At 68.7% G+C, this 56893-nt stretch carries 50 protein-coding genes and 1 tRNA gene (2 of these 51 running past the window's edge); 31 read left to right on the forward strand and 20 right to left on the reverse strand.

The window, feature by feature from the left end:
• The 14 genes from BVG12_RS12225 to BVG12_RS12290 all read left to right on the forward strand — a co-directional run.
• Nucleotides 1-1117, forward strand: partial view of a TonB-dependent receptor plug domain-containing protein gene (locus BVG12_RS12225; protein ID WP_083684952.1) — the end only. Its footprint begins 1328 nt before the window's first position; only the last 1117 of its 2445 coding nucleotides appear in the window; the start codon falls outside the window, past its left edge; its stop codon occupies nt 1115-1117.
• A gap of 63 nt (nt 1118-1180) precedes the next feature.
• Nucleotides 1181-1558 (forward strand): hypothetical protein, encoded by a 378-nt coding sequence (locus BVG12_RS12230; RefSeq protein ID WP_075792621.1) that lies wholly within the window; start codon nt 1181-1183, stop codon nt 1556-1558.
• Nucleotides 1559-1625: 67 nt separating this feature from the next.
• A complete protein-coding gene (locus tag BVG12_RS12235; RefSeq protein ID WP_075792622.1) occupies nt 1626-2981 on the forward strand; it encodes a TolC family protein in 1356 nt (451 codons plus the stop codon).
• Nucleotides 2978-4369 (forward strand): multicopper oxidase family protein, encoded by a 1392-nt coding sequence (locus BVG12_RS12240; protein ID WP_075792623.1) that lies wholly within the window; start codon nt 2978-2980, stop codon nt 4367-4369. Before BVG12_RS12235 ends, BVG12_RS12240 begins: the two co-directional genes overlap by 4 nt.
• A 22-nt stretch (nt 4370-4391) precedes the next feature.
• Entirely contained in the window at nt 4392-4751 is a 360-nt protein-coding gene (locus tag BVG12_RS12245) for a copper-binding protein (RefSeq protein WP_075792624.1), read from the forward strand.
• 26 nt (nt 4752-4777) lie between these two features.
• Nucleotides 4778-5143, forward strand: coding sequence for a copper homeostasis periplasmic binding protein CopC (gene copC / locus BVG12_RS12250; protein ID WP_075792625.1), 366 nt, complete (start codon nt 4778-4780; stop codon nt 5141-5143).
• Nucleotides 5143-6084 (forward strand): CopD family protein, encoded by a 942-nt coding sequence (locus BVG12_RS12255; RefSeq protein WP_075792626.1) that lies wholly within the window; start codon nt 5143-5145, stop codon nt 6082-6084. Before copC ends, BVG12_RS12255 begins: the two co-directional genes overlap by 1 nt.
• A 219-nt stretch (nt 6085-6303) precedes the next feature.
• Nucleotides 6304-7122 (forward strand): GNAT family N-acetyltransferase, encoded by an 819-nt coding sequence (locus BVG12_RS12260; RefSeq protein WP_075796327.1) that lies wholly within the window; start codon nt 6304-6306, stop codon nt 7120-7122.
• Nucleotides 7122-8054 (forward strand): 2-hydroxyacid dehydrogenase, encoded by a 933-nt coding sequence (locus BVG12_RS12265; protein WP_075792627.1) that lies wholly within the window; start codon nt 7122-7124, stop codon nt 8052-8054. The genes BVG12_RS12260 and BVG12_RS12265 overlap by 1 nt, the downstream gene beginning before the upstream one ends.
• A gap of 141 nt (nt 8055-8195) precedes the next feature.
• Nucleotides 8196-9575 (forward strand): aspartate aminotransferase family protein, encoded by a 1380-nt coding sequence (locus BVG12_RS12270; RefSeq protein WP_075792628.1) that lies wholly within the window; start codon nt 8196-8198, stop codon nt 9573-9575.
• A gap of 104 nt (nt 9576-9679) precedes the next feature.
• Nucleotides 9680-10180 carry an Lrp/AsnC family transcriptional regulator gene (locus tag BVG12_RS12275; RefSeq protein ID WP_075792629.1) on the forward strand — a complete coding sequence of 167 codons (501 nt, stop codon included), beginning with the start codon at nt 9680-9682 and terminating at the stop codon, nt 10178-10180.
• A gap of 164 nt (nt 10181-10344) precedes the next feature.
• Complete coding sequence (locus BVG12_RS12280) at nt 10345-11826, forward strand: NAD-dependent succinate-semialdehyde dehydrogenase (protein WP_075792630.1); 1482 nt, start codon at nt 10345-10347, stop codon at nt 11824-11826.
• Complete coding sequence (locus BVG12_RS12285) at nt 11823-12785, forward strand: M14 family metallopeptidase (protein ID WP_075792631.1); 963 nt, start codon at nt 11823-11825, stop codon at nt 12783-12785. Before BVG12_RS12280 ends, BVG12_RS12285 begins: the two co-directional genes overlap by 4 nt.
• Nucleotides 12786-12812: 27 nt before the next feature.
• Nucleotides 12813-13184, forward strand: a complete 372-nt coding sequence (locus BVG12_RS12290; protein WP_075792632.1) for a cupin domain-containing protein — start codon at nt 12813-12815, stop codon at nt 13182-13184.
• Between the two features lie 81 nt (nt 13185-13265).
• Here BVG12_RS12290 and BVG12_RS12295 read toward each other — a convergent pair whose 3' ends face one another.
• Together BVG12_RS12295 and BVG12_RS12300 are read right to left on the reverse strand one after the other, a co-directional pair.
• On the reverse strand, nt 13266-14012 hold the full coding sequence (locus BVG12_RS12295) for a hypothetical protein (protein WP_156895620.1): 747 nt from the start codon (nt 14010-14012) through the stop codon (nt 13266-13268).
• Nucleotides 13994-15208: an acetyltransferase domain-containing protein gene (locus BVG12_RS12300; protein WP_083684955.1), complete on the reverse strand. Its 1215-nt coding sequence runs from the start codon at nt 15206-15208 to the stop codon at nt 13994-13996. Before BVG12_RS12300 ends, BVG12_RS12295 begins: the two co-directional genes overlap by 19 nt.
• A gap of 326 nt (nt 15209-15534) precedes the next feature.
• Between BVG12_RS12300 and BVG12_RS12305 the strand changes: the two genes are divergently transcribed.
• The 4 genes from BVG12_RS12305 to BVG12_RS35655 are packed head-to-tail and all read left to right on the forward strand — an operon-like array spanning nt 15535 to nt 20404.
• The gene (locus tag BVG12_RS12305) at nt 15535-17100 is read left to right on the forward strand and encodes an ABC transporter substrate-binding protein (protein WP_075792634.1); all 1566 of its coding nucleotides are present in this window, start codon (nt 15535-15537) and stop codon (nt 17098-17100) included.
• 22 nt (nt 17101-17122) lie between these two features.
• Nucleotides 17123-17824 (forward strand): HupE/UreJ family protein, encoded by a 702-nt coding sequence (locus BVG12_RS12310; protein ID WP_075792635.1) that lies wholly within the window; start codon nt 17123-17125, stop codon nt 17822-17824.
• A 13-nt stretch (nt 17825-17837) separates the two neighbouring features.
• Nucleotides 17838-18422, forward strand: a complete 585-nt coding sequence (locus BVG12_RS12315; protein ID WP_075792636.1) for a hypothetical protein — start codon at nt 17838-17840, stop codon at nt 18420-18422.
• A 5-nt stretch (nt 18423-18427) separates the two neighbouring features.
• Nucleotides 18428-20404, forward strand: coding sequence for a PepSY domain-containing protein (locus BVG12_RS35655; protein WP_083684961.1), 1977 nt, complete (start codon nt 18428-18430; stop codon nt 20402-20404).
• Nucleotides 20405-20561: 157 nt separating this feature from the next.
• On the opposite strand, the gene BVG12_RS12325 is transcribed toward BVG12_RS35655, so the two are convergent.
• From BVG12_RS12325 to BVG12_RS12340, 4 genes are all read right to left on the reverse strand, one after another.
• Nucleotides 20562-20933, reverse strand: a complete 372-nt coding sequence (locus BVG12_RS12325; protein WP_075792638.1) for a hypothetical protein — start codon at nt 20931-20933, stop codon at nt 20562-20564.
• 28 nt (nt 20934-20961) lie between these two features.
• Nucleotides 20962-21705, reverse strand: coding sequence for a DUF4198 domain-containing protein (locus BVG12_RS12330; RefSeq protein WP_075792639.1), 744 nt, complete (start codon nt 21703-21705; stop codon nt 20962-20964).
• A 34-nt stretch (nt 21706-21739) separates the two neighbouring features.
• Nucleotides 21740-23866, reverse strand: coding sequence for a TonB-dependent siderophore receptor (locus tag BVG12_RS12335; RefSeq protein ID WP_075792640.1), 2127 nt, complete (start codon nt 23864-23866; stop codon nt 21740-21742).
• A gap of 303 nt (nt 23867-24169) precedes the next feature.
• A complete protein-coding gene (locus BVG12_RS12340) occupies nt 24170-25651 on the reverse strand; it encodes an aldehyde dehydrogenase family protein (protein ID WP_075796329.1) in 1482 nt (493 codons plus the stop codon).
• A 411-nt stretch (nt 25652-26062) separates the two neighbouring features.
• On the opposite strand from BVG12_RS12340, the gene BVG12_RS12345 reads away from it, so the two are divergent.
• The 8 genes from BVG12_RS12345 to BVG12_RS12380 are packed head-to-tail and all read left to right on the forward strand — an operon-like array spanning nt 26063 to nt 34530.
• Complete coding sequence (locus BVG12_RS12345) at nt 26063-26731, forward strand: haloacid dehalogenase type II (RefSeq protein WP_075792641.1); 669 nt, start codon at nt 26063-26065, stop codon at nt 26729-26731.
• A 34-nt stretch (nt 26732-26765) separates the two neighbouring features.
• On the forward strand, nt 26766-28040 hold the full coding sequence (locus BVG12_RS12350) for an NAD(P)/FAD-dependent oxidoreductase (protein WP_075792642.1): 1275 nt from the start codon (nt 26766-26768) through the stop codon (nt 28038-28040).
• A 13-nt stretch (nt 28041-28053) separates the two neighbouring features.
• Nucleotides 28054-29010, forward strand: a complete 957-nt coding sequence (locus BVG12_RS12355; protein ID WP_075792643.1) for an ABC transporter permease — start codon at nt 28054-28056, stop codon at nt 29008-29010.
• Nucleotides 29007-29825, forward strand: coding sequence for an ABC transporter permease (locus BVG12_RS12360; protein WP_075792644.1), 819 nt, complete (start codon nt 29007-29009; stop codon nt 29823-29825). The genes BVG12_RS12355 and BVG12_RS12360 overlap by 4 nt, the downstream gene beginning before the upstream one ends.
• Before the next feature lies 1 nt (nt 29826).
• The gene (locus BVG12_RS12365; RefSeq protein WP_075792645.1) at nt 29827-31662 is read left to right on the forward strand and encodes an ABC transporter ATP-binding protein; all 1836 of its coding nucleotides are present in this window, start codon (nt 29827-29829) and stop codon (nt 31660-31662) included.
• Nucleotides 31659-31955, forward strand: coding sequence for a (2Fe-2S)-binding protein (locus tag BVG12_RS12370; protein ID WP_075792646.1), 297 nt, complete (start codon nt 31659-31661; stop codon nt 31953-31955). The genes BVG12_RS12365 and BVG12_RS12370 overlap by 4 nt, the downstream gene beginning before the upstream one ends.
• Nucleotides 31949-33325, forward strand: coding sequence for an FAD/NAD(P)-dependent oxidoreductase (locus BVG12_RS12375; protein WP_075792647.1), 1377 nt, complete (start codon nt 31949-31951; stop codon nt 33323-33325). Before BVG12_RS12370 ends, BVG12_RS12375 begins: the two co-directional genes overlap by 7 nt.
• A complete protein-coding gene (locus tag BVG12_RS12380; protein ID WP_075792648.1) occupies nt 33322-34530 on the forward strand; it encodes an NAD(P)/FAD-dependent oxidoreductase in 1209 nt (402 codons plus the stop codon). Before BVG12_RS12375 ends, BVG12_RS12380 begins: the two co-directional genes overlap by 4 nt.
• Nucleotides 34531-34587: 57 nt before the next feature.
• On the opposite strand, the gene BVG12_RS12385 is transcribed toward BVG12_RS12380, so the two are convergent.
• From BVG12_RS12385 to BVG12_RS12420, 8 genes are all read right to left on the reverse strand, one after another.
• Nucleotides 34588-34664: transfer RNA gene (locus BVG12_RS12385), tRNA-Pro, on the reverse strand.
• Between the two features lie 67 nt (nt 34665-34731).
• A complete protein-coding gene (locus tag BVG12_RS12390) occupies nt 34732-36627 on the reverse strand; it encodes an MFS transporter (protein WP_075792649.1) in 1896 nt (631 codons plus the stop codon).
• A 151-nt stretch (nt 36628-36778) separates the two neighbouring features.
• Nucleotides 36779-37804: an AbrB family transcriptional regulator gene (locus BVG12_RS12395; RefSeq protein WP_075792650.1), complete on the reverse strand. Its 1026-nt coding sequence runs from the start codon at nt 37802-37804 to the stop codon at nt 36779-36781.
• 11 nt (nt 37805-37815) lie between these two features.
• Complete coding sequence (locus BVG12_RS12400; RefSeq protein ID WP_075792651.1) at nt 37816-38889, reverse strand: ABC transporter ATP-binding protein; 1074 nt, start codon at nt 38887-38889, stop codon at nt 37816-37818.
• Between the two features lie 19 nt (nt 38890-38908).
• Nucleotides 38909-40708, reverse strand: coding sequence for an ABC transporter permease (locus tag BVG12_RS12405; protein WP_156895846.1), 1800 nt, complete (start codon nt 40706-40708; stop codon nt 38909-38911).
• A gap of 94 nt (nt 40709-40802) precedes the next feature.
• The gene (locus BVG12_RS12410) at nt 40803-41909 is read right to left on the reverse strand and encodes an ABC transporter substrate-binding protein (RefSeq protein ID WP_075792652.1); all 1107 of its coding nucleotides are present in this window, start codon (nt 41907-41909) and stop codon (nt 40803-40805) included.
• 20 nt (nt 41910-41929) lie between these two features.
• Nucleotides 41930-42892 (reverse strand): tripartite tricarboxylate transporter substrate binding protein, encoded by a 963-nt coding sequence (locus tag BVG12_RS12415; protein ID WP_075792653.1) that lies wholly within the window; start codon nt 42890-42892, stop codon nt 41930-41932.
• 24 nt (nt 42893-42916) lie between these two features.
• Nucleotides 42917-43972, reverse strand: a complete 1056-nt coding sequence (locus tag BVG12_RS12420; protein ID WP_075792654.1) for a porin — start codon at nt 43970-43972, stop codon at nt 42917-42919.
• A 175-nt stretch (nt 43973-44147) separates the two neighbouring features.
• Between BVG12_RS12420 and BVG12_RS12425 the strand changes: the two genes are divergently transcribed.
• On the forward strand, nt 44148-44846 hold the full coding sequence (locus BVG12_RS12425; RefSeq protein ID WP_075792655.1) for a response regulator: 699 nt from the start codon (nt 44148-44150) through the stop codon (nt 44844-44846).
• Between the two features lie 8 nt (nt 44847-44854).
• Nucleotides 44855-46336 (forward strand): sensor histidine kinase, encoded by a 1482-nt coding sequence (locus tag BVG12_RS12430; protein ID WP_075792656.1) that lies wholly within the window; start codon nt 44855-44857, stop codon nt 46334-46336.
• A 55-nt stretch (nt 46337-46391) separates the two neighbouring features.
• Here the strand turns inward: BVG12_RS12430 and BVG12_RS12435 are convergent, their stop codons facing one another.
• Genes BVG12_RS12435 through BVG12_RS12450 form a run of 4 tightly spaced genes read right to left on the reverse strand, consistent with a single transcriptional unit; the run spans nt 46392 to nt 51949 of the window.
• Entirely contained in the window at nt 46392-47741 is a 1350-nt protein-coding gene (locus tag BVG12_RS12435; protein WP_075792657.1) for a sigma-54-dependent transcriptional regulator, read from the reverse strand.
• An 8-nt stretch (nt 47742-47749) separates the two neighbouring features.
• A complete protein-coding gene (locus BVG12_RS12440) occupies nt 47750-49615 on the reverse strand; it encodes a sensor histidine kinase (RefSeq protein ID WP_075792658.1) in 1866 nt (621 codons plus the stop codon).
• A 29-nt stretch (nt 49616-49644) separates the two neighbouring features.
• Nucleotides 49645-50640 carry a porin gene (locus tag BVG12_RS12445; RefSeq protein ID WP_075792659.1) on the reverse strand — a complete coding sequence of 332 codons (996 nt, stop codon included), beginning with the start codon at nt 50638-50640 and terminating at the stop codon, nt 49645-49647.
• A gap of 37 nt (nt 50641-50677) precedes the next feature.
• Entirely contained in the window at nt 50678-51949 is a 1272-nt protein-coding gene (locus tag BVG12_RS12450) for a dicarboxylate/amino acid:cation symporter (protein WP_075796331.1), read from the reverse strand.
• A 313-nt stretch (nt 51950-52262) separates the two neighbouring features.
• Between BVG12_RS12450 and BVG12_RS12455 the strand changes: the two genes are divergently transcribed.
• The 3 genes from BVG12_RS12455 (at nt 52263) to BVG12_RS12465 (ending at nt 55001) form a co-directional block, all read left to right on the forward strand.
• The gene (locus BVG12_RS12455; RefSeq protein ID WP_075792660.1) at nt 52263-53189 is read left to right on the forward strand and encodes a LysR substrate-binding domain-containing protein; all 927 of its coding nucleotides are present in this window, start codon (nt 52263-52265) and stop codon (nt 53187-53189) included.
• Between the two features lie 100 nt (nt 53190-53289).
• Nucleotides 53290-54573: a Glu/Leu/Phe/Val family dehydrogenase gene (locus BVG12_RS12460; protein WP_075792661.1), complete on the forward strand. Its 1284-nt coding sequence runs from the start codon at nt 53290-53292 to the stop codon at nt 54571-54573.
• Nucleotides 54574-54788: 215 nt separating this feature from the next.
• On the forward strand, nt 54789-55001 hold the full coding sequence (locus BVG12_RS12465) for a hypothetical protein (RefSeq protein WP_075792662.1): 213 nt from the start codon (nt 54789-54791) through the stop codon (nt 54999-55001).
• 52 nt (nt 55002-55053) lie between these two features.
• On the opposite strand, the gene BVG12_RS12470 is transcribed toward BVG12_RS12465, so the two are convergent.
• On the reverse strand, nt 55054-56373 hold the full coding sequence (locus BVG12_RS12470; protein WP_075792663.1) for a homoserine dehydrogenase: 1320 nt from the start codon (nt 56371-56373) through the stop codon (nt 55054-55056).
• A 20-nt stretch (nt 56374-56393) separates the two neighbouring features.
• On the reverse strand, nt 56394-56893 hold the final stretch of the coding sequence (locus BVG12_RS12475; protein ID WP_075792664.1) for a pyridoxal phosphate-dependent aminotransferase. It continues 727 nt past the right edge of the window; the window shows 500 of its 1227 coding nt (coding positions 728-1227); its start codon lies off the right edge, out of view — the gene reads right to left on this strand; it ends in the stop codon at nt 56394-56396.

The following is a 56893-nucleotide window of genomic DNA, read 5'->3' on the forward strand; positions in this document are numbered from 1 at the left end:
CGGCGCCGGCGACGCGGCCTCGCGCTACGACTTCGGTCCCGACGGCTTTCCGGGATACGCGCTCGCCGATGCGGGCCGGCACACGCGCCGCAACGTGGCCGGGTATATCGACGTCGGCGTACGACCCGTGCCGCAATGGCAGATCAGCGTGGCCGGCCGGGAAGAGCACTACAGCGATTTCGGCAACACGTTCAACGCCAAGCTGACGAGCCGCTACGACTTCACCCCCGACGTTGCGCTGCGCGGCACGGTGAGCAACGGGTTCCGCGCCCCGACGCTGCAGGAGGAATTCTATTCCGCGACGAATGTCGGACCGACCTATGCCGACGTCGTCCTGCCGGCGAATTCGCCCTCCGCCGCGTTCGCAGGCGCCAAGCCGCTGGCACCGGAAAAATCGACGAACCTCAGCGTCGGTCTGGTCGCGACGGTCGCGCCACGCCTGGCGGTCACGGTGGACCTGTACCGGATCGACGTCCGTCATCGCATCATCGGCTCCGGAACCCTCAGCGGCGCCGGTGCCGATGCGGCGATCGTCGCCCACGGCAGCGTACTCGACCCCGGCATCACCGACGCCACCGTCAGCTTCCTGACGAACGGCGTGGATACGCGTACCCACGGTCTCGACGCGACAGCCGACTATCCCACCGACTTCGGCGCCTACGGCAAGGTCAAGTGGACGGCCGGACTCAACTTGAACCACAACCGGGTGACCGGCGTCGGCTTGCCGGGGGGCCTCAATCCGGCGGCGATTTCACCCGTCATCGACGCGACACCGAAGAGCAAGCTGATCCTGGGAGCCAAGTACTACAACGGCGACTGGAACGTGAACGTGCGCGTCACCCGCTACGGGGAAACGCAACTGACGGTCGCCGACCCCGACACCGATGGCGCGCCATTCCACACGAACCGCATCAGGCCGACCACGATCGCCGACCTGGAGTCCGGGTACGACTTCAGTACGAGGCTGAGCCTGACGGCGGGCGTGAAGAACCTGTTCAACCATTTCCCCGAACACGCGATATCCCAGGGATATACGCATGCGTATGTGCTGCCGAGCTTCTCGCCCTTTGGCATCAACGGCGCGTACTACTACGTCAAGCTTGCCTATTCGTTATAGGCGGAACGTCGCCGGCAACCCTGCCTTGATGCCGGCTCTTGAATTGGGTACTATGCTCGCACCATGCGCTCGTTCATCCGCTTTTTCCTGTGGCTGTCGATCACGGTGCTGTCCCTCCAGGGCGGCGCCGCGATGGCCTGCGGGCAAGCGGAAACGGCCGCGCACGCGACCGTGCTCGCATCCGCGCACCGGCACCACCAGGATACCGCGCACGCCGGCGCAGGCCACTGCGGCAAGGCCGCCGCGAAGACGGCGGCATCGTCCCACGGCAAGTGCTCCGCCTGCGCCAGTTGCTGCGTCGGCGCCGCCGCGCTCCCCGTGCGGCTCCCGACCTTCCACGCCCCCTCATCGGACTCGTCGCTGCCTGCGATTGCGCAAGCGGCGATGACGTCCGTCGTCCCGGCGGCCCTCGAACGGCCGCCCCGGGCTTCGTTCGCTTGATGTGACGTGCGCGCCGCCGGCGCGCATCCGGGCCGCCCGTCCGGCCCCAATCAATACGATACGAACCATGAAAATTCCATCCCTGCTGCTGTACGCGGCCGGCGTGCCGCTGCTTGTCGGCTGCACGACCTTTTCACCGGACGGCGGTCTCGGCGACGTCGCCCGGCTCGCGCAGGAACGCATCGGACAGCCCGCGCCCTTGCAGCGCGGCCAGGACGCGCATGCCGACGTGGCGGCCCTGCTTGCCAAACCGCTCGACGCCGACGCCGCGGTACGCGTCGCCCTGCTCAACAACGCGGGCCTGCGGGCGACGCTGGCCGAACTGGCGATCGCCGAGGCCGACTTCGTCCAGGCCGGCCGCTTGCCCAACCCCGGCTTCAGCTTCGGCCGGGTGCGCGGCGGCGGCGGCACGGAGATCGACCGCGGCCTGTCCTTCGACCTCGCCGCCCTGCTGACCCTGCCGGCCCGCACCCGGATCGAACGCCGGCGCTTCGAGCAAGCCAGGCTGCAGGCGGCGATGGACGCGGTGAAGCTGGCCGCGGACACGCGAAAAGCGTATTACACGGCCGTCGCCGCCGCGCAGATGTCGGCATTCACCGACCAGGTACGGGCATCGGCGGAGGCGGCCGCGGAACTCGGCGCGCGCATGCGGGCCGCCGGCAACTGGAGCGAACTGGATGCGGCGCGCGAGCGTGCCTACTACCAGGATGCCGTCACGCAGCAGGCGCAGGCGCACCTGCAGGCCACCACCGCCCGTGAGGAACTCGTCCGCCTGCTGGGCCTGCAGGATCCATCCACCGGCTTCACCCTGCCCGACCGGCTTCCCGACCTGCCCGCGCAGGCGCGCGCGCCGGCGAATGCCGAGGCCGAAGCGCTGGAGCGGCGACTCGACGTCCTCATCGCCCGCCAGGATGCGCAGGCCAAGGCGCAGGCACTGGGCCTGACCCGGGCCACGGGCTTCATCAACGTGTTCGACGCGGGCTACGCCAACAAGAGCACGACCGGCGCCGCGCGCCAGGACGGCTACCAGGTTGCGCTGGAACTGCCGCTGTTCGACTGGGGCGGGGCGCGCGTGGCGCGGGCCGAGGCCACCTACTTGCAGGCGGTGCAGCGCACCGCCGACATCGCCGTGCGGGCCCGCTCCGAGGTGCGCCAGGCCTATGCGGCCTATCGCACCACCTACGACATCGCCCGGCATTACCGGGACGAGGTCGTCCCGCTGCGCAAGCGGATCGCCGACGAAGTCCTGCTGCGCTACAACGGCATGCTCGCCAGTACCTTCGAACTGCTCGCGGAATCGCGCGAGCAGCTTGCCAGCGTCAACGGCGCCATCGCCGCGCAGCGCGATTTCTGGATCGCCGATACCCATCTCCAGTTCGCCATGAATACCGGCGGCACGACCGATGCGAGGACAGCACAATGATTTCCCGTCGAGATTTCTTCAAGAACGCTGGTGCGGTCGCGGTGACCACCGCCGCCGTGAGCCGCGTGGGCGCGGCATCGCTGCCCGAGGCCATGGTCGCGGACGGCGCCCGGACCCGGGTGCCGCCGCCACCGCCGAACGGCCGTCCGTTCAACCCGGTCGTCACGCTGAACGGCTGGTCGCTGCCCTGGCGGATGAACCACGGCGTCAAAGAGTTCCACCTGGTGGCGGAACCCGTCGTGCGCGAGTTCGCGCCGGGCATGAAGGTCAACCTGTGGGGCTACAACGGCCAGTCGCCCGGGCCGACCATCGAAGTCGTCGAGGGCGACCGCGTGCGGATCTTCGTGACCAACAAGCTGCCCGAGCACACGAGCGTGCACTGGCACGGCCAGCGCCTGCCGAACGGCATGGACGGCGTGACCGGCATCACCCAGCCGGGCATCGCGCCGGGCAAGACCTTCGTCTACGAATTCGTCGCGCGCCGCGCCGGCACCTTCATGTACCACCCGCATGCCGACGAGATGGCGCAGATGGCGATGGGCATGATGGGCCTGTGGATCACCCATCCGAAAGACCCGTCGCTGCACGCGGTCGACCGCGACTTCGCCTTCCTGCTGAGCGCGTACGACATCGATCCCGGCAGCTACACGCCGAAGATCAACACGATGCTGGACTTTAATCTCTGGACCTTCAACAGCCGGGTGTTCCCGGGCATCGACGCGATGCCGGCACGCCAGGGCGACCGCGTGCGCATCCGCGTCGGCAACCTGACGATGACGAACCATCCGATCCACCTCCACGGCCACGAGTTCGAGGTGACCGGCACCGACGGCGGCTGGACCCCGCCCGGATCGCGCTGGCCGGAGGTCACCACCGACATCGCGGTCGGCCAGATGCGGGCGATCGAGTTCGTCGCCAACGAACCGGGCGACTGGTCCGTCCACTGCCACAAGTCGCACCATACGATGAACGCGATGGGCCACAATGTCCCGACGCTGATCGGCGTCGACCACCGCGGCCTGGCCGAAAAGATCGGCAAGATCGTGCCGGACTACATGGTCATGGGCGACAAGGGCGGATCGATGGGCGGCATGGAGATGCCGCTGCCGGAAAACACGCTGCCGATGATGACGGGCGAAGGTCCGTTCGGCGGCGTCGAGATGGGCGGCATGTTCACCGTGCTGAAGGTGCGCCCGGACCAGAAGCGCGGCGACTACACCGATCCGGGCTGGTACGAGCACCCGGCCGGCACCGTCGCCTACGAGTGGACGGGCGACCTGGCCGAACCGGTACGCAGCCACGGCGCGGGCCACGGCGCCATGCCCGCGGCGCATCCGCCGGACGTCGAACTCACCGTGAAGAAACCGTCCGGCCACGCCAGCCACTGATGCATCTTTTTTGGAGATTCCAATGACCCGCTCATCCATTCTGTTCAGCACCCTCATCGCCACCGCCGCCGGCCTGGCGCCGGCGGCCCCCGGCGCATTCGCACAGGCAGCCATGCCGGCCGCGACGCAGGACGATGCCGCGCCACTGTCCGTCGGCGAAGTGAAGAAGGTCGACAAGGACACCGGCAAGCTGACGATCAGGCACGGCCCGCTGAAGAACCTCGACATGCCCGGCATGACGATGGCGTTCAAGGTAAGCGATCCGGCCATGCTCGACAAGGCGAAGGCCGGCGACCCGATCCGGTTCCACGTCGAGCGCGTCAACGGCACGCTCACGGTGACCCGGCTGGAAACCGCCGACCAGGCCGCGGCGACGCACTGACCCCAATCACGCTATCAGGAGCAAGCATGTCCATCAAACACGTTATGGCCGCAACCGTCTTTGCCTTCGCCAGCGTCGCGGCATCGTCCGCCTTCGCGCACGCCAAGCTGCAATCGTCCGACCCACGGGCCGGCAGCACGCTCGACGCCGCCCCGCAGCAGGTGCGCCTGAAGTTCAACGAGGCGCTGGAACCGGCGTTCAGCAAGATCCAGGTGACGGGGCCGCACAATACGCCGGTGGCGGTCGGCGCGACGGCCATCGACAAGGCCGATCCCACCGCCATGCGCGTGCCGCTGCCGCAGCTGGGCGCCGGGGAATATCACATCCAATGGACGGCCATGACCCATGACGGCCACAAGATGAAGGGCGAAGTCACGTTCACGGTCAAGTGATGGCGCCGGACCTGTTGACCGCCGGGCGCCTCGTCACTGCCCTGCTGAACCTGGCGGTGGCCCTGCTCACGGGGACGGCGCTGGCGCGCCTGTGGCTCGGCCGCGATGCGTCCGCCTGGGCCGCGGCGCGGCGCCCGCCGGTCCGCCATGCGGCCGTCGCCGCTATCGTCGCCGCCTTGCTCGCCGACGCCGCGCTGCTGTGGATCGAATCGGCGGCGATGGCCGAAGTCCCGCTCGCCGAAGCGGGCGCCGCCACCTGGACCATGCTGCACGCCACGCACCTGGGCCTGGCCTGGGCGATCGGGATGGCGGGGCTGGTCGCCGCGGCGGCGGCGGCGTGCCTGCCCGGCAAACGGAATGCGGCGCCCGCCATGCTGACGCTGGCCGCGCTGGGCGTGTTCTGGTACACGCGCAGCATGGTCAGCCACGCGGACAGCGAGGGCGACTTCAGCCTGCCCCTGCTGGCGGACTGGATTCACCTGGGCCTGATCAGCGTGTGGGTCGGGGAAGTGCTGGTCGCCGGCGGCATCATGCTGAAGCCGTCCGGACCCATGGCCGCGGACGACCGCCGCGCGCGGTCGGCGTATGTCGCGTCGCTGTCCGCCTCGGCCACGATCGCGCTGGCCGGCATCTTCGTCACGGGCCTGTATGCGAGCTGGCGCAACCTCGGCGGCTTCGCCAATCTGCTCGGCAACCCGTACGGCGCCACGCTCGTGGCCAAGCTGCTCCTCGTGGGCATCGCGGCGTTGCTGGGCGGGTTCAACCGCTTTGTCGTGATGCCGCCCTGGCTCGCGCGCGAGGCGGCCGGCCAGGCCGCGCCGGCGCCGCTGCCGGCGCGCTTCCGGCGCGTGCTGCTGGTGGAGGCCGCGATACTGCTGGCGGTCGTCGTGGCGGCGGCATGGCTGGCATCGACGTCGCCGCCCGCCGATCTCATGTCCTGACCGCGCCGGGAAGACCGCCGCAGCGTGCGCGGCCGCGGCGGCTCCTTTCAGCAGTTTGTACCGCACGACCGTGCCGGCACGCGACAACGTTGCGTTCTGCATGCGGCCTCTGGCGCCCCGGCGCGCACGGCGTTAGCATCCGTCGGGCCGCCCAAAAACCGCACACCAGGAGGAACCGTGGACCAGCACATCGCCCGCACCGGGATAACGTATCGCCGCATGCACAAGCACGATCTCGAAGGGGCGCACCGCCTGTCGCAATCGCTGCGCTGGCCGCACCGGCAGCAGGACTGGGACTTCATCCACCGGCTCGGCATGGGCTTCGTCGCCGAGGCGGACGACACGGTGGTCGGCACCATCATGTGCTGGAGCCACGGCAGCGAATTCGCCTCGATCGGCATGGTCATCGTCAGCCAGGAGTGGCAGGGCCACGGCATCGGCCGCAAGCTCATGTCGATGGCGATGGGCGAACTGGGCAAGCGCAACATCGTCCTGCACTCGACGGACGTCGGCGCAAAACTCTACCAGGGCCTCGGCTTCGGGCAGACCGGCGCGATCTGCCAGCACCAGGGCAGCGTGTTCGGCACGAAGCTGATGGCCCTGCCCCCCGGCGAGCGGATCCGCCCCCTGGGCTCGCGCGAGGACGCGGCGCTGGCCGCGCTGGGCGCGCGCGCCGCCGGCATGCCGCGCGCCACCGTGCTGGCCGCGCTGCGCGAGGTGGCCGAGTGCGTGGTGATCGACCGCTACGACGAATTGATCGGCTACGCGATGTTGCGCCGCTTCGGCCTCGGCTACGTCATCGGCCCGGTGGTCGCCCCCGACATCGAACGCGCCAAGGCCTTGATCAGCCACTGGACCGGCACCTATGCCGGCGCCTTCGTGCGGATCGACGTGCCGGCCAGCTGCGGCCTGGGCGCATGGCTCGACGAACTGGGCCTGCTGCAGGTCGACACCGTGACGACGATGGTGCGCGGCGAGCCTCCCCTCCCGGACGGGACGGTGCGCCAGTTCGCCATCGTCAACCAGGCCCTCGGCTGATGCCGCGGCCGATCTTCCTGTACAAGGCCGACCCGGTACGCGGGGCGGAGTGGGCGGAGTGCTTCGAGCGCAAGGCGCCCGAACTGGAATTCCGTCAATGGCCGCTCGACGCGGAGGCCGAGCGGGTACGCTACCTGGCGGCCTGGGAGCCGCCGCAAGATCTCGCGCGCTTTCCCCGGCTGGAGCTCGTGTTCTCGGTGGGCGCCGGGATCGACCAGTTCGACTTCGCGCGCGTCCCGCCGCACCTGCCCGTGCTGCGCATGGTGGAGCCGGGCATCGTCGACGGCATGGTCGAATACGCGACCCTGGCGGTGCTGGCCCTGCACCGCGACTGGCCCGCATACCGCGAACAGCAGCGCGACCGCCGGTGGGAGGCGCACCGCGTCCGTACCGCGGCCTCGCGCCGCGTCGGCGTCCTCGGCCTCGGCATGCTGGGGCGCGCCGTGCTGGACAAGCTGCGCGGCTTCGGTTTTCCCTGCGCCGGCTGGAGCCGTTCGGCACACACGATCGACGGCGTCGATTGTTACGCGGGGCCGGACGCGCTGCCGGCCTTCCTCGCGCGCACCGACATCCTCGTCTGCCTGCTGCCGCTGACGGCGGCCACGCGCGGCATTCTCGACGCGCGCCTGTTCGCGGCGCTGCCATCGGGCGCGGCGCTCGTCAACTGCGGCCGCGGCGGTCACCTCGTGCAGGACGACCTGCTGGCCGCGCTCGACGACGGCCGCCTGTCGGCCGCCGTGCTCGACGTCTGCGACCCGGAGCCGCCGGCGCCCGGGCACCCGTTCTGGCACCACCCGCGCATCGTGCTGACGCCCCACATCGCCAGCATGACCCAGCCCGGGACGGCGGTGGACGCCGTCCTCGACAACATCCGCCGGCATCGGGCCGGCCTCGCGCTGACGGGCGTGGTCGAACGCCAGCGCGGTTATTGAGGGCACGCCGGGGACGCAGCACAAAATGCCGCCCGGCGTTCAAATTCACAATTTCTGCAAGTTCCACGGCGGCTTTATGCAAGCTACCGCTCGCAAGCCGGTCCTATCATGGATGCAGTCCATCGAAAGGATCCACGCCAAATGACCACCTCCTCGCTCGTCGAACTCGACCGCCAACACCTGATCCATCCCGTCACCAATTTTCACGCGCACCAGCAGCGCGGCGTGACCATCCTGGCCGCCGGCAAGGGGGCTTATCTCACGGACGCCGACGGCCATGAACTGCTCGACGCATTCTCCGGCCTGTGGTGCGTGAACACGGGTTACGGCCACGACAGCATCGTGGAGGCCGCGGCCGAACAGATGCGCCGCCTGCCCTATGCCACCGGCTATTTCAGCTTCGGCAGCGAACCCGCGATCCGCCTCGCCGCGCGCCTGGTGGAACTGGCGCCGCCGTCGCTGCGCCACGTCTACTTCACGCAGGGCGGCTCGGACGCCGTCGATGCGGCGATCCGCTACATCACCTATTATTTCAACGCGCTGGGCAAGCCGGCCAAGAAGCAGTTCATCGCGCTCGAACGCGGCTACCACGGCTCGTCGACCACCGGCGCGGGGCTGACGGCGCTGACGGTCTTCCACCGCCACTTCGACCTGCCGCGCGCGAACCACCACCACATTCCATCGCCCTACCCCTACCGCAATCCGGCCGGCGGCGACGACCAGGCCGTCATCGCCGCATCGGTCGCGTCCCTGCGCGCCAAGGTCGCGGAACTCGGCGCGGACAACGTGGCGGCCTTCTTCTGCGAACCGATCCAGGGATCGGGCGGCGTCATCGTGCCGCCGTACGGCTGGCTCAAGGCGATGGCCGACGCCTGCCGCGAACTGGACATCCTGTTCGCGGTGGACGAAGTGATCACCGGCTTCGGCCGCACCGGACCGCTGTTCGCCTGCGCGGCCGAAGGCGTCGAGCCCGACCTGATGACCGTCGCCAAGGGACTCACGGCCGGCTACGCGCCCATGGGCGCCCTGCTGTTTTCCAGCGCCATCTTCGAGGCCATCGCCGATGCCGCCGGTCCCGAAATCGCGGTCGGGCATGGGCAAACGTATTCGGCGCACCCCGTCAGCGCGGCCATCGGCCTGGAGGTGTTGCGCCTGTACCACGAGGGCGGACTGCTCGCCAACGGCGTCGCGCAGGCGCCGCATTTCGCGGCCGGGCTGCGCGCGCTGCTCGAGCATCCGCTCGTCGGCGACGCGCGCAGCCGGGGCCTGCTCGGCGCGCTCGAACTCGTCGCCGACAAGGATGCGAAAACGACGTTCCCGGCGGCGCTCAAGCTGAGCGAGCGCATCGCCGCCGCGGCCTATCGCAACCGCCTCGTGTTCCGCGCGTTCGGCGACAACATCCTCGGCTTCGCGCCGGCGCTGTGCTACACCGCGGACGAATTCGAACTGCTGTTCGCGCGCCTCAAGAACACGCTGGACGAGGTACTCGCCCAGAGCGAGGTCCGGGCCGCGCTGGGCTGAGTTTCCGAACATGAAAATGCGATTTGCATCCCAGAAAACATGGGCTACAATTTGACCGGAAGAACAACGTTGCATCCATGCCGCGCGGCCGGCAGAGAGGTCACATGCTTGATGGTTCCCTGAAGCTCGACCGGATCGACATCCGGATCCTGGCGCACCTCCAACAGAACGGCAGAATCGCCAACGTCGACCTGGCCGACGCCGTCGGCCTGTCGCCGAGCCCTTGCCTGATCCGGGTGAAGCGGCTGGAAAAGGGCGGCTACGTGACGGGTTACGGCGCCCACGTCGAGCTGGAAAAGATCGGCAACGTCCAGCTCGTCTTCACGCAGGTGACCCTGTCGGACCACCGTCGTGAAGACTTCATCAAGTTCGAATCGGCGACCCGCAAGGTCGACGAGATCGTCGAATGCCACCTGGTCAGCGGCGGTTTCGACTACCTGATGAAATTCGTCACGACCGGCGTCGTGCACTACCAGACCATCATCGAAGGCCTGCTCGACGCCCACATCGGCATCGAAAAATACTTCAGCTACATCGTCATCAAGTCGCCCTTCACGAAGGGCCACTACCCGGTCGAAAAGCTGTTCAACCACCAGCCGGCCTGACCTGCTGCGCGCGGCATAAAATGCCGCCAGCGCGCGCAATTCGCAATTTCCGCCGCGGCGGCGCCACCGCAACGCGCCCCATCGGCTGACCTGCCTGGATACCATGATCCGCAGGCCGTGAGCATGCCACGGCCGCTCCGATCAACTCATCCACAGGCGACCCGATGCCCCTCCAACTGATCCGATCCGAACTCCTGTGTTCGGAAAACTTCATCGCCGGCCGCTGGCAGAGCGCCGCGGCAGCCGCGCACTACGACGTCGTCGATCCGGCCAGCGGGACGGTGTTCGCGCACGTTCCGGACAGCGGTCCGGCCGACGCGCGCGACGCCGCCGATGCCGCCGCGGCCGCGTTCGGCGCATGGCGCGCACGCAGCGCGCGCGAACGCGCCCAACTGCTCAAGCGCTGGCACGCGCTGATCCAGGCCAACGCCGACGACCTGGCGCGCCTGATCTCCAGCGAACAGGGCAAGCCCCTGGCCGAGGCGCGCGGCGAGGTCGCCTACGGCGCGTCGTACGTCGAATGGTTCGCCGAGGAAGCCGTGCGCGCGTACGGCGACATGATCCCCGAGCCGGTGCGCGGCAAGAAGCTGATGGTGGTGAAGGAACCGGTCGGCATCGTCGCCGCCGTCACGCCATGGAATTTTCCGCTGGCGATGATCGCCCGTAAGATCGCCCCCGCCCTGGCCGCCGGCTGCACCGTGGTGGCCAAGCCTGCCGAGGACACGCCGCTGACCGCGCTGGCGCTCGTGCGGCTGGCCGCGGAAGCCGGCATTCCGGACGGCGTGATCAACCTCGTCACCGCCTCGCGCGCGCAGACCCCGGCCGTCGTCCAGGCATGGATGGACGATGGCCGGGTGCGCAAGGTCACGTTCACCGGGTCGACCGCCGTCGGCAAGATGCTGGCGCGCGGCGCCGCCGACACGCTCAAGAAGCTGTCGCTGGAACTGGGCGGCAATGCGCCGTTCATCGTGTTCGAGGACGCCGACATCGATGCCGCCGTCGACGGACTGATGGCGGCCAAGTTCCGCAACGGCGGCCAGACCTGCGTCAGCCCCAACCGGGTGTACGTGCAACGCAGCGTCTACGATCTCTTCGCCGCCAGGCTGACGGCGCGCGTGGCGGCGCTGAAGGTCGGACCGGCCACCGATCCGGAAGCCCAGGTGGGGCCGATGATCAATGCCCGCGCCATCGAGAAGATCGTCCAGCACGTGGGCGATGCGCTCGCCCATGGCGGGACCGTGCTGACCGGCGGCGAACGGCTGCGCCTTGCGGGCGTCGCCGGCACCACGTTCTTCGCGCCGACCGTGATCGGCGACGCCTGCCCGGACATGCGCCTCGCGCACGAGGAAACCTTCGGCCCCGTGATCGCGCTGTTCCCGTTCGACGGCGAGGACGAGGTCGTGGCGCTCGCCAACGACACCCCGTACGGGCTGGCCTCGTACTTCTACGCCAGCGACCTGGCGCGCGTCTGGCGCGTGGCCGAGCGGCTCGACAGCGGCATCGTCGGCATCAACGAAGGCGCGCTGGCGGCGGAGGCCGCGCCGTTCGGCGGCGTCAAGGAATCCGGCTACGGGCGCGAAGGTTCGCGCTACGGCCTGGACGACTACATGCACACCAAGTACCTGTGCATGGGAGGCCTGCGATGAACGCGCCGGAGCGTTATCCGATCGAACTCCGGTTCCCCGACCTGTCCCCGTACGCCGCGGGCAACACGGGCATTCCCTACGTGTACACCTTCGACAGCGGCGTGCCGGGCCGGCACACGATGATCAATGCCCTCACCCACGGCAACGAGGTGTGCGGCGCGATCGCGGTGAAGGGCTTGCTCGATGCCGGCCTGCGCCCGCGCCGCGGCCGCCTCACGCTGGCGTTCGCCAACGTCGAGGCCTACGTGCGCTTCGATCCGGCGCGCCCGGACGCGTCGCGTTTCGTCGACCAGGACTTCAACCGTGTGTGGATGCCGGACGTGCTGGACGCCCCGGGCCGCGACTCGAGCGAACTGCGGCGCGCGCGCGCCATGCGTCCGGTCGTCGACGGCGTCGACTGGCTGCTCGACCTGCATTCCATGCACGAGCGCAGCGCGCCGTTGACCGTGTGCGGACCGCTCGACAAGGGCATCGCCCTGGCGCGCGCGCTGGGCGCGCCGGCCGACATCGTCAGCGACGCCGGACATCCCGAAGGCCGCCGCATGCGCGACTACGGCGGGTTCGGCGCGCCCGGCAGTCCGAAGAACGCGCTGCTGATCGAATGCGGCCAGCACTGGGAGGCGAGCGCCGTCGGCGTGGCGCGCGACGCCTGCGCGCGCTTCCTCGAACTGGCCGGAAACGTCGACCGCGGCGACCTGCCGGACGGCTGGCTGGCGCCCGCTGCCGCCGTGCCGCGCCTGATCCGCGTCACCGAGCCCGTGGTCGCACGCAGCGCCGACTTCCGCTTCGCCGGCCCGTACACCGGCCTCGAACACTTTCCCGAGGCCGGCACCGTGATCGGCTGGAACGAGGGCGAGCCGGTGCGCACGCCCTATCCCGACTGCGTGCTCGTGATGCCGTCGCTGCGCCAGGTGCGCGCCGGCGTCACCGTGGTGCGCTTCGGCCGCCTCGTCGATTGATAGTTTTCCTGAACCGAAAGGACTTCCATGACCCATCCAGCCATGCTCCGTTTCGCCGCCATCGAACCGGCCGTCAGCGAGCAGTTCGTCGACCCCGACAAGCGCATCAAGGGCAATCCGCGCCGCGTCACCCGGGAATATTTCGCCAATGACGTGCACGGCGTGCGCGCCGGCACCTGGCAGGCCGAGGCAGGGGCGTACCGCATCGCCCTGGCCGCCGGCAAGCACGAGTTCTTCCACATCCTCAGCGGCGAGGTCGCCATCTCGCATCCGGACGGCAGCGGCACCGTCGCCTACGGTCCCGGCGACACGGGCGTGATCCCGCCGGGCTTCACGGGCATCTTCGAGATCGTCCGGCCGGCCAGCAAGTTCTGGGTCGTCACCGAACGCCGGGAATAAGGCCGTTGCGCCGGCCCCTTCGCGCCAGGCGCTCCGGCCGGAGCGCCGCCCCGATCCCAAAACGAACCGGACGCGCCGGGGTCAGCGCAGCAGCTGAACCCCGAACATGAAGACGAGCCGGCGCCCGTCCGTACCGAGCGTGCCGAGGTCGCGCCCGACACTGCCTTGAAGAATCAGCTGATCGGCCAGGCGCCACTTGAATCCGGCGCTGGCGAGCGTGCGGCCGCGCTCCCCGTCGGCGCGCGTGGCGTCGAGTTCGACGCGGCACTCGAGGTCCGGCCGGCATTGGCGCGTCAACTTCAGGCCGGCCAGCCATTCGTCGGGGCCGTATTGCACGAACCGGCGTCCGCCCTGCACGAACAGCGCGTTGTCGCCCCTGCGGACCCCTGCCAGCAGCGGCACCGCGACGCTGCGGCCGGGATCGGCCAGGCCGTCGCGCACGGCGCTGCCGGACAGGTTCCAGGCATAGGTCGGGAACAGTGCCAATGCGATGCCGGACGACGCATCGTCGAAGAAGCGCCACTTGGCGCCGACCGTCGCCGACGCGAAGCGCGCGCGCGCGTCCATGCCCGGCTCGCGCAGCATCACGCGCGGCACCGCCAGCGCCAGCTGCGTGCGCTCACCCCAGCCGTAATTGATGTCGCTGGCCGGGACCGCGTAGCTGCGGCTGGACGCCGTGTGCTCGCCGCTCACGACCAGGTTGATTTCCCAGTTGCCGGCACCCGGCGTATCGGTGTCCTCGGTGGCGGCGCAGGATGCGTGCGCCGCCGCGAGCACCAGCGCCGGCAGCGCGCGCCGCACCGGTTCCCTCAGAAGTACCTGACCCATGCCCGCTTCGACGTGCGCTTGTACCGTGCGAAGGCGCGGCACGGTACGTACAGCACCGGCATCAGCGCCAGCGCCACGATCCAGATCGGCCATATGTGGTCGACGCCGTAGCGCACCCCGTGGTTGGCGCCGAACAGCGCCACCAGCACGTGCTGCAGCGCCAGCAGCACGTACAGGTGCAGCAGGTAGTAGAACATGGGCGCGCCGCCGAACGTGGCGCAGGCGCGCGTGAACCAGTTGTCGCGCGGTTCCAGCGCGGCCAGCACCAGCGCGCCGGTCCCCAGCGTCATCAGCAGGAAGTCGAGCGACGGCGGATATTTGGTGTAGTTCACGAACGACATCACGGTGCGCACGGCGCTGTCCTGCACGGTCCACGGCAATGCCTCGCCGTAGATGTTAAAGCCGCGCAGCAGCGCCAGCAGCAGCAACGCGCCGACGCCCGCCGCGACCAGGATGCGGCGGCGGCGGTCCGGCGCCATCGTGGCCGCGTACACCGGTCCGGCCGCGTAACCCGCCAGGATCACCCCGATCCAGGGCAGCAGCGGATACGTGACCTTCAGCTTGACCGCGCCGTCGGCGACCAGGTAGCCGCGGTGCAGGAGGATCGTCCAGACGTCGTACGCGATGGTGCCCGGTGCGAACGACATCCAGGCGAGCGCATTGTGGCCGAAGATGATCGCGAGGCCGACCGCGCCCAGCAGGGCCGTGGGCAGCTTGTGCACGAGCCCCAGCACGATCATGGCCAGGCCGATCACCCAGATCACCTGCAGGTAAAGCGTGGACGGCGGAAAGGCGCCGGCCCAGGCGAAGTTGACGAACACCAGTTCCAGGAACACGAGCAGCAAGCCGCGCTTGACGAGGAAGCCGGTCGCCGGACGCGGTCCCGAGGCTGGGTGCGCGTACAGCCATGCCGACAGCCCCGTGAGGAACACGAACACGGGCGCGCAGAAGTGCGCGGCGAGGCGCGTGAAGAACAGCGCCGGATCGGTGGCGGCGACGTCCATCGGGTCGCTCACCTGCATGTGCAGATAGAGCGTCTCGCGCACGTGGTCGAACAGCATGATGAGCATGACGAGTCCGCGCAGGACGTCGATCACGGCAATGCGCGAACGCGCGGGTTGCACACCGGCCTGCGCGGCGGGCGACGCCATCGGGCCGGTCCAGGCGGCGGCGTTATACGAGTTGGTCTGGTCCATCTGTCTGCCTTGGATTCGAGTTGTCGATGAAGCTGTCGTGCGCCGGTTGGCGCGACGAAACCATTGTAAGGAGACGATTCCGGATTTTGTGCTTTGTTCCCGCCGCGCGGCAGCGCCGGGGCAGCGAAGATGGGCGCAGGACAGCATTTCGTACGGCGCCCGCAGCGCCCCGGCGCGGCCGGCAAGCTATGTCGCGCGGAGCGCACAAAACCACTCTTTCTGTTTCCCGGACGGTCCCAAACAAGACAATTCCGCTGGACGGATATGTTGTAATGCATGGAGACCAAGCCAGCCGCCCGTGCTGGCATAGCGATAGGACGGAACCGATGACCGACGTACCTTCCCTGCCTCATTCCGCCACGCGCCGCGAGCTGCTGCGGGCCTTGCTCGCGGGCGGCATCGCCGCCGGCGGCGGACTCCTCGCGCCGGGCGCCCTGGCGCAACCCGACGTGCCGCGCCGGGGCGGACGCCTGACGGTGGCGACCCAGTCCAGCTCGACGGCGGACACCCTCGATCCGGTCAAGGGCGCGCTGTCGACCGACTATGTGCGCACGCATCTGTTCTACAGCTGCCTGACGTCGCTCGACGCCCGGCTGGTGCCGCAGCCGGCGCTGGCCGAGGAATGCGCGACCGACGACGCGACCGTGTGGCACATCAGGCTGCGCAAGGACGTGCTGTTCCACGACGGGAAGCCGCTCGACGCGGCGGACGTCGTGTATTCCCTGAACCGCCACAACGATCCCCGTTCCGGCTCCAAGGCCAAGGCGCTCGCCGAGCAGTTCGACACGGTGCGCGCAACCGGCCCGCTGGACGTGGAACTGCGCCTGAAGAGCGCCAACGCCGACCTGCCCGTACTGCTGGCCACCGCGCCCTTCGCGATCGTCCAGGACGGCACCACCCGCTTCGACACCGCCATCGGCACCGGTCCGTTCCGTTGCCAGGAATTCCGGCCCGGCGTGCGCACGCTCGCGGTGCGCAATCCCGGCTACTGGCGCAACGGCCTGCCCTATCTCGACGAAGTGGTCCTGTTCGGCATCCCCGACGAGCCGGCACGCCTGAACGCCCTGCTCTCCGGGGACGTCGACTGGATCAACGAACTCAATCCGCGCAGCACGAAGCGCGTGCGCGCCGCACCCGGGTTCAACCTGCTCGAAGCGCAGTCCGGCCTGTACACCGACCTGATCGTGCGCCAGACCGTGGGCGCCGGCCGCCATCCCGACTTCACGCTGGCGATGAAATACCTGATCGACCGCGAGCAGATCCGGCGCGCCGTGTTCCGCGGCTATGCCGTCATCGGCAACGACCAGCCGCTGGCGCCCAACCACCGCTTCTATTTCGCCGGGCTGCCGCAACGGCCGCATGACCCCGAGCGCGCCCGCTACCACCTGCGCAAGGCGGGCATGCTCGGGACCACGGTGCCGGTCGTGGCCTCGCCCGCGGCCACCGGCTCCGTCGACATGGCCATGCTGATGCAGCAGTCCGCGCGCGAGGCGGGCCTGAAGCTGGTCATCAAGCGCGTCTCCGCCGATGGCTACTGGTCGAACCATTGGATGAAGTCGCCGATCGGCTTCGGCAACATCAATCCCCGTGCGAGCGCCGACATGCTGTTCACCCAGTTCTTCCAGTCGAACGGCCCGTGGAACGAATCGGGCTGGCAATGCCCGCAGTTCGACCAGCTGCTGGTGCAGGCGCGGGGCGAGACCGACAGCGAACGGCGCAAGCAGATGTATGCCGACATGCAGGTGCTCGTGCACGACAAGTGCGGCGTCGCCATCCCGGTGTTCATCACCAACCTCGAGGCCTGCAGCAGCCGGGTCAGGGGCATCGCGCCGCATCCGCTCGGCGCATTCATGGGCTATGCGTTCGGCGACCACGCGTGGCTCGCCGCCTGATCCATCCACGCCGGAGAACCTCATGCCAGCCTCCTTCCCTCCTCTTCGCAGCGGGCGCCTGCTGGTGCCGTTCCTGCTCGCCCTCGCCGCGGCGGCCGCCTGCGCGCACGGCGTCGCCGCCGACGACAAGGCGTATTTCGAACAAAGCAGCGGCGCCCACATCGTGCCGTTCATCTACCTGGGCGCCAAGCACATGGTCACCGGCTACGACCACCTGCTGTTCCTGTTCGGCGTGATCTTCTTCCTGTACCGGCTGAAGGACGTGGGCGCCTACGTGACGTTGTTCGCGCTCGGGCACAGCATCACGCTGCTGAGCGGGGTGCTGAGCGAGACCCGCGTGAACCCCTACGTCATCGACGCCATCATCGGCTTTTCGGTGGTCTACAAGGCGCTCGACAACATGGGGGCGCTGCGGCGCCTGCTCGGGTTCCAGCCCAACACCAAGGCCGCGGTACTGGTGTTCGGCCTGTTCCACGGTTTCGGGCTGGCCACCAAGCTGCAGGAACTGGCGCTGTCGCAGGACGGGCTGGTGCCGAACATCCTGTCGTTCAACGTCGGCGTGGAGATCGGCCAGATGCTCGCCCTGTCCGCGATCCTGATCGCGATGGGCTACTGGCGCCGCAGCGCCGCCTTCGGCCGCCAGGCCTTCAATGCGAACGTCGTGCTGATGATCGCGGGATTCGTCCTCATGGGTTACCAACTCACCGGCTTTGCCGTCACCTGACCAGGAAGACATCATGACTACCTACGACACCACTGTCCTGCCCACCCTGCCGCAGCTGGGCAAGGCCACCGCGGTCGCGCTCGCGGTGGCCGGCGCGATCCTCGTCGGCGCCGTGCTGCCGGCCGAATACGGCATCGACCCGAGCGGCATCGGCAAGGCTCTCGGCCTCACGCAATTGAACGGCGCCGCGCGCCAGGCCGCGGAAGTGGCGCCGGCACCGGCCACCGCCACCGGTGCGACGGTGACGCAGACCGAGCACGCGTTCCGCACCGACGACATGAGCATCACCCTGCAGCCCGGCGAGGGCGCCGAGGTCAAGGCCGCGATCCGCAAGGGCGAGCAGTTCACGTTCAGCTGGGCCTCCGAAGGGGGGCCCGTCAAGGCGGACATGCACGGCGAGCCGTTCAACGCGGGCCCGCGCGAGTTCAGCACCTACTGGAAGGTGGCCCGGCAGGAAGCCGGACGCGGCACGTTCACCGCGCCGTTCGACGGCATCCACGGCTGGTTCTGGCGCAACAAGGGCAAGACGCCGGTGACGATCCGCGTGCTGGTCAGCGGCTTCCACGACAAGCTGTTCCGCCCCGAGCCGGCGGCCTGAGCCCGATGCGTCCCGTCCTCAAGCGCCTGCATCGCTGGACCGGACTCGCGGCCGGCCCGGCCTTCGTGATGGTGGCGCTGACCGGGTCGGTCCTGGCGCTGCGCCCCCCGCCCGACGCGGCGCCGGGGACGGCCGCATGCGCCGCGCCGCTGGCGCTCGACACGCTCGTCGCGCGCGCGCGTGGCGCGAGTCCCGCCGCCGGTCCGCTCCGCTTCCTGCGCCTGTCGGCCACGCCCGGCGCCGCCTGGCGCGTCCGCTTCGACGACGGCCGCTGGATCGACGTCGATCCGTGCAGCGGCCGCGTCCTCGGCAGCCAGGCGGTCTACGGCGGCACGTTCGGGACGATCGCCCGGATCCACATCTTCGGCTTCCTGCCCGCGCAGGAAGGGGTGGCGGGCACGTTCGCGCTGCTGTTCCTCGTCGCGATGGGCGGCGCCGGCGCGGTGTTGTGGCGCCCCACCCGGCGTACGCTGAAGGCGGCTTTGCGCGCGCCGTCCGGCCTGCGCGGCCAGGCCCGCTGGCGCGGCCTGCACCGCACGGCCGCCCTGTACGCGCTGCCGGTGCTGCTGACTTCCGCCCTCACCGGCCTGCCCCAGGCATTCCACTGGGGCGACAGTCCGCCGCCGCCGGCGTGGCCCCATGCCGGCGCCAGGGGCGCGCCGCGCGTCTCGCTGCAGCGGATGTGGGAGCAGGCGCAGGCCCTCGTGCCGCATCCGCGCCGGGTCCAGGTCCGCATGCCCGCCGCGCCGGACATGCCGGTCACCTTCGCGATGGTCGGCGCCGACGCGCCGCACGCGAACGCCCTGAGCTACGTGCGCGTCGACCCCGACGGCGCCCGTCCGGCCGGATTCGTCCCGTACGGGAGGAACCCGGCGGCGCATCGCGCGTACCTGTTCGCCGCCGCCCTGCACTACGGCTGGATCGGCGGCGTGGCCGGGCAGCTGCTGCTCGCGCTGGGTGCCCTGGCCGTGCCGCTGCTGGCCTGGACCGGCACGGCCGCCTGGCTGCGCGGCCGGCGCCGGCATCCCGTGCGCCTGCAGGCCGTCGTGGCCGACAAGCGCATCGAGGCCGAGGATGTGTGCGTGTTCGAGCTGGCGGCCGCGGACGGCGGGCGCCTGCCCGCTTTCCGCGCCGGCGCGCACATCGACGTGCACCTGCCGGACGGCCTGGTGCGCCAATATTCGCTGTGCGGCGACCCGCGCGACCGGCGCCGCTACCGCATCGCGGTGCTGAAGGCCGCGCCGTCGCGCGGCGGCTCCCGGGCGCTGCACGAGATTGTCCGTACCGGCGACCGGATCGAGATCGGCGCGCCGAAGAACCATTTCGCCCTCGCCGGCGGCGCCGCGCGCACGCTGCTGTTCGCCGGCGGCATCGGCATCACGCCCATCATCTGCATGGCCGACACGCTCGCGCGTGCGGGCGCCGAGTTCGAACTGCACTACTGCGTGCGCACGCCGCGCCGCGCCGCGTTCGCGCAACGGCTGATGCGCGCGCCCTACGCCGGGCGGGTGCACTTCCACTACGGCGAAGCGGCCGGAGGACGGCGGCTCGACCTGCCGTCCGTGCTGGCCGGCGCGGACGCGCGCACCCACCTGTATGTCTGCGGCCCGGCCGGTTTCATGGACGCGGTGCGCGACTGCGCGCTGGCGCACGGGTGGGATCCGTCGCGGATCCACCGCGAGCATTTCGCGCAAGCGGCGCAAGCGGCGCCCGCGCGGCCGTTCGACATCCGCATCGCCAGCAGCGGCGCGGTCGTCCACGTGCCGGCCGACACGAGCGCCCTGGACGCGCTGGCCCGGCACGGCATCCACGTGCCCAGCGCCTGCCGCCAGGGCCTGTGCGGCACCTGCCTGACGGGCGTGCTGGACGGCGAACCCGAGCACCGCGACCTGTTCCTCGACGACACACGGCGCGCACGCAACGACTGCATGGCGCCGTGCTGCTCGCGCGCGCGCGGCCCGTCGCTGACCTTGGACCTGTAACGCCCGTGCATAGGGTGGTCATTCGGGGCGGAGACCCGAATGAAACATGCCCACGCGTTACGCCGGCATAATGCGAACGTCACGCGTGGCACAGGGTGCCCGCCCTACAAAAAAGGAAAGCCGCGGCCTTCCCTTCTTGCTGCCTCGGCGCGAACGCTCAGTGGACGACGAACGTCGCCGGCACCTTGGTCTTGTCGGCCAGGATCAGCACGGCCGTCACCCTGGCGCCCTTGGCGGCCTGCGCGCCGACCGCCTCGAGCTTGTTGCCGCCGGCCGGCTTGAGCGGATAGTCGGCCTTGGCGGCGCCGTTCTGGACGCTCAGGTGGCCGGTCACGCCGGCGCTCGGCATCGGGTCGCCGTCGTCCTCGACGTACAGCTCGATCTTGCCGCTGCAGGGCACCAGCTCGAGCCAGGTCTCGCCCACTGCCTGCACGATGCCGCCGTGGTTCGGCGTGGGGGTGCCGTGGCCGTGGGCGGTCGACAGGACCAGCGCGGCGGCCGCCAGCGGGAAGGATATGGATCGTTTCACGATGGTGTCTCCACAAAAAGGGGCGCGTTCATTCCGGTGCGTGCGGCAGCACGAACGAGAGCGAGGCCAGGTGTTCGAGATGGTCGTATTTCGCCGGCTCTTCGGAGGGCGAATTGAAGATGGCGACGATCACGTTGAGGCCCTGGTTGCGCACCGCGATCGTGACGGTACCGTCGGCGCCCGTCAGCACCGGCTTGCCGTCCGGGTCGTTCAGCCAGTCGTGCATGACCTTCGCGCCGGCCACCGGCTTGCCCTTGTAGTAGACGCGCAGCTTGATCGGCTGGCCCATCAGTTCGGGCAACCTGGCCTCCACCGGCACGATCTGCAGCGTCTGGCCCGGCAGCAGCGGCAACGGCTTGGCGAGCTGGCCGCGGATATGGACTGCGTATTTGGTATTCTTTTCGCTGACGGTCGCGGTGGGCTGCTCGTCGCGGCCCTGCTTGTGCCACTTCCCGTCCGGCGTGCGGCTCCACGTGCCGTTGTCCAGCACCGCGGACACGATCGCCGGCTGGTTCTCCAGGTCGACCAGCAGCAGGCGCCCGTCCACATGCAGCGAGGCGGGCACGGGCTTGCCGTCGGCGTCGTAGCCATTCATGCTGGTCACCTGCGGGAAGCGCTTGACGGCGTCGAGGTCGTCGGCCCCCACGCCGTACAACAGCGCCAGCTGGGTGGCGCGCTGCGCGAACCAGATGCCGTGCGACTGGGCCGCGCCGGTCGCGGCCAGGCCGGCGACGAGGGCCGCCAGCGCGAATGCTTTGTTCAGACGTTTCATGTCGTTGCCTCTTGCGGGACGTGGATAATCGGTTTCAGAAGGTATGGCGCACGGTCAGCGACACCGTGCGCGTGGCGCCGGGCATGACCCAGACCTGGCTGTACGAGCTGGCGTAATAGCTCTTGTTGAACAGGTTGTCGACGTTGAGCGACACCCGGGTTTTCTTGGTCGGCGCGTACGACGAGATCAGGCGGAAGATCGTGTAGGCCGGCAGTTCGAAGTCGCTGCTGGCCGCGACGTCGCCCAGGCGCGCGCCGACGTAGTTCACGCCGCCGCCCAGCGAGGCCTTGCCCGGACCGAGCGGGAAGCTCTGCGTCAGCACGACCGACGCGCTGTTCTTCGGCACGTTGGGAAAGCGGCTGCCGGTGACGATCGTCGCGTCGCCCTTGGTGACCTTGGCGTCGGTGTAGGCATACGACGCCGACAGCTTCAGGTCGCGCGCGATCTCGCCCGAGACGTCGAATTCCACACCCTTGCTGGCGACCTCGCCGGCCGGCAGCGAGAAGTCGGTATTGATCGGATTGGTGGTCAGCACGTTCTTCTTGGTGATGCGGTACAGCGCCAGCGTGCCGCTCAACCGGTTGGTGTCGTACTTCGCGCCGACCTCGTACGACTTGCTCTGCTCCGGCGGGAACGCCTGGTTGTCGATGCTGATGCCGTCGTTCGGACGGAACGCGCGCGCGGCGGTGGCATACAGCGACAACTGCTTGTCCGGCTGATACACGAGGCCCGCGCGCGGGCTCGTGGCGTCCGGGCTCTGCTTGTTGGTCGCGTTCTGGCGATAGTTGATGACCTGCTGGTCGGCGCTGTCGCGGCGCGCGCCGACCAGCATCTTCCACTGGTCGGTCAGGTCGATCTGGTCCTGCGCGTAGACGCCATGCGCGCGCTGGTCGGATTTCGTGCTGATCGACAGCGTCATCGGATCGGCGACGCCGCCGTACACGGGATTGTAGATGTCGATCGCGTACGGATTGCCGGCGTTCGGATTGCGCCGGTACTGGATGCGGCGGTCGTCGAACTTGTAGGCGTCCACGCCGAACAGCAGGTTATGCCGGATCGGGCCGGTGGCGACCTTGCCGAGGAGTTCCAGGCGCCCGGAGCGGTCGATGGCACTGTTGTCGTTGAGGCGGTGCTGGCGGCGCAGGGTGCGGCCGTCCGCCAGCAGGTTGTTGGCCTGGCTCGACAGGCCGTACAGCAAGCTGCTGCGGTAGGCCACGCCCGTCTGCAGCGACCAGTCGTCGTTGAACGGATGCTGGATGAAGACCTGGTGGCCCAGCGAGCGGATGGTCACCGGACCGTCCGCCGGCTCGCCCAGGAAACGCGACACGGGGATCAGGCCGAGCACCTTGTTGACGGCCACGACGCCGCGGTCGAACGGCGCGCGCTGCTCGACCGCCTCGACCTCGTACGACACCGTGGTCGCCTCGCCGACCAGCCAGATGAAGGACGGCGATATGAACTTGCGCTCGTGCTTGAGCCGGTCGCGGAAGCTGTCGCCCTTTTCCCAGGCGGCGTTCAGGCGGTAAGCCAGGGTCTCGCTGATCGGACCGGTGAAATCGACGGCGCCGCGCCGGGTCCGATGGCTCGCGAGCGTGCCTTCGATCGTGTACTCGGGCTGGAAGCGCGGCTTTTTGGTGGTGATGTTGACGGTGCCGCCCGGCTCGCCGCGGCCGTACAGCGCGGCGGACGGTCCCTTGAGGATTTCCACCGACTGCGTGTTCACGCCGTCGCGCAGGCCGTTGTAGCCGCGGCTGGAACTGAAGCCGTTGACCATGTAGTCGGACCCGAAGTTCGGATCACCGGTGAAGCCGCGCATGGCATAGCTGTCCCACAGGCCGCCGAAATTGCTGGCGCGCGAGATGCCGCTGGAGAGATCGAGCGCGCCGGCCAGGTCGGTCACGCCGACGTCCTTCAGCAGGTCGGCCGTGATCACGCGCACGCTTTGCGGCAGGTCCTGCAGCAAGGTGTCGGTCTTGGTGGCGCCGGTGGCCGACAGGCTGCGGTAATTCTGGCGCTGGGCCGTGATGACGACGGTCTTGGTCGGCTCGCCCGCCGCCGGCGCCGCGTCGGCGGTGGGTGCATCGGGTTCCGCGGCCAGGGCGACGATCGGATAGGTGGCGGCCAGGAACAGGGCCAGGGTGTGGTACCGGGACGGATACATGCGAACTCCTGATCTCTTAGATGCTGTTGAACTTTGCAAAAGTCTCTTTTTGATTCCCGGCCTATGCTTCCGGCCGTCGATCCCGTCGTCTGCGTCTGCCCGCTGCGCAGTGTTCGTTTGCGGTGTCGATAGGAGTGATTACAACATGGTGATCTCGTCCGGTTATCGTGTAATGACGGCGTCACAAAACAGAAACCGTTGTTTTCGGCGGGCGAATCAGCACAGCTTGCTGCCCGCAGCATCGCTGCACGCGGCCGGTGCGTGCGCCGTGCCGGCGCCCCGCAACGGCGCACGGCCGCCCACCTAGTCGGGCAGCGCGAAGTCGACCAGCACGCTCTTGAAACGCAGGTTGGCCTCGTAGGCCTGGCGTCCCAGGTCCTTGCCGATGCCCGAGCGCTTGTAGCCGCCGGTCGGTATCACGAAGTCGTTGCTGCGGCCATAGCGGTTGATCCAGACGGTGCCCGCCTCGAGACGGCGCGCGAAGCGCAACGCGCGGCCGATGTCCGCCGTGTGCAGTCCGGAGGCGAGACCATAGGCGGGATGGTCGGCCAGCGCCAGCGCCTCGTCGTCGTCGTCGAAGGTTTGCACGGTCAGCACGGGACCGAAGATCTCGTCGCGCACCGCCTCCATGTCGGCATGCACGCCGGTCAGGATGGTGGGCGCGTAATAGCCGCCGTCGCCTGCCGCGGCAAGCAGCCTGCCGCCGGTCACGATCTGCGCACCGGCCTGCACGGTGCGCTGCACGACGCCGTCGATGCGCGCGGCGTCGGACGGGCGGATGATCGGAGGCAGCGTCGTGTCCGCATGCCACGTCGGCCCGGCCTTGAGCGCGGCGAAGGCGCCGGCGATGCCGTCGACCAGGCGCTCGGCCACGCCGCGCTGCACGATCAGGCGCGAGCCCGCCACGCACACCTGGCCGGCATTGCCGGCGATGGCGCCGGCCACCATGCGTGCCGCGCGGTCGATATCGGGCGCGTCGGCGAACACGATCTGCGGACTCTTGCCGCCCAACTCCAGCGTGACGGGCTTCGTGCCGCACTCGGCGCACGCGGCCATGATGGCCGCGCCGGTGCGCGTGGAGCCGGTGAAGGTCACCTTGGCGATGCGCGGATGGCGCACGAGCGCATCGCCGGTCTCGTGCCCGGTGCCCTGGACGACGTTGAAGATCCCGGGCGGCATGCCGGCGGCGATGGCCAGTTCGGCCAGGCGCAGCACCGAGAACGGCGTCAGCTCGGACGGTTTCAGGACCACGGCGTTGCCGGCCGCCAGGGCCGGCGCGATCTTCCACGATGCCATCACCAACGGAAAATTCCATGGCGCGATCGCGCCGATCATGCCATACGGCTCGGCGATCGTCATGCCCAGGCTGTCGCTGCGCGTGGCCGCGACCTCGCCGCCCAGCTTGTCCGCCAGCTCGGCGAAGAAACGGATCCCCTCGGCGGTAAAGGGCACATCCCAGGCCAGCGCATCGCGGATCGGCCGGGTCGAGCCCACGCTCTCCAGCGGCGCCAGCGTGGACGCATCGGCTTCCACCAGGTCGGCCCAGCGGCGCAGCACGCGCGCCCGCTCGCGCGGCGGGCGGCGCGCCCAGTCGCCGTACCTGAACGCGTGCCAGGCGTTCTGCACGGCGCGATCGACCAGCGCGGCGTCGGCCACCGGCAGCTCGCCATACGCCCGGTTGTCGGAAGGACGGCGCACCTCCAGGCCCGCCCGGTCGTCGACCCAGGTGCCGCCGATGAAGTGCGCGCCGCGTACCGCCACCGAGTCGGGATTCAGGTTTTCCATCGAGATCATCCTTTAGTAGATTACATATAAGAAAACCCTTCGATGCTACCCCCGGGCCCGCAGCATTTAATGCGGTCGCAGGCATCCAAACTGCGCCAAGGTGGCGTAGTTCGTGCTTCTTCACAAGATCATGCTGCACGGCGAAGCGGCCCCTTTCGCTCTGGAGAATGCGTGTCCCGGGCCGCGCACGGGGCCATGCGGGCGTCGTCGACGCCGCAGCAATCCATGCTGTGCGATGCCGCCAAAACCGTTATTTCTGTTTCATCCGGCCAGCAAAACGGGATAATGCGGCAGAGCCGACATGGTGTAATGAGTCTCGGAAACACGGTCGTCGTAACGGCGGCGGTGTCGACGCCCCCTTTCATGACGCATGCACCGCGTGCGCACAACCGTTGACGATAGGAAGAACAGATGAGCACTCTCCGGCCGAAATACATCACCTTCGACTGCTACGGCACCCTGACCCGCTTCCGCATGGCCGACATGGCGCGTGCGACGTTCGCGGACCGGATTCCGGCCGAACGCATGGAGGAATTCGTGCTGCACTTCGCCGCCTTCCGGCTGGACGAGGTGCTCGATCCCTGGAAACCGTACGAGCAAGTCATCAAGAACTCGGTCGAGCGGGTCTGCAAGAAATGGGGCATCCCGTACGTCGAGGCGGAAGCGCAGGCGATCTACGATGCCGTGCCGTCCTGGGGCCCGCACGCGGACGTGCCGGACGCGCTGGCCAAGGTGGCCAAGGAGTTCCCGCTCGTGATCTACTCGAACGCCGCCAACGACCAGATCATGCACAACGTCGCCAAGCTGGGCGCGCCGTTCCACAAGGTGTTCACCGCGGAGACGGCCAAGGTCTACAAGCCGCGGCTGGCCGCCTTCCAGTACCTGCTCGACAACCTGAACTGCGGGCCGGACGACATCCTGCACGTGTCCTCGAGCCTGCGCTACGACCTGATGCCGGCGCACGACATGAGCATCAAGAACAAGGTGTTCGTGGCGCGCGGCCACGAGCCCTCGACCCCGCACTACGGCTACCATGAAATGAAGGACCTGTCGGGCCTGCCGGCCCTGCTCGGCCTGTGACCGCCCGCGCCCCGCTCTCTTATCAGGACTTGGCATGAAGCTCGAATCGTACTGGCTCGATACCGCCCCGGCGTTCCACGGCGCCGCCCAGGGCCCCGTGGACGGGCGCGCCGACGTGGTGGTGGTCGGTGGCGGATTTACCGGTCTGTCGGCCGCGCTGGCACTGGCACGCCGCGGCGCCTTCGTGACGCTGCTGGAGGCCGGCCGCGTCGCCGGCGAGGCATCGGGCCGCAACGGCGGCCAGTGCAACACCGGGCTGTTCCACGATGTCGCCGACCTGACGCAGAAAATCGGTGCGGAGCGGGTGCGCACGTTCTACCAGGCGTACGACGCCGCCGTCGATACCGTCGAGGCGCTCGTGCGCGACGAGGCCATCGCCTGCGACTTCCGCCGCTGCGGCAAGTTGAAGGTGGCGGCCAAGCCCGAACACTACGCCAAGCTGCAGCGCATCCACGCGCAGCTGGTCGAGTCGGTCGACCCCGGGGTGGAACTGGTGCCGCCGGAGCGCATGCGCGAGGAACTCGGGTCGGCCAGCTTCCACGGCGGCCTGCTGCAGCGCGGCGGCGCGCAGATGCACATGGGACGCTTCGGCGTCGGACTGGCCGAAGCGGCGGTGCGCGCGGGGGCGCGCGTGTTCGAAGGCGCGGCGGTGAACGCCATCGAACGCCGCCCCGGCGGCTTTCGCGTCGCCAGCACGCGCGGCACGATCGACGCCGCGCAGGTGTTCCTCGCCACCGGCAATTCCAGCCGCGGACCGTTCGCCCACTTCCGCCGCCGCCTGATCTCGGTGGGCAGCTTCATCATCGTCACCGAGCCGCTGGACGACGCGGTCCTCGACCGCCTGATGCCGACGCGCCGCAACTACGTCACCACCAAGAACATCGGCAACTACTTCCGCGTGACGCCCGACCAGCGCCTGCTGTTCGGCGGCCGTGCGCGCTTCGCGCTGTCCAACCCGAAGTCGGACGCCAAGAGCGGCCGCATCCTGGCCGACACCCTGGCCTCGGTGTTTCCCGAACTGGCCCGGACGCGCATCGATTACTGCTGGGGCGGACTGGTGGACATGACGGCCGACCGCCTGCCGCGCGCCGGCCAGCACGAGGGGATGTTCTATTCGCTCGGCTACAGCGGCCACGGCGTGCAGATGTCCGTGCACATGGGGCAGACGATGGCCGACGTCATGGCCGGCAAGGCCGAATGCAACCCGTGGCGCAGCCTGGACTGGCCCGCCATCCCCGGCTATCACGGCAAAGCGTGGTTCCTGCCGCTGGTGGGCGCCTATTACAAGCTGCAGGACCGGCTGCACTGACGGAGGCGCCGACATGAACGCCACCATCGCGCGCCTGCTCGCGCAACGCTTCGCCCTCGCCCTGCTGACCCTGATGATGGTATCGGTGGTGGTGTTTGCGATCACGAACCTGCTGCCCGGCGACGCCGCCGAGGAATCGCTGGGCCAGTCGGCCACGCCGGAAGCGGTGGCGGCGCTGCGCGCGCAGTTCGGCCTCGACCAGCCCGCGCCGCAGCGCTACGCGCGCTGGCTCGGCCACCTGCTCGGCGGCCATCCCGGCACGTCGCTCGTCAACGGCAAGCCGGTCGCGGAACTGATCGGCCAGCGCCTGCCCAGCTCCCTGGTACTGGCGGGCGTGACGGCGGCCGTCTCGGTGCCGCTCGCGCTGGCGCTCGGCATCCTGTCGGCGATGCTGCACGGCTCCTGGTTCGACCGTGCCGTCAACGTGGGCACGGTGGCACTGGTGTCGGTGCCGGAATTCCTCGTCGCGACGCTGGCCGTGCTGCTGTTCGCGGTCAAGCTGCGCTGGCTGTCGGCGCTCTCGCACACCGCCGATATCGCCTCGTTCGGCGGCTTCGTGCGCGCCTACGCGATGCCCGTCTTCACCTTGTGCTGCGTGATCGTCGCCCAGATGGCGCGCATGACCCGCGCCGCCCTGCTCGACCAGCTCGCCGCGCCCTACGCGGAGATGGCGCGCCTGAAGGGTGCGGGTCCGGTGCGTGTCGTGCTCCGGCACGCGCTGCCCAATGCGATCGGCCCGATCGCCAACGCGGTCGCGCTGAGCCTGTCCTACCTGCTCGGCGGCGTGCTGATCGTCGAGACGGTGTTCAACTACCCCGGCATCGCCAACCTGATGGTCGATGCCGTGACGACGCGCGACATCCCGCTCGTGCAAGCCTGCGCCATGATCTTCTGCGCCGCCTACCTGCTCTTGGTGACGCTGGCCGACGTCTGCGCGATCGTCGCCAACCCGAGGCTGAGGAACCAATGAACCGCCGTACCGCATCCCTCCCATCGCCGCTCGCGCTGCTCGGGCTGGCCATCACCGTGTTCTGGCTGCTGATGGCCCTGGCCGGGCCCTGGCTCGCGCCCCACGACGCCGCCGCGCTCGTCGACGACGACGTGTTCGGCCCGATCAGCGGCCGCTTCCCGCTCGGTTCCGACTACCTGGGCCGCGACATGCTGAGCCGCGTCCTGGTGGGTGCGCGCTTCACCGTGGCGCTGGCGCTGACGGCGGCCGCGCTGGCCAGCACCGGCGGCACCCTGCTCGGCCTGTTCGCGGCGACCGCCGGCGGCTGGATCGACAACGCCGTCAGCCGCGTGCTGGACACGCTGATCTCGATTCCCGGCAAGATGTTCGCGCTGATGATGGTGGCGTCGTTCGGTTCGTCGGCGCCGGTGCTGATCGCCACCGCGGCGGTCGGCTTCCTGCCCGGCGCCTACCGCATCGCGCGCGCACTGGCCGTGAACGTGCAGGCGATGGATTTCGTGCAGGCGGCGCGGGCGCGGGGCGAAGGCATGGCCTACATCACCTGCGTCGAGATCCTGCCCAACATCGTGCGCCCCGTGCTGGCCGACTTCGGCCTGCGCTTCGTGTTCATCGTGCTGCTGCTGTCCGGCCTGTCGTTCCTGAGCCTCGGCGTGCAGCCGCCGGACGCCGACTGGGGCTCGCTGGTGCGCGAGAACATCGCGGGGCTGAGCGAGGGCGCGCCGGCGGTGCTGGTGCCGGCGCTCGCGATCGCCTCGCTGACCATCGGCGTCAACCTGTGGATCGACAACCTGCGCGGCGGCGCCAAGGATGCATGAGATGAACACACTGGTACGGGTGAAGGACCTGCGGGTGGTCGCGCGCCGCGACGGCGGCGGCGAGACCGCGATCGTCAAGGGCGTCGGCTTTTCCATCGCCAAGGGCGAGGTGCTGGCCCTGATCGGCGAGTCCGGGTCCGGCAAGACCACCATCGCGCTGGCGCTGATGGGCTATGCGCGGCGCGGCTGCCGCATCGCCGGCGGCCAGGTCGAGGTGGCCGGCCGCCAGGTGCTCGCGCTCGATGCGCGCGGCCTGGCGCGGCTGCGCGGGCGCACCGTCGCCTACGTCGCCCAGAGCGCGGCGCTGAGCTTCAATCCGTCCAAGTGCCTGATGGACCAGGTGATCGAAAGCGCCGCCATCCACGGGACCATGACGCGCGCCGCGGCGCGGGCCAAGGCCGTCGAGCTGTTCCGCGCGCTGGCCCTGCCCGACCCCGAACACATCGGCGCGCGCTTCCCGCACCAGGTGTCCGGCGGCCAGCTGCAGCGGGTGATGGCGGCCATGGCGCTGATCACCGATCCCGAACTCGTGATCCTCGACGAACCGACCACCGCGCTCGACGTGACCACCCAGATCGACGTGCTGCGCGCCTTCCGCAACGTCGTGCGCCAGCTCGGCATCACCGCGGTCTACGTCTCGCACGACCTGGCGGTGGTGGCGCAGATGGCCGACCGCGTGGTGGTGTTGCGCGGCGGCGAGGTCAGGGAAGACAATACGACAGGCGGCCTGCTGACGGCGCCGCGCGACGCCTACAGTGCCAGCCTGCTGGCGGCGGCCGAACCGGTGCCGCGTCCGCTGGCCCCGCCCGCCGCGCCGGGCGGCGTCCCGCTGCTGGAAGTGCGCGACCTCGCCGCCGGCTACGGCGCCGTCGACGCCGCGGGTCTGCCTGCCGTGTGCATCCTCGACGGCATCGACCTGCGCATCGAGCGCGGTGCCACGGTCGGTGTCATCGGCGAGTCCGGCTCGGGCAAGACCACCCTGGCGCGCGTGATCGCCGGGATGGTCCCGGCGGCGCGCGGCAGCATCCTGCTCGACGGCGCGCCGCTGCAGGCGCAGGGCCGCACGCGCGAACAGTTCCGGCGCGTGCAGTTCGTGTTCCAGAACGCGGACACGGCCCTCAACCCGGCCCACACGATCGGCCGGATCCTGGCGCGCCCGCTCGAGTTCTATCACGGCATGCATGGCGAGACGCGGCGCCGCCGCGTGCTCGAACTGCTCGATCTCGTGCGCCTGCCGGCGGACGTCGCGGGCCGCCGGCCGGGCGAACTGTCCGGGGGCCAGAAGCAGCGCATCAACCTGGCGCGCGCGCTGGCCGCGCAACCCGAGCTGCTGCTGTGCGACGAGATCACGTCGGCGCTGGACACCGTGGTCGCCGCCGCCATCCTCGACCTGATGGCGGAACTGCGCCGCGAACTCGGCGTGTCCATGCTGTTCATCAGCCATGACATCAACACAGTGCGCGCGGTGTGCGACGACATCGTGGTGCTGTACGCCGGCCGCAAGGTCGAGTCGCGCCCGCGCGCGGCGCTGGTCGATGCGCCGCGCCATCCCTATGCCGAGCTGCTGGCGTCGTCGGTCCCGCAACTGCGCCAGGGCTGGCTGGACGAGGTCGAAGGACGCGGCCACGCCGCGCTGCCCGCCATCGCCCAGCCGGCCGGCGCGGCCGGCCTGTGCCCGTTCCTGGCGCGCTGCAGCGTGCGCGTGGACGGCCTGTGCACGACCAGCCCGCCGCCGCGCCAGCATCTGGACAACGGCGTCGAGATTTTGTGTCACCACGCCCCCGGCGCCCTCGCCCGGCAGCAGGGCGGCATCCACCCTGTCGAGGAGATCGCATGACCGCGCGCTTCGTACGGCTGGCCGAAACGGGCCGGCTGCTCATCCGTTTTACCGTCGACGGCCACCCGGCCGAGGCCCTCGAAGGCGACACCTTGCTGGTGGCGCTGCTGGGCAACGTGCGCAGCGTGCGCAGTTCCGAATTCGGCGACGGCCGGCGCGCGGGCTTCTGCCTGATGGGCGCCTGCCAGGATTGCTGGGTGTGGACCGCGCGCGGCGAACGCCTGCGGGCGTGCTCCACGCCGGTGGCCGAGGGGATGGCGATCCTCACCGACGCGACGGAGGCCGTATGGTAGGCCCGCGCATCGTCGTGGTGGGCACCGGCCCCGCCGGCGTGCGCTGCGCCGAGCAGCTGGTCGCGGCGGGAATACGGCCGGTCGTGATCGACGAGGGCGGGCGCGACGGCGGCCAGATCTACCGCCGCCAGCCCCCGAATTTCCGCCGCGGCTACGCCGACCTGTATGGCAGCGAAGCCGCCAAGGCCGACGCCCTGCACCGCGCGTTCGATGCCCTGCGCGACCGGATCGACTACCATCCCGGCACGCTGGCCTGGAACGTCACCGAGGGCGAGCTGCACCTGATGCGCGACGGCGCCGCCTGGCGCGCGCCCTACGACGCGCTGATCGTCTGCGCGGGCGCGACCGACCGCCTGATGCCGGTGAAGGGCTGGCAGCACGCCGGCACCTACAGCCTGGGCGCCGCCCAGGTGGCGCTCAAGTCGCAGGCCTGCTCGGTGGGCCGGCGCGTCGTCTTCCTGGGCAGCGGGCCGCTGCTGTATCTGGTGGCCGCGCAGTACCTGAAAGCCGGGGCGGCGATCGGCGCCGTGCTCGACACGGCACGCCTCTCCGACCGGGTCGCGGCGCTGCCGCGCCTGCTGGCCCGGCCCGGCGTGCTGCGCAACGGCCTGTCCTACATCGCCGCCCTGCGCCGCGCCGGCGTACCGCTGCTGTCCGGCGTCACCCCGGTCGAGATCACGGGCGACGCCGCGCGCGGCGTGGACGGCATCGTGGTGCGCGACGGCGCCGGCAGGGAGCGCCGCTTCGACTGCGATGCGGTGGCGATGGGCTACCACCTGCGCCCGGAGACGCAGCTGGCCGACCTGGCGCGCTGCGCCTTCCGTTTCGATGCCGAGGCGCGCCAATGGTTTCCCGAGGTGAGCCTGGAAGGACGCAGCTCCGTCAAGGGCGTCTACCTGGCGGGCGATGGCGCGCGCATCCTGGGCGCGGACGGCGCCGAGAATGCCGGCCGCCTGGCCGCCCTGTCCGCGCTGGCCGATCTCGGCCTGCCGGTGGACCGGGCCCGCGTCGCCGCCCTGCTGCGCGAGCAGGGCGTGATGGAACGCTTCCGCCGGGGCCTGGTGCGCGCGTTCCCATGGCCGGCCGGGCAGGCGGCCGACCTCGCGGACGACGCCATCGTATGCCGCTGCGAATGCATCACCGCGGGCGAACTGCGGCGCACCGTGCGCGAGATGGGCGCCGCCGAGGCCAACCGCGCGAAGGCGTTCAGCCGCGTCGGCATGGGCCGCTGCCAGGGCCGGTACTGCGGCCAGGCGGGCGCCGAGGTCGTCGCCCACGCGGCCGCCGTGCCGCTCGAACAAGTCGGACGGCTGCGCGGCCAGGCGCCCGTCAAGCCGCTCGCCATCGCCACCCGGGAGGAGACCCAATGAGTGCGCATACCTCGGACGTCCTGATCGTCGGGGGCGGCCTGATGGGCACGTCCACCGCCTTTTTCCTGCGCCGCCGCGGCATGTCGGTGACCCTGCTCGAACGCGGCCTGGTGGGCCAGCAGGCCAGCGGCACCAATTTCGGCAACGTGCGGCGCCAGGCGCGCTACCTGCTCCAGTTGCCGCTCGCCAACCGGTCGCTCGGCATCTGGCAGCGCCTGCCGGAACTGATCGGCGAAGACCTGGAATTCCTGCCCTCCGGCCACATCCGGGTCGCCTATACGCAGGACCAGGCCGGCGTGCTGGAACAGTATGCGCGCGACGCCCGCGACTACGGCCTCGAGCTGGAGCTGATCGGCGGTGCCGCGCTGCGCGCGCGCTATCCCTTCCTGGGACCGGAAGTGCGCGCGGCGTCGCTGTCGCCGCACGACGGCCACGCCAACCCGCGCCTGGCCGCGCCGGCCTTCGGGCGCGCCGCGATCCGCGCGGGCGCGCACATCGCGGAAAACACCGAGGTATTGGAAGTAGCGCGGGACGGCACGGCATTCCGCGCGAGCTGCGCCGACGGGCGCGTATACCGGGCGCCGGTCGCGCTGATCGCCAGCGGCGCCTGGGGCGACCGCATGAGCGCCGCGTTCGGCGAACCGGTGCCGCTGACCGCGCGCGGACCGCAGATGGCCGTCACCGAGCCGGTCCCGTATCGCATCGGCCCCACCGTCGGGGTGGCGAGCCAGCTGCTGCAGGAAACGATCTACTTCCGCCAGATCAAGCGCGGCAACATCATCTTCGGCGGCTGCGGCCGCGGCCCGGCCTACCCCGACCTGCGCCGCGCCTACGTGCTGCCGGAGCACACGCTGACCCAGTTCGACCAGCTCAAACGGCTCGCGCCGGCGGTGGCCCGCCTGAACATCATCCGGGTCTGGAGCGGCATCGAAGGCTATATGGACGACAATTTGCCGGTGATGGGCGCCAGCCGGGCCGTGAGCGGTCTGTACTACGCCTTCGGCTTCAGCGGGCATGGCTTCCAGCTCGGGCCGGGCGTCGGCGACGTCATGGCCGAGCTGATCGCCACCGGCAACACGTCGACGCCGATCGCACCGTTCGACATCGGCCGCTTCGCCGCGGCGTCGAAGGAGCTGCCGGCGCGGGCAACGACCGGTACCCAAAGCCCGGCCGGGTCCGCCGCCGTACCGTGTCAGCAACGGTGACGGACTTCCGATAACGAAAAAGGCCAGCTCGAAAGCTGGCCTATCTCATCAATTCATTGGTCGGGGCGAGAGGATTCGAACCTCCGACCACGTGCACCCCATGCACGTACGCTACCAGGCTGCGCTACGCCCCGACTCGGGCCACAATTATAACAGAGGCACGCAAGATGCCTAGCCTTTTTGTCACGAAGCATCTTGCCATTATTTCCACTCCCCCCGCAACGCCAGCACCTCGTCGTACAGCCCCTCCGGCGTCACCTCCTGCGGCGGCACCGGCTGCCCGACGGCCAGCGCCAGGCGCGAGCGCAGCCCGCGCGCGAACGAGCGCTCGAACACGTTCGACGGATCGCGCGAGAACACGCTTCCCCACAGCCCGCGCAGCGCCATCGGAATCACGGGTACCTGGCTGCGCGCGACGATCTTGGCGATGCCGCCGCGGAATTCGCTCATCTCGCCCGTGCGCGTCAGCTTACCTTCCGGGAAGATGCACACGAGTTCGCCCTCGTGCAGGGCCTGGGCGATGTCGACGAAGGCCTTCTCCATCAGCCACGGGTTTTCGTGCGCCGGCGCGATCGGGATCGCCTTGCCGGTGCGGAAGATGAAGCCCAGCAGCGGTATGTTAAAAATGCGGTGGTCCATCACGAAGCGGATCGGGCGCGGGCTCGCGGCCAGGATGACGATGGCGTCGACGTAGCTGACGTGGTTGCAGACGAGGACCGCGGCGCCCTCTTCCGGGATGCGCTCGACGTCCACCGTCGACACGCGGTGGATCGTGTGGATCAAGAGCCAGGCGAGGAAGCGCATCAGGAATTCCGGCACCAGCGAGAAGATGTAGATGGCGACGACCGCGTTCAGCAGCGCCGTCGTCAGGAACATCTCGGGGATGCCGAAACCGCGCCCGATCAGGAACACGGCGACGCCGGCCGACCCCACCATGAACAGCGCGTTGAGGATGTTCATGCCGGCGATGGTGCGCGAGACGTGGGCCGGGTCGCAACGCGTCTGGATCAGCGCGAACAGCGGGACAATGAAGAAGCCGCCGAACACGCCCAGCAGCAGGATGTCGGCCAGGATGCGCACCGTGCCGTGCTGCGCCAGCACCCCGACGGCATCCACCGGCGCCGTGTTCGTGTAGCCGAGGCTCGCGAAATACAGGTCGATGCCGAACAGCGACAGGCCGATGGCGCCGAACGGCACGAGGCCGATTTCGACCTTGCGGCCCGAGAGTTTTTCGCACAGCAGCGAGCCGGCGCCGATCCCCAGCGAGAAGATCGTCAGCAGCAGCACGAAGACGCTGTGGTCGCCGTGCAGGTACTCTTTCGCGTACAGCGGGAATTGCGACAGCACGAGGGCGCCGTAGAACCAGAACCAGGAATTGCCCAGCATCGACAGGAACACGGTGCGGTTCTTGCGCGAGAAGCCGATGTTGCGCACGGATTCCGCGACGAAGTTGGCGCTGATCTTCAATGTCGGTGCGGGCGCCGGCGACGCCGGGATGCGCCAGCTCGTGACGAGGCCCAGCACGGCGACGGCCAAGGTCCCGAATGCGACCAGGTGCACGCCGGTGGCGCCGTGGCCCGCGAGGATGGCGCCCATCACTTCGCCCAGCAGGATGCCGACGAAGGTACCCATTTCGATGACGCCGTTGCCGCCCACGAGTTCTTCCGGTTTCAGGTGCTGCGGCAGATAGGCGTATTTCACGGGGCCGAACAGGGTCGAGTGAACACCCATGCCGACGACGGCCGCGACGAGCAGCCACAGGGTGTGCGTCAGCCAGCCGGCGGCGGCGATGGCCATGATGACGATCTCCAGCACCTTGACGAAGCGCGCCAGCCGGCCCTTCTCGACCTTGTCAGCGATCTGGCCGGCGGTGGCGGAGAACACGACGTACGGCAGGATGAACAGGCCGGGAATCAGGTTGTTGAGCAGCGCGGCGGGCACCGTCGTCCACGACAGCGCGTCATAGGTCAGCACGACCAGCAGCGCCGTCTTGAACAGGTTGTCGTTGAAGGCGCCCAGGAACTGCGTCCAGAAGAACGGACCGAAGCGGCGCTGGGTCAGCAGGGCAAACTGGCTGGGGTGGTTCGGGTGGCTCATGTTCAATGGTGCGGATGGCGGGGATGCGACAATCTACAACACAACCGGCACGTTGAACACACAATGTTGCTGGGCGTGAATCAATGGTCGCGCATTCCGCTACCCGGATACGCCAAATCCGCGACCATCCACGACCAAGTCGCGCCCGGCGTCACCTGATCCGCATCCACGCCCGGTACAGCGGCCCGATCCCGAGCACCACGACGACCATCCGCGCGACGTGGAACGCCGTCACGACGGGCACGCCCAGGTGCAGCACGCGGGCCGTCAGCGCCATCTCCGCGATGCCGCCCGGCGACGTGGCCAGCACCATCGTCCCGGGATGCAGGCCCGTGATGCACGCCACGCAGAACGCGAACAGGCCGGCGAGCAGCAAGGTCACGCACGTGCACGCGGCCACGCTGGCCAGGTAGCGCGGCGCGGTGTGGACGAAACGCGGCGTGAAGCGCGTGCCGAGCGAGACGCCGATGAACAGCTGGCCCGTGCGGATCATCCATTCCGGCAGGCGCGAGAGCTGCACGCCGGCCGCCGTCAGCATCATCGCCACGATGAGGGGCCCGATCACCCAGGCGTTCGGCAGGCGCAGGCGTTTGAGTGCCAGCGCGGCGCTGGCCGTCAGGGCGATGAGCACGCACAGGCCGGCGACGTCGACGCGGCCGGCCAGCGGCGCGAACGAATCCAGGCCGGCGCCCCAGCCGTGGGCGGCGATCCAGCGCACCGCGAAGGGAATGCTGCCGACGACCATCATGATGCGCAGGCTGTGCGCGGCCGCCACCTTTTCGACGACGGCGCCATGGCGCTCGGCCTGCACGGCCATCTCGGACGCGCCGCCGACGGCCATGGCGAAGAAGGCCGTCGCGTCGTCGCTGCCGGACAGGCGGCGCAGCAGCGCGCCGCCGGCCATGCCGAGGCAGATGGCGAAGGAGACAGCGAGCGCGATCCAGCCGAGGTTACGGGCCAGCGCCGCCAGCACGGGGGCGCTGAAGTACAGGCCGAGGGCCGTGCCGATGGCCCACTGCCCCGCTTCGCGCGCCTGCACGGGCGCGGCCAGCCGCGCGCCCAGCATGCAGGCGAGCGCGGTGGAGAACAGGGGGCCGATCATCCACGGCAGCGGCGTGTCGAGGAAGATGCAGAGCTGCGCCGCCGCGAACGCCAGCGCGAGCGCGGGGGCGAACATCGACAGCTTGATCAGAACACCCAGAGCTTCTCGGCCGGCATCTCGAGCCAGTAATTGCCCGGGTCGACGCGGTGCTTCGAATAGGCGCGCACGCTCGCGTTGCCGTGCTTGAACAGGCATTCCCAGCGGTCGCCCAGGTACATGCAGGTCGACAGGGGCAGCTTGATGCCGTTCTCCACCGGCTCGCGGCCGATACGCACTTCTTCGACGCGGATCAGCGCGGACGCGTCGATGTCCGGATCGGACGCGCCGGTGCCGCGCGCCGTCGCGTTCAGCGCCATGCCTTCCACCTGCACGCGCGCCGCGACGCCGTTGCGTGCGACGACTCTAGCCGGCAGGCGGTTGTTACTGCCCATGAACTCCGCGGTGAACAGCGTGTCCGGCGATTCGTACATCGATTGCGGCGTGCCCTGCTGCTCGATCTTGCCGTTGTTGAGCAGGAGGATGCGGTCCGAGATCGCCATCGCCTCGGCCTGGTCATGCGTGACCATCAGCGCCGACAGGCCCAGGCGCACGATCAGCTCGCGCAGGAACGCTCTCGCTTCTTCGCGCAGCTTGGCGTCGAGGTTCGACAGCGGCTCGTCGAGCAGGATGACGGGCGGGTTGTAGACCAGCGCGCGGGCGATCGCCACGCGCTGCTGCTGACCGCCCGAGAGCTGGTGCGGGAAGCGTTCGCCCAGGTGGCCGAGGCCCAGCTGCGCGAGCACCTCGCGCACTTTCGGCTCGATGTCGCGCGCGGTCATCTTGCGCAGCTTGAGGCCGTAGGCGACGTTGTCGAACACGGTCTTGTGCGGCCACAGCGCGTACGACTGGAACACGAGGCCCAGGTTGCGCGCCTCGGCCGGCAGTTCCAGCTTCTTGCTGCCGTCGAACACGCGGCGCTCGCCGATGTCGATCGTGCCCGACTTCGGACTTTCCAGGCCGGCCACGGCGCGCAGCAGCGTGGTCTTGCCGCTGCCCGAAGGGCCCAGCAGCGCCACGACTTCGCCGCGCTGCAGGTGCATCGACACGCCCTTCAGGATCGGGTTGGCGGTGGCGCCATGGCCGTAGTCGAGATGCAGGTCGTTGACGGTCAAAACGTTCATGATGTTGTCTCGCATTGAATTAATTGTGCAACTTGACGCCGAAGCGCAGCGCGATGCCCAGGCCGATGGCCACGAGCGTGATGTTGATGAACGAGAGCGCGGCCACGAGGTCCGTCGAGCCGCCCGCCCACAGCGACACGAGCATCGCGCCGATCACCTCGGTGCCGGGCGACAGCAGGTACACGCCCGTCGAGTATTCGCGTTCGAAGATCAGGAACACCATCAGCCAGGCGCCCAGCATGCCGAACTTGATCAGGGGGAGCGTCACGTCGCGGGTGACGCGGCCGCGGCTCGCGCCCACGGCACGGGCCGCCTCTTCCAGTTCCGGGCCGACCTGCAGCAGCGACGTCGACACGAGGCGCATGCCGTACGCGAGCCACACGACGGAGTACGCGAGCCACAGCGCGAAGATCGTCGAGCGCAGCTGGCGCAGTTGCGGGATGAAGTGCTCCGACAGCCACGCGGCGACACTGTTGTCCATGCCGTGCAGGAGGCCGTCCAGCCAGCTCGGCACGAACAGGAACACCCACAGGAACGACAAGCCGGCCAGCAGGCCCGGCACGGCGCGCGGCACGAGCACGCTGTAGTCCAGCAGGCGCGTGACGCCGTCGTTCTTGCGGTGCATGGCCAGCGCGATCGCGGTGTAGCAGGCCACGGCGAGCGCGCCGCCGATCACGCCGATCAGGATCGTGTTGACGATGCCGCGCACGAGCGACGGCTGCTCGAAGATGTCGCGGAAGTGCTGCAGCGTGAGCACGTCGGCCAGCTTGACGCCCTCGCCCCAGTACTCGACGAACGAGCGCAGCACGATGCCGGACAGCGGCAGCACGATGGTCACGAGGATCCAGGCGCCCAGCACGGCCAGCGCGGCCCACTTCCACTTGCCCAGGGCGAGCGGCTTCTGGCGCGCGCCCTTGCCCTTGATCGAGACGTATTTGTTGGCCGACTTGAGCAGCCAGCGCTGCAGCATCACGAGCGGCAGGGTCACGGCGACGAGGCACACGGCGACGGCGGCCATGAGGTGGTACGACGGCGTGCCGAGCTTATTGGTCAGCTTGTACAGGTACGTGGCGAGCACGAGGTGGCCTTCCGGGTCGCCCAGCACGAGCACGAGGCCGAACACTTCGAAGCCGAGGAAGAACACGAGGACGCCCGCATACGCGAGTGCCGGCATGATCATCGGCAGCGACACGTTGAACATCACCTGCCACGGCGAGGCGCCCGAGACGCGCGCCGCTTCCTCCACGTCGGAGCCGAGGCTCTTCAGTGCGGACGAGGCGTACAGGTACACGTGCGGCACGTGCGTGAGGCCGGCGATGACGACGATGCTGGTGAACGAATACACGTTCCACGGGATGAAGCCGAGCAGTTCGTGCATCCACGTCGAGTAGAAGCCCACGGGGCCCATCGAGACGACGTAGCCGAAGCCCATCACCATGGGCGACACGAAGATCGGCACGAGCAGCAACGGCGCGATCCAACCGCGGCCCGGCAGGTCGGTGCGGACCATCAGGAAGGCGAGCATGCCGCCCAGCGGCACGGCGATGGCGGCCAGGCCGGAAGCCAGCAGCATGCCGTTCTTGAAAGCGAGCCAGAAGTCGGCGTCGTCGAAAATGAAACGGAAGGCGTCCAGCCCGAGCATCTTGTCGGGCATGAAGAACGGCGCCGTCAGGAAGCTCTGGTAGAAGACCAGGAACAGCGGCAGGAAAATGGCCACGCAGGTCAGCAGCACGACGACGCCGCGCGTCCAGTTGAAGCGCGGTGCGCGCACGGCCGGCAGGCTGCCGGTGCCGTCGGCGCCCTTGGTTTCCAGTGGCATGGTTGAAGTAGGCATGGGAATATCCGATCGATTTGAATCCGGCGGTCACTTGCTGCCGTCGTCCTCGCTTTCGCGAGGACGACGAGTAAGCGACTTACTTCTTGCCCGCAGTCGCCTTCCACTCCTTCAGGAAGGCCATGCGGATGGCCGGATCGAGGTACTCCGCCACGGCCGGGCTGACCGGCAGCGGACGGACGTTCTTCTCGCCCACCTGCTTGATCAGGTCACTCGACGTCGTTTCGCCCGTGACGTCGGCGCGGATCGCGTACAGCTTGGCGCCGTTAGCGACGATCGTCTGGCCGCGCTGCGACAGCATGTAGTCGATCCACAGCTTGGCCGCGTTCGGGTGCTTGCTCGCCTTGTTGATGAACTGGACGCGCGAGATGATCAAGGTGTAGTCCTTCGGCAGCACGACGCCCAGCGACGGGTCGGTCTTGGCGCGCACCATCGCGTACGAACCGAGCACGTTGTAGCCGATCAGGTTTTCGCCCGACGAGATCCGCTCCAGCATGGTGCCGGTCGACGACTGCACGCGCACCTTGGCCGCGCCGAACGCCTGTTCCAGCTGTTTGAATTGCGGGAAGTCGTGCTCGTCCTGCGTCATGAACATGAAACCAACGCCGGACTTCTCGATGTCGTACGTCGTGACCTTGTCCAGGAACTTGGGCTGCTGGATGATGCGCACGAAGTCCGCGTGGGTCTGCGGAACTTCCTCGGGCTTCAGCAGACGCTTGTTGTAGACGAAGGCGGCCGGCTCGAAGGTGGTGCCGTACGCCGTGTCCTTCCACACGGCCCAGCCGGGGATCTTGGACGATTCGACGGATTTGTACGCCATCGCGTAGCCGCCCGCGGCCAGCTTCATCTGCAGGTCCATCGCGGAGGACCACAGCACGTCGGCCGTGTCGCCGCCGGCCGCGTTTTCGGAGATGAAGCGGTTATAGACTTCGGTCGAGTTCATGTCGTTGTACTCGACCGTGATGCCCGGGTACAGCGTGTTGAAGTCCTTGATCAGCGGCGCCGCGGCCTTGCTGTCGGTGGCGCCGTAGATCACCAGCTTGCCTTCCTTCTTGGCGCCGTCGATCAGTTGCTGGTAGGCGGCGGGATAGCCGGCCGGGACCTCCGCCTGCACCTGCGCGGTCAGCGAAAAAGCGGTGGCGGCGATGGCGATGGCGACTGCGGTCTTCTTGATCTTGAAATTCATGGTTGTCTCCTGGGGTGTTGTCAGTGTTCGCGGACCAGGTTGAATTCCCTGGCCTGTCGGTTGTAATCCATGATGGCCTGCTTGACCCAGCGCTTGAGGGCGTCGCCCGTGAGCGAGAAGGGATACAGGCCGGCGGTCAGCCGCAGCTGCGCGAAGTCTTGTGTCGCCTGCATGCGGGCGAAGGCGCCGACCCAGCGGCGGTAATCGGCATCCGGCACGTCGGGCCCCATCCACACGCCGCGGATCACGGGCCACACGATGTCGTAGCCTTGTTCGCGCGCTGTCGGCACCGCCGCCAGCACGCCCGGCAGGCGCCGTTCGGACAGCACGGCCAGCACGCGCACCTTGCCGGGACCGGCATACAGCACCGCTTCCGAGGCGTCGCCCGAAATCACCTGCACGTAGTTGGCGCTCATCGCCGTGAACGTCTCGCCGCCGCCTTCCAGCGCGACGAAGCGCAGGCGGCGTGGCTCGATGCCGGCCTGGCGCGCCAGCAGCGCGATCTTCATCCAGTCCTGGCTGCCGATGGTGCCGGACACGCCGATCAAGACCTGCTGCGGATCGCGCTTGATCGCATCCATCAATTCGCCGAGGCTGTGCCAGGGCGAATCGGCGCGCACCGCCACCATCCCATAGTCGACACCGAGCGCCGCGACCCAGCGCACGTCGTCCGCCGTCGCCTTGCCGAACTTGCCCTCGGCGAGGTTGAGCAGCGAACCGCCCGAGAACGCGACGAGGGTGTCCGGCTCGGCGCGCCGCTGCGACACGAGGGTGTGCCACGCGACGGCGCCGATCCCGCCCGGCAGGTAGGCCAGCTTGAGTTTCGCGTCAGGCAAGGCCTTTTGGGCCAGCTTGCACGTCAGGTCCATGGCCCCGCCGGGTTTGGACGGGACCACGCATTCGGCGCCGGCGGATGCCGCCGACGCGGCCAGCGAGGCCGCGAACAGCGCCGCGGCGGCCAGGAGGTGGATGGCGCGCTTCATGATGTTGCGGCCGCGGGTCGTGGATCAGAACCGGTGCTGGATGCCGGTGGTGATGCCGGTCTGCGTGGTCGCGAAGCCCGGATCGTCACGCGACAGGCCCACGAGCTGGCCGTGGTCGGCCTTCGCGTGCGCGGCCGCCACGTACAGCCAGGTGCGCTTGGACAGCGAGTACATGGCGCGCGCCACGTACATCGTCGGATCCGCGTCCTTCGCGGCCGGCAGGTTCTTCGTGTTGACGTGGTAGACCGCGCCCGTCAGGGTCCAGGGGTAGACCTCGTAGGTGGCGCCGCCCCAGTACGTGTCGCCCTTCACGTCCGCCGTATTGGCCTTGCCCGATTGGAGCTTGTAGCCGCGCATGCCGGCGGTGTAGCGCATCGGGCCCGCCTTGTAGTCGGCGCCGAGGTGGAAGGCGGTCGTCTTGTCGCGGTTGCCGGTGGCGGCCACCGTGTTGCCGTTGACCTGTTCGTACGCCGCCATCAGGCCGACGCCGCTGCCGAACCACGAACCGCCGACCGCATACTTGCGGCTATCGGCGCTGTTGCCGGCCTGTTCGCCCAGGCCGACGGTGGCGCCGTAGGTGAAGCCGCCGGTGTGACCCGTGTACTTGATCAGGTTGTCGAACGCGGTCGTCATGCCGTACTTCGACGGGCCGGTGGCGCTGCCGCTCGTCGCCCACGAATAGTTTGGCGCGAAGCCCATCGGGTCGAACTTGATGACCAAGTCATAGGTCGTCGTGAACGAACGGCCGAGCAGGACCTGGCCGAAGCCGCCTTCGAGGCCGACGTTGGCCTGGCGCTTGAACAGGTTGCCGTCCTGGGCGCCGGTATCCATCAGGATGCCGCCTTCCAGGTTGAATACCGCCTTCAGGCCGTTACCCAGATCCTCGGTGCCCCGGAAACCCCAGCGCGACGTGTTCTTGCCGCCCGAGATCACGCGCACCTGGCTGCCGTCGTTGGCGGCGGCGTGGTTCACGTACTCGACGCCGGCGTCCATGATGCCGTAGATCTGGACGTTGGTCTGTGCGGATGCGTTCAGGGAAAGCGCTGCCAGGACGGCAAGCGCGAGGGCCGATTTCTTCATAGTGTCTCCGTTGTTGTCATCAATGCGGTCGTTTGCCGCCTCGTGAGACCAAGGATAGGGTCGCTTAGCTTTCAATCAGCTTTCACTGAACCTTTCAATATCTGCATTGTGGAAAACACGTAGCATCGCAGCCACGGCGCTTTCGGCGCGCGCCCTTTGCGCTTACACTGATGCGATGCGAATCCTGTTAGTCGAAGACCATGTCGAGCTGTCCCACTGGGTATCCAAAGCCCTGCGCGACGCCAATCTCACCGTCGAATGCGCCGCCACGGGCGCCGATGCCGACGCGCTGCTGCACACCCAGGACTACGCGCTCGTGATCCTGGACCTCACCTTGCCGCGCATGGACGGCCTGGAAGTGCTGCGCCGCCTGCGCGCGCGCGGCGGCACGCGCGGGCGCACGCCGGTGATGATCCTGACGGCGCGCGGCGGCCTGGAAGAACGCGTGCAGGGCCTGAACCTGGGCGCCGACGACTACCTCGCCAAGCCGTTCGAGCTGGCGGAACTGGAAGCGCGCGTGAAAGCCTTGTTGCGGAGGAGCGTCGGCAACGAGGCCGTCGTGCACCGCTGCGGGCAACTCAGTTTCGACACCGTCGCGCGCATGTTCACCTACTGCGGCGAGCCGCTGGCGCTCACGCCGCGCGAGCACGCCGTGCTGGAAGCGCTCATTTCGCGTCCGGGCCGCGCGCTGTCGAAAGAAAAGCTGTTCGACGACGTGTTCGCGCTGGACGACGACGCCAACCTCGACGCCATCGAACTGTACATCCACCGGGTGCGCAAGAAGCTGGACAAGCGCCCCGACGGCGGCGCCGCCATCGCCACGCTGCGCGGCATCGGCTATCTGCTGCAGGAACGGCCGCCCGCCGGGTCCTGAATCCCGCGATGCCGTCCGTCTCCGCATCGATCCCGCTGCTGGCGCGCCTGTGGCCGCGCCGGCGCGCGGCCGGAGAAGACATTCCCGCGCCATTGGGCAGCCTGCGCAACCAGCTGCTGCGCTGGCTGATCGTGCCCCTCGTGATCCTCGTGGCGGCCAACGCCGTGTCGCTGTACCGCGACGCGCTCGACGCCGCCGACATCGCGTACGACCGTTCGCTGCTCGCGTCCACGCGCGCGCTGGCGGAGCGGGTGTCGGTCCGCGACGGCAAGGTCGTTGCGGACGTGCCCTATGTGGCACTGGACAGCTTCGAGACCGATACGCTGGGCCGCATCTACTACCGCGTGGGCGGCCTGCACGGCGAGACGGTGTCCGGCTACGACGACCTGCCGCCCGTGCCGAAGAACACGCCCCGCTCGGAACTGTATCCGGCCCTCGTGCGGTTTTATCACGCCGACTACAACGGCGAACCGGTACGCATCGCCGCACTGCTGCAGCCCGTGTACGACGATTCCATGCGCGGCATCGCGCTGATCCAGGTGGGCGAGACGCTCGACGCGCGCCGCGCGCTGTCGCGGCGCATCCTGTTCAATACCCTGTGGCGCCAGGCGCTGCTCGTGCTGGCCGTCGCCACGCTGGTGTGGTTCGCGGTGCGGCTCGTGCTGCAGCCGCTGATGCGATTGAAGCAGGTCGTGGAGACGCGCGCGATCTCCGACCTGTCCGACGTCGACGAAGCCCTCGTGCACCGCGAAGTGCGCCCGCTGGTGGCCGCGATGAACGGCACGATGGCGCGGATGCAGAACCTGATCGCGAGCCAGCGCCGCTTCATCGCCGACGCGTCGCACCAGCTGCGCACGCCGCTGACCGTGCTGAAGACCCAGGCCGAGCTGGCCCTGCGCGAAAACGATCCGGCCGCGATGCAGGCCATCGTGCGCTCGATCGCGGCGACGACCGATTCCACGGTCCACCTGGCCAACCGCCTGCTGACGCTCGCCCGCATCGAGCATGGCGGCGCGAACGCCGCGCTGGCGCCCGTCGTGCTGTCCGACGTGGCGCGCCAGGTGGGACTGGAACTGGCCCTGCCCGCCGTCCAGAAAGGCATCGACCTGGCGCTGGAAGCGGAAGACGACGGCGCGACGACGATCGCGGGCCAGGCGCTGCTGCTGCACGAACTGGTGAGCAACCTGGTCGACAACGCGATCCGCTACACGCCGCCGGGCGGCATCGTGCTGCTGCGCGTGCGGCGGCTGGTAGGCAGGGTCGTGCTCGACGTGCAGGACAGCGGGCCAGGGCTCGACCCGTCCGAATACGACAAGGTGTTCATGCCGTTCTACCGTGCGCAAACGGCGCTGGAGAGCAATCCGGGCGGCACGGGGCTCGGGCTGGCCATCGTGCGCGATATCGCGACCGTGCACGGCGCGACGCTCGCCCTCGACCGCGCGGAGGGCGGGCGCGGGCTGAAGGTCAGCGTCACGTTCGCGGTGCCGTGACATATGCGATGGTGAGCACGGGGTGCCCACGCGTGACGTTTGCGTTACGCCACCGTCACCGATAATCCTCCGGCGTCAGCCCGTACTTCTGCATCTTGTAATACAACGTCTGCTTCGGCACGCCCAGCGTGGCGGCGACGTCCACGACGCTGCCGCCCGCCCGGCGCAATTCCTGCTCGATGACGGCGCGCTCGAACGCGCCGACCTGGTCGGCCAGGGGCACCGGCGCCGCCGTGCGCGCGGCCAGCAGGCCGTCCGCGCCGCTGGACAGGCCCAGCACGAAGCGCTCGGCGATATTGCGCAGCTCGCGCACGTTGCCCGGCCAGTCGTGCGCCATCAACGATTGCATCAGCGGCCCCGGCACCGTGGGCACGCCGCGCTTGTAGCGCGCCGCCGCGCCCAGCATGAAGTGCTCGAACAACAGCGGAATGTCCTCGCGCCGCTCGCGCAACGGCGGCAGGTTCAGCACGATCAGGTTCAGCCGGTAGTACAGGTCGCTGCGGAATTTCTGCTGGTCGGACCATTCCTTCAGGTCGACCTTGGACGCGGCGATCACGCGCACGTCCACCGGGACGGGATTGTTCGAGCCGAGCCGCTCGACGTAGCGCTCCTGCAGCACGCGCAACAGCTTCACCTGCAAATTCAGCGGCAGGCTTTCGACTTCGTCGAGGAACAGCGAGCCTTTGTGGGCGTGCTCGATCTTGCCGACCTGGCGCTTGGTCGCGCCGGTGAAGGCGCCCGGCTCGTGGCCGAACACTTCGCTCTCGAAGATGTTTTCCGGGATCGCGCCGCAGTTGAGGGCGACGAACTGGTGCGCGCGGCGGTGGCTGAACTGGTGCAGGCAGCGCGCCACCATCTCCTTGCCGGTGCCGGTTTCGCCGTAGATCAGCACATCGGCCGATTCGTCGGCCAGGTCCAGGATCAGGCGGCGCAGGTCGCGCATGGGGGCCGAATCGCCCAGCAGCATGGCCTCGATCCCTTCGCCGTTCGCGATGCGGTGGCGCAGCGTTTCGACCTCCAGGATCAGGCGCCGCGTTTCCAGCGCGCGCTGCACGGCCTCGACCAGCTGTTCCGATGAATACGGCTTGGCGATGAAATCGTAGGCGCCGCCGCGCATCGCGCCCACCGCCATCGAAATGTCGCCGTGGCCGGTCACCAGGATCACCGGCACCTGCGCATCGATGGCCTTGACCGCGGCCATCAGTTCGAGGCCGCTCATGCCGGGCAGGCGCACGTCGCTGACGATGACGCCGGCAAAGCCGGGCGCCACCCCCGCCAGCGCCGGCTCGGCGGCGTCGAACGCGTCGACCTGGAAGCCGGCCAGGTCGAGCGCCTGCGCGCTGCCTGCGCGGACGACGGCGTCGTCTTCCACGAGCAGGACTTTCATGGATTCGTATGGTGACATGGTTGCTCCTACTCCGCCCGGGGCAGATCGATGATGAACCGGGCGCCGCCTTCGGGTGGCGACTCGGCCCGCAGCTGGCCGCCGAACTCGCGCACGATCTGCTCGGAGATGGCCAGGCCCAGGCCCAGCCCTTTGCCCTGCGGCTTGGTGGTAAAGAAGGGTTCGAATAATTGCGTGCGGATTTCTTCGGGAATGCCGGGACCGCTGTCGGTCACGGTGATGCGGACCCGCGCGCCGTCGAGCCCGGCGTCCACGACGAGCTGGCGCGGCGAACTGCCCGCCATCTCCATCGCGTCGAGCGCGTTGCTGAACAGGTTCACGAGAACCTGCTGCAGGCGGTTGCTGTCGCACAGCGCATACAGGTCGCGGGGATGCGTCGCCATGCGAAAGCCGACGCGCTCCTGCGCGATGCGGCGCTCGACGAGGAAGAGCGCGGCCGTGACCGCGTCCGCCACGGCGACCGCGCTCGGCATCGTGTCGGACTTGCGCGCGAACTGGCGCAGCTGTCCGGTCAGGAGGCCCATGCGCTCGACCAGTTGCGAGATCGTCGCCAGGTTGTTGCGCGCGTCATCGAGCCGGCCCCGCTCGATCAGCACGCGGGCGTTGTCCGACATCGTGCGCAGCGCCGTCAGCGGCTGGTTCAGTTCGTGCGTGATGCCGGCCGACAGCTGCCCCAGCACCGCCATCTTGCCTGCCTGGACCAATTCGCTCTGCGCCTTGCGCAGCTGCTGCTCGGCCTGCCGACGCACGGTGTTTTCGTCGCGCAGGTCGCGCGTCATCTTGCGCAGGCTGGCGGTGCGCTCGGTCACCAGGTTTTCCAGCTGATCGTAGGCGCGCTGCAAATCCTCGCGCGCACGCTTCCGCTGCCGGCCGAGGCGGTGGCGCTGGCGCGCGTACAGCACCAGCATGATGGCGAGCGCTTCCGACAGCACCGTCAGCAGCGCCGCGGCGCGGGCGCTGGCGCGGGCCGGCGCGAGGTCGGACAAATAGACCATCTGCCAGTTGCGCCGCGCCAGCGCGCGCGCCTGGCTCAGCATGGGACCGACGGCGGGCGGCGGTCCGGTGACGATGCGCGCGCGGCTGTCGAGCCGGCGCACCTCGCGCAGGCCCAGCGGCACGAGTGCATGGGAAAAGTATTGGCGCGACTGTTCCACTTCTTTCTGCACGGCCGGCGTCAGCGGCGCCAACGTGCGGTATTTCCATTGCGGCACGGAGCTGAGAAACACCACGCCGTGCGCATCGCTGAGCAAGACCTTGCCGCCGGCGTCGGCCCAGCTCGCCTCCAGGCTTTCGATATTGACCTTGACGGTCGCCACGCCCAGCATGGTGCCGTCCTGATAAATGCCTTGGGCAAAATAATAACCCGGCTCGCCACGCGTGGTACCGACGCCGTAGAAGCCGCCCGGCACGCCGCGCAGCGCGTCGCGCACATAGGGCCGGAAGGCCACGTAATCGCCGACGTAGCTGTCGGGCGTGCGCCAGTTGCTGGAGGCCTGCGTCACGCCCCGCAGGTTGACGATATAGATGCTGGTCGAACCGGCCATGCGGTTGACGCGCTCCAGGTAGGTGTTGACTTCCGTCCGCAGCGCTTCGTCGCCGGGCCGGCGCAGCAGGGCGATGACGTCCTTGTTCAGTTCGAACGTGCCGGGCAGGAAGTCGTATTTGGACAGCAGGTGCTCCAGGCTGGCCGTGTACGTGTCCAGGCGTTGCGCCCCGGACAGCCGCAAGCGATCGATCGCGGCATCCTCGGCATAACGATAGGCGACGGCCGCCAGCGCCAGGCACACGAGCAGCAGCGCGCCCCATAGCGCCAGCCGCCGGCGCGGCCAGCGGCCGGCCTGGCGCGGGGTGACGGAGGGTACGGCTGCTGGCATGGCGGTCCTGGAATGTTTACGTTGTGCGATTAAAACACATGACGCACTCCAAGGTTGATGCCGGTGGTGCCGGAGCCGGCATCGGTGGCATTGCCGACGCGGTAGGCGGCGCCGTCGCGGTTGATGATATGGCCATAGGCCGTGTACAGGTCGGTGCGTTTGCTCAGGCTGTACTCATAGCCGATCGCGCCCTGGAGCGCGTGCGCTTCGCGGCCGAAGTCGTCGCGATGGGCGGCCAGCGAGGCGAGCACCCGTCCGGCGCCGGCCTGCACGGCGACGCCCAGCAAGGCATCGCGGCTGGCGTTGCCCAGCACGTCGCGGTTGCGCGCATAGGCCGCGTGGGCCGTCACGATGCCGAAGCGGTAGCGGCCGGCCAGCATGGTGTGGCGGTTGTGCGCGGTGCCGGTCGCGTCGCCTTGCTGGTGGTGCGCCAGCACGAGGGTCAGCGGACCGGCGTCGTAGGTGGCGGACGCGCCGATGCTGCGGTTCTTCGCGGCGTCGCCGGCCGCTTCGCCGACACCGTACAGCACGTCGGCCGACAGGCCGTTCCACTTGGGCGACTGGTACTCGACCGAATTGTCGACCCGGGTGAAGGTCGGGAAGATGTTCTGCGCATTGCCGGCGAGGCCCGTGCAGAACGGGTCGACGATGTCGCGCACGACCTTGTAGTACGGGGCGTACTGGCGGCCGAGGCTGATCGAGCCGGCCGCGCCGCTCAATCCGACGAGGGCCTGGCGGCCGAACAGCAAGCCGCCCTGCCCCGCCTTGCCGGTATCCATGTTGATGCCGTTTTCCAGCACGAAGAAGGCGCTCATGCCGCCGCCCAGGTCTTCCGTGCCCTTGAAGCCCAGCCGCGAGCCGGAGGCCACGCCGCTGCTGACGTTCTGGCTTGATCCGGACGGGCCGCCGCGTTCCAGCACGATGCCGGCGTCGGCGACGCCATAGATCTTCACCGAAGTTTGCGCCTGGGCGCAGGCGGCGGACAGGCCGAGCGCGCATGCGCCGGCGAGATAGCGATATTTCAATCGAGTCTCCGTTAGTGGTTTGTTTGTTTATGTGCGATCAGCCGACTTGCGCGGCGACGGGTGCCACTTGCTGCGGCGTTTCTTCCAGCGCGCCTTCCCAATTGGCGACGACGGCCGTGGCGATGGCGTTGCCGACGGCATTGGTGGCCGAGCGCCCCATGTCGAGGAACTGGTCGATGCCCATCAGCAGCAGCAGGCCCGCTTCGGGGATGTGGAATTGGTTGAGGGTCGCGGCGATCACGACCAGCGATGCGCGCGGCACGCCGGCCATGCCCTTGGAGGTGAGCATCAGCAGCAGCAGCATGGTGATCTGCGTGCCCAGCGACAGGTCGATGCCGTACGCCTGGGTGATGAACAGCACGGCGAAGGTGCAGTACATCATCGAGCCGTCGAGGTTGAACGAATACCCCATCGGCAGCACGAAGCTGGAAATCTTGCGCTGCACGCCGAACTGGTCCAGCGCCAGCAACAGCTTGGGATACGCGGCTTCCGAGCTGGCCGTGGAAAACGCGAGCAGGAACGGTTCGCGGATCAGCGCCAGCAGGCGCAGCACGCGCTTGCCGATGAAAAAGGATCCGCCCAGGATCAGCAGCAGCCACAGGCACAGGAGGCCGAGGTAGAAGCCGCCCATGAACTTCGCGAACGTGAGCAGGATGCCCAGGCCGCTGGTGGTGATGATGGACGCCATCGCCGCGAACACGGCCAGCGGCGCCATGTTCATGACGACGCCGGTAATGCGCAGCATCACCTGCGCCAGCTGGTCGATGACGGCGGTGAGGCCGGCGGCGGATTGGCCCAGCGCGCCCAGCGCGCCGCCGAAGAACAGGGCGAACACGAGCACTTGCAGGATCTCGTTGTTGGCCATGGCTTCCATCGGCGACTTCGGCACCAGGTGGACGACGAAGTCCTTGAGCGTGAAGGCGGCCGTTTTCAGGCCGGTGGTGGCGTCGGCCGGCGGCAGCGGCAGGTTGAGGTGGGCCCCCAGCTGCATCGCGTTCGACAGCACCATGCCCAGCGTCAGCGACGTCAGCGAGGCGATCACGAACCAGGCCATGGCTTTCAGGCCGATGCGGCCGGCCGCGCGGCCGTCCCCCATGTGGGCGATGCCGACGGTCAGCGTCGAGAAGACCAGCAGCGAGATGATCATCTTGATCAACCGGAGGAACACGTCGGTGACGATGGAAATATGTGCCGCGATGTCGGCACTGAGCTGTTTGTCGGCGACGGTTTCATGGCAGCCATAGCCGACTGCGGCGCCCAGTACCATCGCGATCAGGATGTACAGGGTCAGGGGACGCTTCGTTTTCAATTTGATCTCCAAGATCGCGGCGTTATGAATGACGCCGCGTGTTGTCGTGACCCGGCGGGAACCGGGTATATGCACAACAGCAAGCCGCATGCCAGAGAGATCGGCAGGAGATTTTTCTTGTAATCCACTGATTCAAAACGTCTTTTATTTGAGCAACTAATTTTCGGCGGCTTAAACCGTCCAAGTTCCTGGACGCTCCGGGAGGGGTCCGTATGAAAAACTGGAATCGCCATCGGGCGCCCGAACGGCCGCCGCATGGCGGGCAATAAATGGCCTTACAATGCCGCGATGATTCAACAGCGTAGGACGCGGCATGGAAACCAAATGGCTGGAAGATTTCATTTCACTGGTCGAAACCAAGAACTTCAGCCGCTCGGCCCAGCTGCGGCATGTGACGCAGCCGGCGTTCTCGCGCCGCATCCGCTCGCTGGAAAACTGGCTCGGCACCGACCTGATCGACCGGACCACGTTCCCGACCCGCGTCACGCCGGCCGGCATGGTGTTCTACGAACAGGCGCTGGAGATGCTGGGCCAGATCAACGGGGTCCGCGAGATGCTGCGCAATAACCGCGCCGCGGCGACGAAGACCATCGACCTGGCCGTCCCGCACACGCTGTCGCTCACGTTCGTGCCGAAGTGGCTCGCCGCGCTGGAACGCGACTTCGCGCCGATCAACAGCCGGCTCATCGCCCTCAACGTGCATGACGCGGTGCTGCAGCTGGTCGAAGGCGGCTGCGACCTGCTGCTGTGCTATCACCACCCGCGCCAGCCGGTGCAGCTCGACCCGGGCCGCTACGACATGCTGCTGATGGGGCGCGAAGCGTTGTGCGCGTACGCCCGCTGCGGCGCGGACGGCGAACCGGAATACCGGCTGCCCGGCCGCAAGGACGCGCCGCTGCCGTTCCTCTCCTACACGACGAACGCCTATCTCGGGCGGATGGTGGACCTGATCCTCGCCGACGCGAAACCCGGTCTGCACTTCGACAAACGCTACGAGACCGACATGGCCGAAGGCCTCAAGATGATGGCGCTGGACGGCCACGGTATCGCCTTCCTGCCCGAATCGGCGGTCACGCGCGAGGTCGGGCAAGGGCTGCTGGCACGGGCCAGCGATCCGGGCGGCTGGGAGATCGAGATGGAGATCCGGCTGTATCGCGAACGCCCTTCCGACGCGCGGCCCGGCAAGCCTATCGTCGCGGCGTTGTGGGACTTCCTCGTCGCGCACCCTTCATCCACGTGATGCTTTTTGCGCATAACCGCATGCGCAAGCAGCATTGGCCAGGCGCCGGCAGCCCATCCTATGATGCGCTCAGCCTTGAATCACACACCGGAGACCTGCCATGAGCCACGACTACATCCCGTCCTATCTCAACCCCGACGACCTCGGCCCCTGGGGCCAATACCTGCAACAGGTCGACCGCGTCACCCCGCACCTGGGCAGCCTGTCGCGCTGGGTCGAGACGCTGAAACGTCCGAAACGGATCCTGACCGTGGACGTCCCGATCGAACGCGACGACGGCACCATCGCCCACTTCGAGGGCTACCGCGTCCAGCACAATCTGTCGCGCGGCCCGGGCAAGGGCGGCGTGCGCTTCCACCAGGACGTGACGCTGTCGGAAGTGATGGCCCTCTCCGCCTGGATGTCGGTGAAGAACGCGGCCGTCAACGTGCCGTACGGCGGGGCCAAGGGCGGCATCCGCGTCGATCCGGCCACGCTGTCGAAGGGCGAGCTGCAGCGCCTCACGCGCCGCTACACGAGCGAGATCAGCATGCTGATCGGCCCGACGAAGGACATCCCCGCGCCGGACGTGAACACCAACGAACAGGTCATGGCCTGGATGATGGATTCGTACGCCATGATCGAAGGGAACCTGTCGACCGGCGTCGTGACGGGCAAGCCGGTCTCGCTCGGCGGTTCGCTGGGACGCCGCGAGGCGACCGGCCGCGGCGTGTTCGTCGTCGGCCAGGAAGCCGCCAGGCGGCGCGGCGTCGCGATCGCCGGTGCGCGTGTCGCGATCCAGGGCTTCGGCAACGTCGGCGGCACCGCGGCCACCATCTTCGCGGACGCGGGTGCGAAGATCGTCGCCGTGCAGGACCACACCGGCACCATCGTGCGCGAAGGCGGCCTCGATGTCGCCCGACTGCACGCCCACGTGGCCGAAGCGGGCGGCGTGAAGGGCTTCCCCTTTGCCGATGCGACGCTGGACCGCGACGCGTTCTGGGACATCGAATCGGACATCCTGATCCCGGCCGCGCTGGAACGGCAGATCACGCCGGAGGTCGCACGGCGGCTGCGCACGAAGATCATCCTGGAAGGCGCGAACGGCCCGACGACGCCGGAAGCCGACGACATCCTGACGGACAAGGACGTCCTCGTCGTGCCGGACGTGCTGGCCAACGCGGGCGGCGTCACGGTGTCGTACTTCGAATGGGTGCAGGACTTCTCGAGCTTCTTCTGGACGGAAGACGAGATCAATGCCCGCCTGACCCGTATCATGCAGAGCGCGTTCGGCGCCGTGTGGGATGTCGCGCAGGAGAAGAAGGTCACGCTGCGCACCGCGACCTTCATCGTGGCCTGCACGCGCATCCTGCAGGCGCGCGAAGTGCGCGGCCTCTATCCGTAATCAGGCCGCGTCGGGTGGGCACAGGGTGCCCGCCCTACCGGGAGCGCGTGGCGCGCCCGACGGTACGACGCCACGCGACCTCAAAAAAATCTATTTTTTGTCGCACATTGCGCGCAGATAAGCATGCGTTGCAGCAAATTCCGTAGAATTTGAGCGACCACAAACATGCATCCGGACACGATTCTTGTGCGTCGCAGCACAGGTAAAATGCGCGGATGAAAACTCCCGACACCCCTCCCCTGACGCCGGCCGCGGACGACGCGCTGTTCGATCAAGTCGAGCGCCGCCTGCAGGCGCTCATCACCGTTCCCCTGCATGCGCCCAGCACCCTGCCCCGGCGCTGCGTGGACGAATTCGCCGACGGCTTCCTCGGCATCGCCTGCCTGCCGCCGATGCCGCTGGCGCGGCGCTGGCGCATGGCACCATGACGCGCGCAAACAAAAAAGCCGCCCGCGGGCGGCTTCGATCGAGCGGCGAGGATCAGCCCAGGCTTTCCAGGCGGATGCGCACCACCTTGCCCACGGTCGTCGCCAGGTGCTCGATCTTGGCGATCGCGGCGTTGACGTATTTTTCGCGGGTCTGGTGGGTGATGATGACGATGTCCGTGCGCGCCTTTTCGCCCGGCTCCTTTTGCAGCACGGCGTCGATCGAGATGCCGGCGTCGGCCAGGATGCGGGTCAGGTCGGCCATCACGCCCAACTGGTCCTGCACGGTCACGCGCAGATAGTAGCTGGTGCGGATCTCTTCCATCGGCAGGATCGGCACGTCGGCCAGTTCCGTCGGCTGGAACGCCAGGTGCGGCACGCGCGAGTACGGGTCGGCGGTCGCCAGGCGGGTCACGTCGATCAGGTCGGCGATGACGGCGGAAGCGGTCGGCTCGGCGCCGGCGCCCTTGCCGTAGTACAGCGTGGCGCCGACGGCGTCGGCCTGCACGAGCACGGCATTCATCGCGCCTTCGACGTTGGCGATCAGGCGCGCGCCCGGCACCAGGGTCGGGTGCACGCGCAGTTCGATGCCTTCCTTGCCGTCGACCGTCGTGCGGCGGGTGATGCCCAGGAGCTTGATGCGGTAGCCCAGCTGTTCGGCGTAGCGCAGGTCGACGGCCTGCAGCTGGCTGATGCCCTCGATGTGCGCGCTGCCGAACTGCACCGGGATGCCGAACGCGATGGCGGACATGATGGTCAGCTTGTGCGCCGCGTCCACGCCTTCGATGTCGAAGGTCGGATCCGCTTCCGCATAGCCCAGCTCCTGCGCCTGCTTCAGCACGGTGGCGAAGTCCAGGCCCTTGTCGCGCATCTCGGACAGGATGAAGTTCGTCGTGCCGTTGATGATGCCGGCCACGGATTCGATGCGGTTGGCCGACAGGCCTTCGCGCAGCGCCTTGATGATCGGGATGCCGCCGGCGACGGCCGCCTCGAACGCCACCATCACGCCCTTGGCCTGGGCCGCTTCGAAGATCTCGTTGCCGTGCAGCGCGAGCAGCGCCTTGTTGGCGGTGACGACGTGCTTGCCGTTGGCGATGGCCTGCAACACCAGTTCGCGCGTCAGGTCGTAGCCGCCGATCAGTTCGACGACGATGTCGATGTCCGGGTTGTTCACGACGGCGAACGGGTCGGCCACGACCTCCACCTCGCTGCCCACGATGCGCTTGGCGCGCTCGAGGTTGCGGACGGCGACCATGGCCACTTCGATGCCGCGGCCGGCGCGGCGGCGGATTTCTTCCTGGTTACGTTGAAGGACGTGGTAGGTGCCGGCACCGACGGTGCCGAGGCCGAGCAAGCCTGCTTTGATGGGTTTCATATGCGTGTAATCTGTCGTTCTCAGCGCGCGTGGCGGCGCCGGTAGCCGTCGAGGAAGCGGGCGATGCGGGTGCACGCGTCCGTCAGGTCGTCGGAATTGGGAAGGAAGACCAGGCGGAAATGGTCCGGCGTCTTCCAGTTGAAGCCGGTGCCTTGCACCAGCAGGACTTTTTCCTCGGACAACAGCTCACAGATAAATTGCTGGTCATCGGCGATCGGGTAGATCTTGGGGTCGAGGCGTGGGAACATGTACAGCGCCGCTTTTGGCTTGACGCAGGTAACGCCCGGGATATCGGTCAGGAGTTGGTGGGCCAGGTCGCGCTGGCGCGTGAGGCGGCCGCCGGGGGCGACGAGGTCGGCGATGCTCTGGTAGCCGCCGAGGGCGGTCTGGATCGCGTACTGGCCCGGCGCGTTGGCGCACAGGCGCATCGAGGCGAGGATGTTCAGGCCGTCGATATAGTCCTTCGCATGGCGCTTCTCGCCGGACACGACCATCCAGCCGGCGCGGTAGCCGCACGAAC

It is taken from the genome of Massilia putida (assembly GCF_001941825.1).
Classification (GTDB): Bacteria; Pseudomonadota; Gammaproteobacteria; order Burkholderiales; family Burkholderiaceae_D; genus Telluria; species Telluria putida.

Excerpts from the sequence above, each read along its gene's own strand:
- BVG12_RS12230 (WP_075792621.1), top strand. The coding sequence starts at position 1,181 with ATGCGCTCGTTCATCCGCTTTTTCCTGTGGCTGTCGATCACGGTGCTG.
- BVG12_RS12235 (WP_075792622.1), top strand. The coding sequence starts at position 1,626 with ATGAAAATTCCATCCCTGCTGCTGTACGCGGCCGGCGTGCCGCTGCTT.
- BVG12_RS12240 (WP_075792623.1), top strand. The coding sequence starts at position 2,978 with ATGATTTCCCGTCGAGATTTCTTCAAGAACGCTGGTGCGGTCGCGGTG.
- BVG12_RS12245 (WP_075792624.1), top strand. The coding sequence starts at position 4,392 with ATGACCCGCTCATCCATTCTGTTCAGCACCCTCATCGCCACCGCCGCC.
- copC (WP_075792625.1), top strand. The coding sequence starts at position 4,778 with ATGTCCATCAAACACGTTATGGCCGCAACCGTCTTTGCCTTCGCCAGC.
- BVG12_RS12255 (WP_075792626.1), top strand. The coding sequence starts at position 5,143 with ATGGCGCCGGACCTGTTGACCGCCGGGCGCCTCGTCACTGCCCTGCTG.
- BVG12_RS12260 (WP_075796327.1), top strand. The coding sequence starts at position 6,304 with ATGCACAAGCACGATCTCGAAGGGGCGCACCGCCTGTCGCAATCGCTG.
- BVG12_RS12265 (WP_075792627.1), top strand. The coding sequence starts at position 7,122 with ATGCCGCGGCCGATCTTCCTGTACAAGGCCGACCCGGTACGCGGGGCG.
- BVG12_RS12270 (WP_075792628.1), top strand. The coding sequence starts at position 8,196 with ATGACCACCTCCTCGCTCGTCGAACTCGACCGCCAACACCTGATCCAT.
- BVG12_RS12275 (WP_075792629.1), top strand. The coding sequence starts at position 9,680 with ATGCTTGATGGTTCCCTGAAGCTCGACCGGATCGACATCCGGATCCTG.
- BVG12_RS12280 (WP_075792630.1), top strand. The coding sequence starts at position 10,345 with ATGCCCCTCCAACTGATCCGATCCGAACTCCTGTGTTCGGAAAACTTC.
- BVG12_RS12285 (WP_075792631.1), top strand. The coding sequence starts at position 11,823 with ATGAACGCGCCGGAGCGTTATCCGATCGAACTCCGGTTCCCCGACCTG.
- BVG12_RS12290 (WP_075792632.1), top strand. The coding sequence starts at position 12,813 with ATGACCCATCCAGCCATGCTCCGTTTCGCCGCCATCGAACCGGCCGTC.
- BVG12_RS12295 (WP_156895620.1), bottom strand. The coding sequence starts at position 14,012 with ATGGGTCAGGTACTTCTGAGGGAACCGGTGCGGCGCGCGCTGCCGGCG.
- BVG12_RS12300 (WP_083684955.1), bottom strand. The coding sequence starts at position 15,208 with ATGGACCAGACCAACTCGTATAACGCCGCCGCCTGGACCGGCCCGATG.
- BVG12_RS12305 (WP_075792634.1), top strand. The coding sequence starts at position 15,535 with ATGACCGACGTACCTTCCCTGCCTCATTCCGCCACGCGCCGCGAGCTG.
- BVG12_RS12310 (WP_075792635.1), top strand. The coding sequence starts at position 17,123 with ATGCCAGCCTCCTTCCCTCCTCTTCGCAGCGGGCGCCTGCTGGTGCCG.
- BVG12_RS12315 (WP_075792636.1), top strand. The coding sequence starts at position 17,838 with ATGACTACCTACGACACCACTGTCCTGCCCACCCTGCCGCAGCTGGGC.
- BVG12_RS35655 (WP_083684961.1), top strand. The coding sequence starts at position 18,428 with ATGCGTCCCGTCCTCAAGCGCCTGCATCGCTGGACCGGACTCGCGGCC.
- BVG12_RS12330 (WP_075792639.1), bottom strand. The coding sequence starts at position 21,705 with ATGAAACGTCTGAACAAAGCATTCGCGCTGGCGGCCCTCGTCGCCGGC.
- BVG12_RS12335 (WP_075792640.1), bottom strand. The coding sequence starts at position 23,866 with ATGTATCCGTCCCGGTACCACACCCTGGCCCTGTTCCTGGCCGCCACC.
- BVG12_RS12340 (WP_075796329.1), bottom strand. The coding sequence starts at position 25,651 with ATGGAAAACCTGAATCCCGACTCGGTGGCGGTACGCGGCGCGCACTTC.
- BVG12_RS12345 (WP_075792641.1), top strand. The coding sequence starts at position 26,063 with ATGAGCACTCTCCGGCCGAAATACATCACCTTCGACTGCTACGGCACC.
- BVG12_RS12350 (WP_075792642.1), top strand. The coding sequence starts at position 26,766 with ATGAAGCTCGAATCGTACTGGCTCGATACCGCCCCGGCGTTCCACGGC.
- BVG12_RS12355 (WP_075792643.1), top strand. The coding sequence starts at position 28,054 with ATGAACGCCACCATCGCGCGCCTGCTCGCGCAACGCTTCGCCCTCGCC.
- BVG12_RS12360 (WP_075792644.1), top strand. The coding sequence starts at position 29,007 with ATGAACCGCCGTACCGCATCCCTCCCATCGCCGCTCGCGCTGCTCGGG.
- BVG12_RS12365 (WP_075792645.1), top strand. The coding sequence starts at position 29,827 with ATGAACACACTGGTACGGGTGAAGGACCTGCGGGTGGTCGCGCGCCGC.
- BVG12_RS12370 (WP_075792646.1), top strand. The coding sequence starts at position 31,659 with ATGACCGCGCGCTTCGTACGGCTGGCCGAAACGGGCCGGCTGCTCATC.
- BVG12_RS12375 (WP_075792647.1), top strand. The coding sequence starts at position 31,949 with ATGGTAGGCCCGCGCATCGTCGTGGTGGGCACCGGCCCCGCCGGCGTG.
- BVG12_RS12380 (WP_075792648.1), top strand. The coding sequence starts at position 33,322 with ATGAGTGCGCATACCTCGGACGTCCTGATCGTCGGGGGCGGCCTGATG.
- BVG12_RS12390 (WP_075792649.1), bottom strand. The coding sequence starts at position 36,627 with ATGAGCCACCCGAACCACCCCAGCCAGTTTGCCCTGCTGACCCAGCGC.
- BVG12_RS12395 (WP_075792650.1), bottom strand. The coding sequence starts at position 37,804 with ATGTTCGCCCCCGCGCTCGCGCTGGCGTTCGCGGCGGCGCAGCTCTGC.
- BVG12_RS12400 (WP_075792651.1), bottom strand. The coding sequence starts at position 38,889 with ATGAACGTTTTGACCGTCAACGACCTGCATCTCGACTACGGCCATGGC.
- BVG12_RS12405 (WP_156895846.1), bottom strand. The coding sequence starts at position 40,708 with ATGCCACTGGAAACCAAGGGCGCCGACGGCACCGGCAGCCTGCCGGCC.
- BVG12_RS12410 (WP_075792652.1), bottom strand. The coding sequence starts at position 41,909 with ATGAATTTCAAGATCAAGAAGACCGCAGTCGCCATCGCCATCGCCGCC.
- BVG12_RS12415 (WP_075792653.1), bottom strand. The coding sequence starts at position 42,892 with ATGAAGCGCGCCATCCACCTCCTGGCCGCCGCGGCGCTGTTCGCGGCC.
- BVG12_RS12420 (WP_075792654.1), bottom strand. The coding sequence starts at position 43,972 with ATGAAGAAATCGGCCCTCGCGCTTGCCGTCCTGGCAGCGCTTTCCCTG.
- BVG12_RS12425 (WP_075792655.1), top strand. The coding sequence starts at position 44,148 with ATGCGAATCCTGTTAGTCGAAGACCATGTCGAGCTGTCCCACTGGGTA.
- BVG12_RS12430 (WP_075792656.1), top strand. The coding sequence starts at position 44,855 with ATGCCGTCCGTCTCCGCATCGATCCCGCTGCTGGCGCGCCTGTGGCCG.
- BVG12_RS12435 (WP_075792657.1), bottom strand. The coding sequence starts at position 47,741 with ATGTCACCATACGAATCCATGAAAGTCCTGCTCGTGGAAGACGACGCC.
- BVG12_RS12440 (WP_075792658.1), bottom strand. The coding sequence starts at position 49,615 with ATGCCAGCAGCCGTACCCTCCGTCACCCCGCGCCAGGCCGGCCGCTGG.
- BVG12_RS12455 (WP_075792660.1), top strand. The coding sequence starts at position 52,263 with ATGGAAACCAAATGGCTGGAAGATTTCATTTCACTGGTCGAAACCAAG.
- BVG12_RS12460 (WP_075792661.1), top strand. The coding sequence starts at position 53,290 with ATGAGCCACGACTACATCCCGTCCTATCTCAACCCCGACGACCTCGGC.
- BVG12_RS12465 (WP_075792662.1), top strand. The coding sequence starts at position 54,789 with ATGAAAACTCCCGACACCCCTCCCCTGACGCCGGCCGCGGACGACGCG.
- BVG12_RS12470 (WP_075792663.1), bottom strand. The coding sequence starts at position 56,373 with ATGAAACCCATCAAAGCAGGCTTGCTCGGCCTCGGCACCGTCGGTGCC.